49 protein-coding genes, 3 tRNA genes, 1 pseudogene and 1 riboswitch (1 of these 54 running past the window's edge) are annotated in these 57671 nt (G+C 59.0%); of the genes and pseudogenes, 26 read left to right on the top strand and 27 right to left on the bottom strand.

All coding sequences use genetic code 11. From position 1 onward, the window contains the following. The 6 genes from EV700_RS14450 to EV700_RS14425 form a co-directional block, all read left to right on the top strand. Positions 1-185, top strand: partial view of an AgmX/PglI C-terminal domain-containing protein gene (locus tag EV700_RS14450; protein WP_130415061.1) — the 3' end only. Its footprint begins 853 nt before the window's first position; 185 of the gene's 1038 nt are visible here — the last part of the coding sequence; its start codon lies beyond the left edge, outside the window; its stop codon occupies positions 183-185. Between the two features lie 104 nt (positions 186-289). Continuing rightward, positions 290-378 (top strand) — tRNA-Ser (locus EV700_RS14445). 133 nt (positions 379-511) lie between these two features. Beyond that, the gene (locus EV700_RS14440) at positions 512-2338 is read left to right on the top strand and encodes a phosphoenolpyruvate carboxykinase (GTP) (RefSeq protein ID WP_130415059.1); all 1827 of its coding nucleotides are present in this window, start codon (positions 512-514) and stop codon (positions 2336-2338) included. A 149-nt stretch (positions 2339-2487) separates the two neighbouring features. Next, on the top strand, positions 2488-3171 hold the full coding sequence (locus tag EV700_RS14435; RefSeq protein ID WP_130415057.1) for a response regulator transcription factor: 684 nt from the start codon (positions 2488-2490) through the stop codon (positions 3169-3171). Beyond that, entirely contained in the window at positions 3168-4469 is a 1302-nt protein-coding gene (locus EV700_RS14430; protein ID WP_130415055.1) for a sensor histidine kinase, read from the top strand. Before EV700_RS14435 ends, EV700_RS14430 begins: the two co-directional genes overlap by 4 nt. A 123-nt stretch (positions 4470-4592) precedes the next feature. Beyond that, positions 4593-5252: a phosphatase PAP2 family protein gene (locus EV700_RS14425; protein WP_165391497.1), complete on the top strand. Its 660-nt coding sequence runs from the start codon at positions 4593-4595 to the stop codon at positions 5250-5252. Here the strand turns inward: EV700_RS14425 and EV700_RS14420 are convergent. Beyond that, positions 5249-6859 (bottom strand): HD family phosphohydrolase, encoded by a 1611-nt coding sequence (locus EV700_RS14420; RefSeq protein ID WP_207224693.1) that lies wholly within the window; start codon positions 6857-6859, stop codon positions 5249-5251. The two genes, EV700_RS14425 and EV700_RS14420, sit on opposite strands and share 4 nt — an antisense overlap. 100 nt (positions 6860-6959) lie before the next feature. Between EV700_RS14420 and gltX the strand changes: the two genes are divergently transcribed. After that, positions 6960-8447, top strand: a complete 1488-nt coding sequence (gltX, locus tag EV700_RS14415) for a glutamate--tRNA ligase (protein ID WP_130415051.1) — start codon at positions 6960-6962, stop codon at positions 8445-8447. A gap of 42 nt (positions 8448-8489) precedes the next feature. Here gltX and EV700_RS14410 read toward each other — a convergent pair whose 3' ends face one another. Next, a complete protein-coding gene (locus tag EV700_RS14410) occupies positions 8490-9008 on the bottom strand; it encodes a DUF2058 domain-containing protein (RefSeq protein WP_130415049.1) in 519 nt (172 codons plus the stop codon). A gap of 225 nt (positions 9009-9233) precedes the next feature. On the opposite strand from EV700_RS14410, the gene EV700_RS14405 reads away from it, so the two are divergent. Both EV700_RS14405 and EV700_RS14400 read left to right on the top strand, forming a co-directional pair. Then, positions 9234-9309 (top strand) — tRNA-Ala (locus EV700_RS14405). Positions 9310-9314: 5 nt separating this feature from the next. Beyond that, positions 9315-9389: transfer RNA gene (locus EV700_RS14400), tRNA-Glu, on the top strand. Between the two features lie 100 nt (positions 9390-9489). On the opposite strand, the gene EV700_RS14395 is transcribed toward EV700_RS14400, so the two are convergent. Next, a complete protein-coding gene (locus tag EV700_RS14395; protein WP_130415047.1) occupies positions 9490-10512 on the bottom strand; it encodes a hypothetical protein in 1023 nt (340 codons plus the stop codon). Continuing rightward, complete coding sequence (locus EV700_RS14390; RefSeq protein ID WP_165391496.1) at positions 10509-11060, bottom strand: sigma-70 family RNA polymerase sigma factor; 552 nt, start codon at positions 11058-11060, stop codon at positions 10509-10511. Before EV700_RS14390 ends, EV700_RS14395 begins: the two co-directional genes overlap by 4 nt. A 242-nt stretch (positions 11061-11302) precedes the next feature. Between EV700_RS14390 and dbpA the strand changes: the two genes are divergently transcribed. The 3 genes from dbpA to EV700_RS14375 are packed head-to-tail and all read left to right on the top strand — an operon-like array spanning position 11303 to position 14939. After that, on the top strand, positions 11303-12679 hold the full coding sequence (gene dbpA / locus EV700_RS14385) for an ATP-dependent RNA helicase DbpA (RefSeq protein WP_130415043.1): 1377 nt from the start codon (positions 11303-11305) through the stop codon (positions 12677-12679). 45 nt (positions 12680-12724) lie between these two features. Further along, on the top strand, positions 12725-13516 hold the full coding sequence (locus tag EV700_RS14380) for a sulfite exporter TauE/SafE family protein (RefSeq protein WP_130415041.1): 792 nt from the start codon (positions 12725-12727) through the stop codon (positions 13514-13516). Position 13517: 1 nt separating this feature from the next. Further along, positions 13518-14939, top strand: coding sequence for a rhomboid family intramembrane serine protease (locus tag EV700_RS14375; RefSeq protein ID WP_130415039.1), 1422 nt, complete (start codon positions 13518-13520; stop codon positions 14937-14939). Between the two features lie 13 nt (positions 14940-14952). Here the strand turns inward: EV700_RS14375 and EV700_RS14370 are convergent, their stop codons facing one another. Beyond that, the gene (locus tag EV700_RS14370; RefSeq protein WP_130415037.1) at positions 14953-16269 is read right to left on the bottom strand and encodes a tetratricopeptide repeat protein; all 1317 of its coding nucleotides are present in this window, start codon (positions 16267-16269) and stop codon (positions 14953-14955) included. 155 nt (positions 16270-16424) lie between these two features. Here EV700_RS14370 and EV700_RS14365 point away from each other — a divergent pair, with 155 nt between their 5' ends. Further along, complete coding sequence (locus tag EV700_RS14365; RefSeq protein ID WP_130415035.1) at positions 16425-17651, top strand: NAD(P)/FAD-dependent oxidoreductase; 1227 nt, start codon at positions 16425-16427, stop codon at positions 17649-17651. Between the two features lie 3 nt (positions 17652-17654). On the opposite strand, the gene EV700_RS14360 is transcribed toward EV700_RS14365, so the two are convergent. The 3 genes from EV700_RS14360 to mutS all read right to left on the bottom strand — a co-directional run bounded on the left by EV700_RS14360 (position 17655) and on the right by mutS (position 22093). Next, positions 17655-18305, bottom strand: a complete 651-nt coding sequence (locus tag EV700_RS14360; RefSeq protein ID WP_165391494.1) for a ribonuclease T2 family protein — start codon at positions 18303-18305, stop codon at positions 17655-17657. A 778-nt stretch (positions 18306-19083) separates the two neighbouring features. Then, positions 19084-19407 (bottom strand): ferredoxin FdxA, encoded by a 324-nt coding sequence (fdxA, locus tag EV700_RS14355; protein ID WP_130415031.1) that lies wholly within the window; start codon positions 19405-19407, stop codon positions 19084-19086. Between the two features lie 67 nt (positions 19408-19474). Then, positions 19475-22093 carry a DNA mismatch repair protein MutS gene (gene mutS, locus EV700_RS14350; protein WP_130415029.1) on the bottom strand — a complete coding sequence of 873 codons (2619 nt, stop codon included), beginning with the start codon at positions 22091-22093 and terminating at the stop codon, positions 19475-19477. 200 nt (positions 22094-22293) lie between these two features. Here mutS and recA point away from each other — a divergent pair, with 200 nt between their 5' ends. The 7 genes and pseudogenes from recA (at position 22294) to EV700_RS14315 (ending at position 30776) form a co-directional block, all read left to right on the top strand. Then, the gene (gene recA, locus EV700_RS14345; RefSeq protein ID WP_130415027.1) at positions 22294-23343 is read left to right on the top strand and encodes a recombinase RecA; all 1050 of its coding nucleotides are present in this window, start codon (positions 22294-22296) and stop codon (positions 23341-23343) included. Between the two features lie 16 nt (positions 23344-23359). Then, positions 23360-23821, top strand: a complete 462-nt coding sequence (locus EV700_RS14340) for a regulatory protein RecX (RefSeq protein WP_130415025.1) — start codon at positions 23360-23362, stop codon at positions 23819-23821. A gap of 109 nt (positions 23822-23930) precedes the next feature. Then, a complete protein-coding gene (gene alaS, locus EV700_RS14335) occupies positions 23931-26561 on the top strand; it encodes an alanine--tRNA ligase (protein WP_130415023.1) in 2631 nt (876 codons plus the stop codon). A gap of 84 nt (positions 26562-26645) precedes the next feature. Next, entirely contained in the window at positions 26646-27875 is a 1230-nt protein-coding gene (locus EV700_RS14330; protein ID WP_130415022.1) for an aspartate kinase, read from the top strand. A gap of 135 nt (positions 27876-28010) precedes the next feature. Then, positions 28011-28190 (top strand): annotated as a pseudogene (gene csrA / locus EV700_RS14325) (carbon storage regulator CsrA); the annotation flags it as partial. Between the two features lie 479 nt (positions 28191-28669). After that, entirely contained in the window at positions 28670-29851 is a 1182-nt protein-coding gene (locus tag EV700_RS14320) for an acetyl-CoA C-acyltransferase (RefSeq protein ID WP_130415018.1), read from the top strand. 166 nt (positions 29852-30017) lie between these two features. Continuing rightward, positions 30018-30776 (top strand): hypothetical protein, encoded by a 759-nt coding sequence (locus tag EV700_RS14315; protein ID WP_130415016.1) that lies wholly within the window; start codon positions 30018-30020, stop codon positions 30774-30776. Here EV700_RS14315 and EV700_RS14310 read toward each other — a convergent pair. The 11 genes from EV700_RS14310 to EV700_RS14260 form a co-directional block, all read right to left on the bottom strand. Next, positions 30770-31567 carry a TatD family hydrolase gene (locus EV700_RS14310; RefSeq protein WP_130415014.1) on the bottom strand — a complete coding sequence of 266 codons (798 nt, stop codon included), beginning with the start codon at positions 31565-31567 and terminating at the stop codon, positions 30770-30772. The two genes, EV700_RS14315 and EV700_RS14310, sit on opposite strands and share 7 nt — an antisense overlap. 22 nt (positions 31568-31589) lie before the next feature. Next, positions 31590-32348, bottom strand: coding sequence for an RsiV family protein (locus EV700_RS14305; RefSeq protein ID WP_130415012.1), 759 nt, complete (start codon positions 32346-32348; stop codon positions 31590-31592). Between the two features lie 47 nt (positions 32349-32395). Further along, a complete protein-coding gene (locus tag EV700_RS14300; protein ID WP_130415010.1) occupies positions 32396-33985 on the bottom strand; it encodes a peptide chain release factor 3 in 1590 nt (529 codons plus the stop codon). Positions 33986-34057: 72 nt separating this feature from the next. Beyond that, a complete protein-coding gene (gene rimI, locus EV700_RS14295; RefSeq protein ID WP_242610279.1) occupies positions 34058-34519 on the bottom strand; it encodes a ribosomal protein S18-alanine N-acetyltransferase in 462 nt (153 codons plus the stop codon). Further along, a complete protein-coding gene (locus tag EV700_RS14290; protein WP_130415008.1) occupies positions 34498-35340 on the bottom strand; it encodes a hypothetical protein in 843 nt (280 codons plus the stop codon). Before EV700_RS14290 ends, rimI begins: the two co-directional genes overlap by 22 nt. Next, positions 35340-36887: a 2-isopropylmalate synthase gene (locus EV700_RS14285; protein ID WP_130415006.1), complete on the bottom strand. Its 1548-nt coding sequence runs from the start codon at positions 36885-36887 to the stop codon at positions 35340-35342. Before EV700_RS14285 ends, EV700_RS14290 begins: the two co-directional genes overlap by 1 nt. A 203-nt stretch (positions 36888-37090) precedes the next feature. Then, positions 37091-37339 carry a hypothetical protein gene (locus tag EV700_RS14280; RefSeq protein WP_130415004.1) on the bottom strand — a complete coding sequence of 83 codons (249 nt, stop codon included), beginning with the start codon at positions 37337-37339 and terminating at the stop codon, positions 37091-37093. Positions 37340-37613: 274 nt separating this feature from the next. Continuing rightward, on the bottom strand, positions 37614-39245 hold the full coding sequence (gene groL / locus EV700_RS14275; protein ID WP_130415002.1) for a chaperonin GroEL: 1632 nt from the start codon (positions 39243-39245) through the stop codon (positions 37614-37616). Positions 39246-39286: 41 nt separating this feature from the next. Beyond that, complete coding sequence (locus EV700_RS14270; RefSeq protein ID WP_130415000.1) at positions 39287-39577, bottom strand: co-chaperone GroES; 291 nt, start codon at positions 39575-39577, stop codon at positions 39287-39289. Positions 39578-39752: 175 nt separating this feature from the next. Continuing rightward, entirely contained in the window at positions 39753-40298 is a 546-nt protein-coding gene (locus tag EV700_RS14265) for an FxsA family protein (protein ID WP_130414998.1), read from the bottom strand. Then, positions 40295-41020, bottom strand: coding sequence for a HugZ family pyridoxamine 5'-phosphate oxidase (locus EV700_RS14260; protein WP_130414996.1), 726 nt, complete (start codon positions 41018-41020; stop codon positions 40295-40297). Before EV700_RS14260 ends, EV700_RS14265 begins: the two co-directional genes overlap by 4 nt. A gap of 129 nt (positions 41021-41149) precedes the next feature. On the opposite strand from EV700_RS14260, the gene EV700_RS14255 reads away from it, so the two are divergent. The 4 genes from EV700_RS14255 to EV700_RS14240 all read left to right on the top strand — a co-directional run bounded on the left by EV700_RS14255 (position 41150) and on the right by EV700_RS14240 (position 46477). Beyond that, positions 41150-42415 carry an AmpG family muropeptide MFS transporter gene (locus EV700_RS14255; protein ID WP_130414994.1) on the top strand — a complete coding sequence of 422 codons (1266 nt, stop codon included), beginning with the start codon at positions 41150-41152 and terminating at the stop codon, positions 42413-42415. 71 nt (positions 42416-42486) lie between these two features. Further along, positions 42487-43731, top strand: coding sequence for an OmpP1/FadL family transporter (locus EV700_RS14250; RefSeq protein ID WP_130414992.1), 1245 nt, complete (start codon positions 42487-42489; stop codon positions 43729-43731). A 79-nt stretch (positions 43732-43810) separates the two neighbouring features. Beyond that, a riboswitch (cobalamin riboswitch) is annotated at positions 43811-44018 on the top strand. 55 nt (positions 44019-44073) lie between these two features. After that, positions 44074-45873, top strand: a complete 1800-nt coding sequence (locus tag EV700_RS14245; RefSeq protein ID WP_130414990.1) for a TonB-dependent receptor plug domain-containing protein — start codon at positions 44074-44076, stop codon at positions 45871-45873. Between the two features lie 58 nt (positions 45874-45931). Beyond that, positions 45932-46477 (top strand): cob(I)yrinic acid a,c-diamide adenosyltransferase, encoded by a 546-nt coding sequence (locus EV700_RS14240; protein ID WP_130414988.1) that lies wholly within the window; start codon positions 45932-45934, stop codon positions 46475-46477. Here the strand turns inward: EV700_RS14240 and EV700_RS14235 are convergent, their stop codons facing one another. The 6 genes from EV700_RS14235 to EV700_RS14210 all read right to left on the bottom strand — a co-directional run bounded on the left by EV700_RS14235 (position 46478) and on the right by EV700_RS14210 (position 54902). Beyond that, a complete protein-coding gene (locus tag EV700_RS14235; RefSeq protein ID WP_165391493.1) occupies positions 46478-46828 on the bottom strand; it encodes an META domain-containing protein in 351 nt (116 codons plus the stop codon). Positions 46829-47004: 176 nt separating this feature from the next. Then, positions 47005-48330: a dihydrolipoyllysine-residue acetyltransferase gene (gene aceF, locus EV700_RS14230; protein WP_130414984.1), complete on the bottom strand. Its 1326-nt coding sequence runs from the start codon at positions 48328-48330 to the stop codon at positions 47005-47007. A gap of 14 nt (positions 48331-48344) precedes the next feature. After that, positions 48345-51008 (bottom strand): pyruvate dehydrogenase (acetyl-transferring), homodimeric type, encoded by a 2664-nt coding sequence (gene aceE / locus EV700_RS14225; RefSeq protein ID WP_130414982.1) that lies wholly within the window; start codon positions 51006-51008, stop codon positions 48345-48347. A gap of 77 nt (positions 51009-51085) precedes the next feature. Beyond that, complete coding sequence (ampE, locus tag EV700_RS14220) at positions 51086-51907, bottom strand: regulatory signaling modulator protein AmpE (RefSeq protein WP_130414980.1); 822 nt, start codon at positions 51905-51907, stop codon at positions 51086-51088. 45 nt (positions 51908-51952) lie between these two features. After that, positions 51953-52495 carry a 1,6-anhydro-N-acetylmuramyl-L-alanine amidase AmpD gene (ampD, locus tag EV700_RS14215; protein ID WP_130414978.1) on the bottom strand — a complete coding sequence of 181 codons (543 nt, stop codon included), beginning with the start codon at positions 52493-52495 and terminating at the stop codon, positions 51953-51955. Position 52496: 1 nt separating this feature from the next. Continuing rightward, positions 52497-54902 (bottom strand): DUF1631 domain-containing protein, encoded by a 2406-nt coding sequence (locus EV700_RS14210; protein WP_165391492.1) that lies wholly within the window; start codon positions 54900-54902, stop codon positions 52497-52499. A gap of 144 nt (positions 54903-55046) precedes the next feature. Between EV700_RS14210 and nadC the strand changes: the two genes are divergently transcribed. Beyond that, positions 55047-55889, top strand: a complete 843-nt coding sequence (gene nadC / locus EV700_RS14205; protein ID WP_130415301.1) for a carboxylating nicotinate-nucleotide diphosphorylase — start codon at positions 55047-55049, stop codon at positions 55887-55889. Positions 55890-55898: 9 nt separating this feature from the next. On the opposite strand, the gene EV700_RS14200 is transcribed toward nadC, so the two are convergent. Further along, positions 55899-56117 carry a DUF1653 domain-containing protein gene (locus EV700_RS14200; RefSeq protein ID WP_130414974.1) on the bottom strand — a complete coding sequence of 73 codons (219 nt, stop codon included), beginning with the start codon at positions 56115-56117 and terminating at the stop codon, positions 55899-55901. Beyond that, complete coding sequence (locus EV700_RS14195) at positions 56114-56443, bottom strand: DUF6968 family protein (protein ID WP_130414972.1); 330 nt, start codon at positions 56441-56443, stop codon at positions 56114-56116. Before EV700_RS14195 ends, EV700_RS14200 begins: the two co-directional genes overlap by 4 nt. A 176-nt stretch (positions 56444-56619) precedes the next feature. Here EV700_RS14195 and EV700_RS14190 point away from each other — a divergent pair, with 176 nt between their 5' ends. Next, a complete protein-coding gene (locus tag EV700_RS14190; protein WP_130414970.1) occupies positions 56620-57528 on the top strand; it encodes an acyltransferase in 909 nt (302 codons plus the stop codon). The last annotated feature ends 143 nt before the right edge of the window (positions 57529-57671 follow it).

Here is a 57671-nt window from a genome sequence, read left to right as displayed (position 1 = left end):
CCATCAGCTTGCGTCTGGTTATTGACCCGAATGGTTCTGTGACCAGCTGCGAAGTTGCCGCCAGCGAGCTGAACAATCCGGAACTGGAAGCCAAAATCGTCGCTATCGTCAAAAGCTTCAATTTTGGCGACGACAATGTCGAAGTCTGGAAAGGAAAATTCCCGGTTAACCTCTATCCGAAGTAAACCGGCAGTTCTTCCATCATGAAAAAGGCGCATCCCATGCGCCTTTTTCATGCCTGTTTCTTGAGTTTTTATGCCATTTTGCAGTATCCTTGCGCGCCTGAACTGGAGGCGTGGCCGAGCGGTTTAAGGCACCGGTCTTGAAAACCGGCGTGGGTTCCGCCCACCGTGAGTTCGAATCTCACCACCTCCGCCAATTTGCTTCGGGTCTGCCGCTCGTCAGGCGTGACGGTCTTCCAAATCGCCCTGTGCTATCCTGCAGCCCGCTTTCATCCTGGTCACAAGCCGGGGTGCATGGACGTTTTTTTCGTTACCTGGGCCTCATTACCATGACTCAAACTTCTGTCAACGCTCCTTCTTTTGTACGTCACCCGAAACTGATCGCCTGGGTCGCGGAAATCGCCGCCCTGACCCAACCGGATCGCATTGAATGGTGCGATGGCAGCGAAGAGGAAAACCAGCGCCTGCTCGACCTGATGGTTGACCGTGGCATGATGCGCAAGCTGAACCCCGAAAAACGTCCAAACTCCTACCTCGCCTCATCGGATCCTTCTGATGTTGCCCGCGTTGAAGACCGCACCTTTATCTGCTGCCAAAACCGTGATGACGCCGGCCCCACCAATAACTGGGAAGATCCTGCCGTCATGCGCGCCAAGCTGAATGGCCTGTTTGCCGGTTGCATGCGCGGTCGCACCATGTACGTTGTTCCCTTCTCGATGGGTCCGCTTGGCAGCCACATTGCGCAGATCGGCGTTGAGCTGTCCGACAGCCCTTACGTCGTCTCCAACATGCGCATCATGACCCGCATGGGCAAGGCTGTGTACGACGTCCTCGGCGAAGACGGTAATTTTGTCCCCTGCGTGCATACGGTCGGCAAGCCCGTTCTGACCCCGGCAGATGACGTCACCTGGCCCTGCAACGCCGAAAAGTACATTGTGCACTATCCGGAAACCCGTGAAATCTGGTCTTTCGGCTCCGGCTATGGCGGTAACGCCCTGCTGGGCAAGAAGTGCCTGGCGCTGCGTATCGCCTCGGTCATGGGTCGCGATGAAGGCTGGCTGGCCGAACACATGCTCATTCTGGGCGTGACTAATCCGCAAGGCCAGAAGCACTATGTTGCCGCTGCTTTCCCGTCCGCCTGCGGCAAGACCAACTTTGCCATGCTGGTGCCGCCCGCCGGCTTTGAAGGCTGGAAGATTGAAACCGTTGGCGATGATATCGCCTGGATCAAACCGCACCACGATGGCAAGCTTTACGCCATTAATCCGGAAGCCGGTTTCTTTGGCGTCGCGCCGGGCACCAACACCACCACCAATCCCAATTGCATGGCCACGCTGTCTGAAAATGTCATTTTCACCAACGTCGCCCTGACGGACGATGGCGATGTGTGGTGGGAAGGCATGACCAAGACCCCGCCGGCTCACCTGATTGACTGGACCGGCCAGGACTGGACTCCGGATTGCGGCCGCAAGGCGGCACATCCCAACTCCCGCTTCACGGTTTCCGCCGCCCAATGCCCGTCGATTGATGCGGATTGGGAAAATCCGAACGGCGTGCCGATTTCCGCCTTCATCTTCGGTGGCCGCCGCGCCGATACCGTGCCGCTGGTGGTTGAAGCCTTCGACTGGAAGGACGGTGTTTACAAGGCCGCCACCATGGGTTCCGAAACCACCGCCGCCGCCGTCGGCCAACAGGGTATCGTGCGTCGCGACCCGTTCGCCATGCTCCCCTTCTGCGGCTACCATGTCGGTGACTACTTCCAGCACTGGATCAATATGGGCGAAGAGTTGATCTCCGAGCATTCGGTCATGCCCAAGGCCTTCAACGTCAACTGGTTCCGCACCGACGAGAACGGCAAGTTCATCTGGCCGGGCTTTGGTCAGAACATGCGCGTTCTGCAATGGATTGTCGATCGCTGCGAGGGTCACGGCCAGGCGCACGAAACCCCGATCGGTCTGGTTCCTCGCTACGAAGACCTGTCGTGGGAAGGTTCCGACTTCTCGGCTGAACAATTCGCCAAGGTCATCAGTCTGGATACGGCCGCGTGGAAGCGCGAACTGGCCAGCCACGATGAGCTGTTCGCGAAAATTGCCGACAAGCTGCCGACCAGCCTGCGGGAGCGTCGCGCGGAACTGGGCAAGAAGCTGGGCGTCTGATTCCTCCGGCTTTTCCCTCATCCCCAGCGGGCGCCTTCGGGCGCCCGTTTGCATTTCTGCGGAACCAGTCCACACTTTTGAGAGCTGATTGACGCTTTGTTGACAATAAAGCTGCTAGCCTCACAGTCAGTTTTCTCAGGAACTGCAACATGTACGTGCTAATTGTGGAGGACAGTCCGGATCTGGCCGCTAATATTGGCGAATATCTGGAGTCCAAGGGACATATTGTGGATTATGCCGGTGATGGCATTTCTGGCTACAACCTGGCTGTCGCCAATGCCTATGACGCGCTGATCCTGGATCTTTATCTGCCCGGCATGGATGGCTTGGCTGTGTGCCAGCGCCTGCGGGAGTCCGCTCGCAGCGCCGTTCCGGTTCTCATGCTTACAGCCCGCGATCAGGAGCGTGACAAGTTGGCCGGCTTCGAGGCCGGTGCGGACGACTATGTCACCAAACCTTTCTCGCTGGCGGAACTGACCGCCAGGCTGACTGCGCTCATTCGTCGCTCCCAGGGCATCAAACCGGCGCGTCTCAAGGTGCACGATCTGGAATTTGACACTCAGACCCTGCAAGCCACCCGGGGTAAGCGACGCCTCGAACTGACGCCGACCGGTCTGAAACTGCTGGAGCATTTCTTGCGCGTGCATCCGTCCGTGGTTACCCGCGCCGACATGGAACGGTTGTTGTGGGGAGACAATCCCCCCGATAACGATGCCACGCTGCGAGCGCACATTCATGCCCTGCGGGCAGCCATTGATCAGGATGAGTCCGTCAAGCTGCTGCATACCGTACATGGGGTGGGATATCGCCTGGAAGATGGAACAGACCCGTGAAATGGCTGTTACCCCCGCTGGCCGGCCTTTCTCTCGGTAAACGTTTTTTTCTGGGCGTCTTCCTGATTCTGGCAATAGTCAGCTGCGGCTTTTATATCACCATCGCCAAATCATTCGAGCTGCTGGATGATCAACTGGTGAATCGCAATTTGCACGAGCGGATGCACTTGTTCATCGACTCGTATGCTCAATACGGCGATGCCACGCTGATGCCGAAAGCGGCAAACTTTATCGGCTTTATCGGTGCACATCCCAACTCACCGCCAGTACCGGCTGTCATAAAGGATATCCCGGCCGGTGAAGTCACCAACGACCTGCAAATTAACCGACGCTATTACCACGCCTTGCGCGAGGTTTATCAGGGGCGTGATTTCTATCTGATGCTGGATGATGGCTTTCTTGAGGCTATCAAAACCCGCATCGGCCTGATTGCCATAACCTCGTTGACACTGGCCATTATTGTCAGTTTGTTGATTGCCGGTTGGTTAAGCCGGTTAATCAGCAGGCCGGTCACCGCGCTGGCGCTGGCGGTAAATGACTACTTGCCGGAAGCCTACCCGGCCAACAAGCTGGGAGATCGTTTCCGGGACGATGAAGTCGCGTCCATAGCCCGGGCCTTTGACAGTTTCGTGGAGCGCCTGACCCGTTTTGTCGATCGGGAACAAGCTTTCACTGAAGATGCCAGTCATGAACTCCGAACCCCGTTAACCGTCATTCTGTCCTCCCTGCAACTGCTGGCGGAAGACAAGACGGTCAGCATTTCGGGGCAGGCCCGCCTCGCCCGTATCCAGCGGGCGGCCGAGAACATGCAATCGTTGATTGACGCCTTGCTCTGGATCAGCCGGGAAGACAGCCCGGCCACCATGCCCTCCGTCGAACTGGGTGAGTTGAGTCGCGATCTGGTCCAGCAGTTATCCGAACAGATCCAGCGCAAGCCGGTCACCCTGGAATTCCAGAACCTTTCCAATTATCCCCGTTTTGTCCCGAAAGGGATGGCGGGTAGCATTGTCAGCAACCTGTTGATCAATGCCTTGAACCATACCGAGCAAGGCGCCATCGAGCTTATCGTGTACGATGACCGGCTGATCGTCCGCGATAACGGCTATGGCATCAACATGGATGATATTCCTCATATTTTTGAGCGTCGTTACCGTGGAGGGCGAAGCCGGGGACAAGGGTTGGGGCTTTATATCGTCAAGCGGATCTGCCAGAGCCTGAACTGGCGCATTTCGGTCAGTAGTGCTCCCGGCAAAGGGGCCTGTTTCATCATCGAGCTTCCTCCCGCCGACAATGTGTAAGCTTTCGATAAGGCATCCCCGCGCAATTCCGATTATCATGTGCTCCGTTTCCATCCTGCCGCCCCTCCCTGAAGACCGCTGAGCGACTGCATACTCATGATATCCAAGGATCGCACCACATTTTTGCAATGGCACCTCTTGCTGCCATTGGTCATTTTTGCCATCGGCGCCCTGACCTTCCAATTCACTCACATTGATTTGGCGACCGGCGACTTCTTTTTCCGGAACGGCGTATTCACCGGCCGGGACGGCTTCTGGGCCGACAGGGTCATTCACAAAGGTGGCGGCGTTTTGGTGGTTTCTGTCGCGCTGGCCGGCATGATTGCCCTGGCCGGCAGCTATCTGATCAAGCCGCTCGCCGGGTGGCGGAAATCCAGTGCGTATCTCTTGTTGTGCATGGCGGCCGGAACCGGGATTGTTGGCGGATTGAAGCAGGTAACCAATATTGATTGTCCGTGGGATTTGCAGCGCTACGGCGGCGAAATGCCCTATGTCCATATCTATGATGACAAGCCTGACAATCTGGAACGCGGCAAATGCTTCCCGGGTGGTCATTCCTCCGGAGCGTTCTCGTTGTTCGCCTTGTATTTTCTGACCAGACAACACCGCCCGGCCTGGCGGAAAGGCGTCTTGGGGGGAATACTGGTGCTGGGCTTTTGCTGGGGATTGGGCCAGTGGGCCCGCGGCGCCCACTTCCCATCACATGATTTCTATTCAGCCTTCATCTGCTGGATGGTTTGTCTGGGTGCGTATCTGGGCTTCTGGAAGGAAAAAGCCAACTAGCGATAGGCATCAATGCTGTCTACATCCAGCTGTTCAGGCTTCAGGAAGCGTTTTGCATACTGCTCCCAGACTCGCGCCGTCAGGAAGAGTTGGTACAGGTCCGGATCGATGTGATTCTGGTCACGCATGCGCTGCAGGATTCCAAGCGCCTGCGTGATCTTCATCGGTGGCTTGTAGGGGCGCTCACTGGCGGTCAGCGCCTCGAAAATATCGGCAATCGCCATCATCCGCGCCGGCCAGGACATCTGGTCACGCTTCAAGCCCTTGGGGAAGCCGGTGCCGTCCATCTTTTCATGGTGGCCGCCCGCGTACTCCGGCACCCGCTGCAGGTTTTTCGGGAACGGCAATGACTCCAGCATCTGGATCGTGACCTTCATGTGGTCATTGATCTTCTGGCGTTCGTCAAAGCTCAGCGTGCCCCGGTCAATACACAGGAACGACACCTCCTGCTCGGTCAGGATCGGCTGCTCCACGCCCAGATGATCTTTCCAGCAGCGTTCGGCAATCTGCCGGACACGGGCCTTGTGCTCATCGCTCATGAATTCGCCGCCCTTGTTGGCTTTCTCGATGAACTGGCAATCATCAGCCAGGTTGGCGATTTCCTCACGCATCAACTCTTCCAGCACCGGAATTTGCGCCGGATTGTCGCGCATCTGCCGCAGATAGCCCGCCTCCACCTGCGCCATCAGCGCCGTGAAGCGGGTCTTCACCGTTTCCACGCCGTCAATCAATAGGTGTAATTTGGTCGATTTGTCGAGCAGGTAATCCGGCGTCGCCAGCTTGCCGCAATCATGCAGCCAGGAGGCCACCCGCAGTTCGTACCAGTCATTTTCATTCAGGTTGAACGATTGCAGCGGCCCCTCGGCCGCCTGACAGGCAGCCTCGGCAATCAACTCTGTCAACGCGGGCACGCGCTGGCAATGGGCGGAGGTATGGGAGGATTTGGCGTCAATCGCCTGGGCGATAACCTTGATGAAGGCATCCAGCAGGTCACGGGTATCCTGCAACAGGATCTGGTTATCCAGCGCAATGGCGGCGCTGGACGCGAGCGCGGCGACAATCGGCTCGATATCCTGCGGGAAGGCAATGCTTTCGCGGGTTTGCGGATTCTTGGCGTTGACCAGTTGCAGCACGCCGATCACTTCGCCCTCATGATTGCACAGCGGCACTGTCAGGAAGGATTTGGAACGATAACCGGTTCGTGCGTCGAAGGCCTTCGTGCCGGAAAAATCGAGATGCTCGGCGCAGTAGGCATCCTCAATGTTTTCCATGCGCTTGGTCAGCGCGGTGTGGGTGGCGATGTTGTTGTGGTTGGGCGTACCGTCGTCACGCAGCAGCGGCAAGGGCGCAAACGGAATCGGCCGGCCGGAGGTGCCGCCCAGCGTCAGGCTGAGCGAATTGTTGCGCATGATCTCGAATTCCAGCGCCAGCCGACCGTTCTTTTCCTTGAGCAGATACAGGGTGCCGCCATCGGCGTGGGTGATGTCCTGCGCCGCATCCAGAATCTTTTCAAACAGGCGGGCGGTATTGCGTTCGCTGGAGAGGGCCGTGGAAATTTCGATCAACCGCCAGAACAGGTCGCGGTTCATGGGAGAAGAGGCTGTCATGGGATGTGTCCCTGTTTCCAATGGCTTTTGAAAATCACTCTAGCACAACTCTGGCGTATAATCGGCGGCCATCCGTCAGTGAAAAAGGCTGCTTCAAGAAATGTCCCGCGTCCGCACCCGCATTGCTCCCTCGCCCACCGGTTTCCCGCACGTCGGCACCGCTTACATTGCGCTGTTCAACCTGTGCTTCGCCCGCCAGCACGGCGGCCAGTTCATCCTGCGCATTGAAGATACGGACCAGGTGCGTTCGACACTGGAATCGGAAAACCAGATCCTCTCCTCCCTGCGCTGGCTGGGGCTGAACTGGGATGAGGGTCCGGATGTCGGTGGCCCGCATGCGCCCTATCGCCAGAGCGAACGCAGCGCCATCTACCGCAAGCATGCCGATGACCTGGTCAAGGCCGGTCACGCCTTCCACTGCTTCTGCGACAACCACCGCCTGGAAGAACTGCGCGCGCGGCAAACCGCCGCCAAGGAAACCATCGGTTACGACGGCCTGTGCATGAGCCTGAGCGAAGCGGAAGTGCAACGTCGCCTGGCCGCCGGGGAGTCCTCGGTGATCCGCATGAAGGTACCTCGCGAGGGCGTCTGCGAAATCGACGACATGCTGCGCGGCCGCATCGAGATCGAGTGGGCGCAGGTCGACATGCAGGTGCTGCTGAAGGCCGACGGCCTGCCGACCTACCATCTGGCCAATGTGGTCGATGACCATTTGATGGAAATCACCCACGTCATTCGCGGTGAGGAGTGGATCAACTCCGCGCCGAAGCATTTGCTGCTCTACAAATACTTTGGCTGGACCGCGCCGGTGCTCTGCCATATGCCGTTGCTGCGCAATCCCGACAAGAGCAAGCTCAGCAAACGCAAGAATCCCACCAGCATCACCTACTACGAACGCATGGGCTACCTGCCGCAGGCCATGCTGAATTATCTGGGACGCATGGGCTGGTCGATGCCGGATGAGCGGGAAAAATTTACCCTCGACGAAATGATCAGCCACTTCGACATCAGCCGGGTGTCGCTGGGCGGCCCGACCTTCGATGTGGCCAAGCTGAGCTGGCTGAACGGGCAATGGCTGAAGGAAATGCCCCTGCCCGACTTCATGCACGCCTTCCAGCAATGGGCGGTGAACACGGATTACCTGTCGAAGGTGGCCAAGCAGATCCAGCCGCGCATCGAGACATTGTCAGAAGCGGTCAACTGGGCCGGTTTCTTCTTTGCCGGACAGGTGGGGGTTACCGCCGACAAACTGGCGCACAAGAAACTGTCGCCGGATGAAGTGAAGAAGGTGCTGCAGTTCGGGTTGTGGGAACTGGAAAAAGTGATGCTGTGGAACCACGAAACCGTCGGCGCGACGCTGCAACGCATCAGCAACGCCATGGGCGTGAAACTGCGCGACTTCATGGCGCCCTATTTCGTCGCTATCGCCGGTTCCTCCTCCAGCACGCCGGTGATGGAGGCCATGGCCATTCTCGGCCCTGACCTGAGCTTCCACCGTCTGCGTCATGGCGTCGAGGCGCTGGGCGGGTTGTCGAAGAACGAACAGAGTGAATGGCAGAAGGAATGGCAGGCGCTGCCACGCGAATAAGTCCAACCGCTCCTCTCCCCTGACCGGGGAGAGGGGCCGGGCTTACCACATCAGGTCGTCGGGAATCACATAATCCTTGTACGGATCTTCTTCATCCACTTCCTGCTTTTCCACCCGCGTATTCAGGACCACCACCACCGACTCATCCCGGGTGAGGATCTTTTCCGCCACCACCGTCGGCACCAGCTCATATCCATCGCCCTTGCGCACCACGGCGATCTGCCCCTTTACCAACTGGTTGAACTGCGGTTCGGTGACATACAGCTTCTTGATCTTGCCTCCGTCGGCGAACTGGTAGGCGGTTTCCCCGCCCTTGCGACTGATCGCCTGCGTCTCGACCATGTTGATGACCTGCGCTTCACGCGCCTTGGCCTCGCGTTCTTCCTGTTGCTGGCGGTTCAGCTCGCGGTCGCGGGCCTGCTTCTCTTCCAGCGCCTTTTGCGCCAGCTTGCGCGCTTCATCCTTGTCAGCGGCGGTGCGCTTTTCATGTTCCAGCTTTTTCAGCTTCTTGGGGTCGGCCAGTCCGGATTTCAGCAACTGGTTCTTCAGGGAATTGCTCATGAGTACAAACACGATCTTTTTGAACGAGCGGAAAGGCTAGCACTCCCCTTCGCAAACCGGAAGAACAAGGACGCTCCTTGACTTCAGAAATGCCTGAATAACATAACCTTGGCGTCTTTTTAGGCACCCTGTGCTTTTTTCAGCCACTCAACACATCTTGAGGTAAAATATTCACGACTCCCGTTGACACACTCCCGACTCCCCTATAACATTCGCGGCCTGTGCGGGGCTATAGCTCAGCTGGGAGAGCGCTACAATGGCATTGTAGAGGTCAGCGGTTCGATCCCGCTTAGCTCCACCAAACAGGGTCCCATCGTCTAGCGGTTAGGACATCGCCCTTTCACGGCGGTAACCGGGGTTCGATTCCCCGTGGGATCACCAATTCGATAAAAAGGCCTGCATGGCAACATGCAGGCCTTTTTATTTGCCTGGAAAAATCCTGCACGGAGGCCTGGGCGCGAATAGCACGCCCCGGCCCCGCTCATTTCGCCAGACAAACCCCCAACACCGTTGTCTCGCCATCCACCCACAGATTCAGCAGCATCCCGCCGGCGCGACGACTGACAAGCGCCTCGCCGATCGCGCCGAAGCCGCACTCCTGCTCGGACGCCTTGCCGATTTTTTCCAGCGACATCTTGACGTTATTGAGCGCCACCCCGCGCTGGGACAATGTCATCGCCTTCACGGTTTCCTTGGCGAACAACACCTGCTGCGTCGCTCCGACCGTCGCCATGCCCCAATAATCCGGCTGCCGGGGATCGCTGATCAGGCGCGAACAGATTGCCTGCCCGCAGCCCCAACCCAACGCCGCCAGATCCTCACGATGCATGCCCAGGCTGACTCCTTCCATCAGCACCGAGGCAATCGCCGCACGCTCAGGCTCAACCATGGCCTTCATTTTACCAAGCGACTGAGCCGGGGCAGCGGGGGCTACGGCCGCCACCGGCGGCGCTGACATCATTTTTTGCTCGGCGGACGCATCCGGCGGCAGACGATCCAGGGCCTGGATGTCAGCCTTATTTTGCTGCTCGGCCAGTCTGGAATCCGGATGCAGCTTGACCGTGGGCAAATCCGCCGGCGGCGGCGGGACTGCCTCGGCTTTCGAGCCGCCGGAATGCCGGGCGGCGAACTGGGCGCGAAGACGCGCTAACTCGGCAGAACGCTGAGCAGCCCGGGCTTCCTCATCACTTGCGGAGGAAGATGGCGATTCTGCACTTATGCCTGCCGCCTGGGGGATCGCTGCCGAAGCCGGTGTCGTCTGCTGGCGCACCGCGACGGCCTGCTGCAGACGCTCAGGCGAGCGAGTTTGCAGATAAACGACCAGCGAACTCACCACCACCACACTGGCCACTGCGCCAAAGGACAGCAGCCACGCCTGCGAACGCCCCACCACCAAGGGTTTGACTGCGGCTTCAAGAATGGCCTTATCCACGGCGGCGGAAGGCTCGTCCTTGGGTATCCGCGCATACAACTCCCGCAGTTTCGGGTCCAGGTCCTCACTCATGCTTCACCCTCCAGCCCCAGGCAAGACTGCAGCTTTTTCTGGGCATAGCGAAACCGGCTTTTCACGGTTTCAAAGGCCACCTGCAACTGCTCCGACATCGCCTGCAATGTCAACTCCGCCTCCAGTCGCAGCAAAACGATGCTTCGTTGCTCCGGCGGCAGTTGCTGCAGACAAAAACGCAGACGCTGCGCCTGCTGCTCCAGATCCAGCTGCTGATCGGGCTGGCCCGACTTACAGGCGATCAACGCCTCGTCCTCCTGCTCATGTGTCCAGCGCTTACCTTGCCGACGGTAGTGATCATGCAAACGCGAGTGAGCGATGCAGAACAGATAACTGCCGAAAGCCGAAGTCACCGAATAGGCGCTGCGCCGACGGATCAAGGTCAGCCAGATTTCCTGGTAGACCTCTTCCGCCTGGGCGCGCTGACCCAGATGCCGCAACAGGTAGGAAAACAGCCGGGGCCGATAACGCCCGTACAATACGTTGAAGGCGGCCTTATCGCCGGCTTGCCAGGCCAGCATCAAAGTCTCATCCGGGATATCAGTCATGATGAAATATGCAGTTCCGTTGAATGAGGGCTTGATACAACAAGCACTCAGCCGGTGCAAGTTCCTGCCTCGCATTCCGGATAAAAGGGCCGTTCTTTTAACCGCAATCACACAACGGATGCCGTCAGTACCGGTAAACGCCACTCCCGGACCGCCGGGGTTAAGCGGGCGGGAATTATTTGTGCGACGAACTGGTATCATAGCCGGCTTCCGACATCCGTCGCGCCTGCCCGAGTTTTTCCGTGAATACCGATTTCGCTTCCCTGTCGCTGTCTCCGGCCTTGCTGGACAATTTGAAGTCACTGGACTTCACCGCCATGACCCCGATTCAGGCGCAAAGCCTGCCCGATATCCTGCAAGGCCGCGATGTCATTGCCAAGGCCAAGACCGGCAGCGGCAAGACCGCCGCTTTCGGCCTGGGCATTCTGTCCCGTCTCGACCCTGCCCGCTTCCAGGTCCAGGCGGTCGTACTCTGCCCCACCCGCGAATTGGCCGATCAGGTTGGCAAGGATATCCGTCGGCTCGCGCGGACGCTGCCCAACATCAAGCTGGTGACCCTCTGCGGCGGTGTTGCTCTCGGTCCGCAGATCGGCTCGCTGGAATACGGTGCGCATATTGTTGTCGGCACGCCTGGTCGCATCCAGAAGCACCTGGACATGGGTACCCTTCGACTTGACCGCATGCAGGTACTGGTGCTGGACGAAGCCGACCGCATGCTCGACATGGGGTTTGAAGAGGCCATCCGCGAGGTGGTCAAATCCATGCCCGCCAACCGCCAGACCCTGCTGTTTTCCGCTACCTATCCGGACAGCATCCTGAAAATGAGCAAGTCCGTGCAACGTAATCCGGTGGAGGTTACCGTTGAGGCGCAGCATCATGACAGCGCCATCGAACAGTTGTTTTTCGAAATTTCACCGGACCAGCGCCTGGATGCCCTGAGCAGGCTGCTCCGGCATTACCGGCCGGAATCGACAGTGGTGTTCTGCAACACCAAGGCAGACTGTCAGGACGTGGTGGATGCGCTGATCGACCAGGGCTTTTCCGCACTCGACCTGCACGGAGATCTTGAACAGAAAGAGCGCGACCTGGTGCTGGTGCGCTTCTCGAACAAGAGTGTCTCGGTGCTGGTAGCCACGGATGTCGCCGCACGCGGCCTCGACATCAAGGATTTGTCAGCCGTGATCAACTTCGAACCCGCCTGGGATCCGGAAGTGCACGTACACCGGGTTGGCCGCACCGGTCGCGCCGGGCAAAAAGGCTTGGCGCTGACCCTGTTTGCGGCTCGTGAAGCCGGTCGTGTCGCCGCCGTGGAAACTTACCAAAAAGCGCCGATTACCCTGAAGGCCCTGGATGAGCTGGATCATGGCAACGACCAGCCCCTGCCGCCGCCGATGGTGACGCTGGCAATCCAGGGCGGCCGCAAGGACAAGGTGCGACCTGGCGACATTCTGGGCGCCCTGACCGGCGAAGGAGGCATTGCCGGTGCGGATGTCGGCAAGATTGATGTGTCCGACATGGTGTCCTACGTCGCGATTCGCCGTTCAGCCGCCGGCAAGGCGCTCGCCCGTCTGCGCAACGGCAATATCAAGGGACGCAGCTTCCGGGTGCGCCAGGTTTAAGGTGTGGTAGTCTCCTGATCATGATCGGCTTGCGAATTGTTTGCGATGGACTATGTGTTGTATCTGGGGCTGGGGTGTTTTGCCGGTTTCGTGGCCGGGCTGTTCGGCATCGGCGGCGGCATGGTGATCGTGCCCGTGCTGATCTACAGCTTTACCGCCCAAGGGCTTGATCCGGGCGTGCTGACCCATCTGGCGGTCGGCACCTCGCTGGCCACCATTATGGTCACCTCAGTCAGCGCGGTGCTGGCGCACCACAAGCGGGGTGCGGTGCTGTGGCCCGTCGTCCGTAACCTGGCACCGGGATTGCTGGTCGGGGCCTTTGCCGGAGCCCAAGTGGCCTCAATGATTCCGGCCAGGGCACTGCAAATATTGATCGGCAGTTTCGCTTTTTTAACCGCCGCACAGATGTTTACCGGCTGGAAGGGCAAACTGGGACATATTCCACTCCCCGGACGCCAGGGACTCTGGGTGGCCGGCGGCGGCATCGGCAGCGCCTCGGCCATTTTTGGCATCGGTGGCGGAACGTTCACTGTCCCCTACCTCACCCTGCATGGGGTAGCGATGACCAATGCGGTCGCCAGCGCTTCCGCATGCGGCATGCCTATCGCCCTCGCCGGAGCCGTTGGCTTCATGACCGCAGGCATGCATACCGCGCAACTGCCGTCGGGATCGTGGGGCTTTGTATTTTTGCCGGCCTTTATCGGCATCAGCGCCACCAGCCTGGTCTTCGCCCGTCTGGGAGCACAATTGGCGCATCGGCTGCCTGCCGATTTGCTGAAAAAACTATTTGCCTGCCTGCTGGTTGCTGTCGGCATCAGCTTTGTATGGGGACATTGACATGCTTTTGGCGCCGTCTGACAAACCGTATGATTATCGGAAGCCTCCCCGTCTGGCGCTGGGGCTGGCCGGCTTGCTGTTGTTGCTGGCGTTTACCCTGTTCCCGGGTGACTTCGAGCGGCAACGCAGTCTGGACGGCTTTTATGTCACCAATCTCATGAGTATCGAATGGCCGCTGTACAGCCCATTCCTGATGCAAAACAACCGCAGCACCGAAATCGCCGGACTGGAAGCCCAACGGACGCAAGGCAACCAGACGGCTGTCGCGCAAGCCATGGGTAATGACCGCCCCTTTGTGGAAAGCATCCGCGCTGGCGGCAAGGACTACCTGGAACCGGATATCCTCAGTCGCTGGACCGCCGCCCGGGATCACTATGATCAAGAGCGGAACCGGCTCAGCGCCCAGGTCATCGGCCTGGATCCGCAACGTTTCCGCCCGGTCACCTTCATCAGCTATGCGTTCACCGATACGGACCTCAATAATGTCCTGCTAACCGTTGTCTTGCTCTTGCTGGTTGGCATGCCGCTGGAGCGCGTTCTGGGCAGCGGAGCCCTCTTGGCTTCCTGGACGGCTGGCAGCGCTGCGGGCGGGCTGGCTTACCTGCTGCTGCATCGCTCCGGCCTGATGCCCCTGACCGGCAGTTCACATGCCATTGTGGGCCTGCTGGGAGCTGCCATCTGGGAGTTCCGGCGCAATCGCAGTCTGAGAGTCATGGAATCTGCCGTGACTGCGGGCGGCTGGCTGTTCATGGTGATTTCGCTCGCGGCGCTGACCTTGATCTGGCATTGGCACAGCCGGGAGATCGCCTGGATCGTTTCGCTATCCGTTTCGCTCGCCGCAGGGGCGACCGCTTGCGCCGTATTCAGGCGCTGGCTGGAAAAGAGTCGCGCCGAGCAGGAGCTGGAGATCGTGGTTCCGGAAATGCCGACCAGCGAACCCTACCGCCAGGATCTGAACCAGGTCATGCTGAAAGTATCGCAGATGCAGTTTGTCGCAGCGGAAAAGAACATCCGCGCCTTGCTGGAGCGTTACCCCGGCGACCCTCGGCTGACGGAGCAGTTGTATCACTTGCTGAAGCTGACGCCCAACAACCTGGAGTTTGAAGAAGTGGCCTTCGCCATGCTGACCTTGCCGAACCAGCCGGGCAGTAATCAGGCTTCACTGCGGGTATACCGGGACTACATCAAACGCAGTCAGACCTTTGTGGCCCTGGATACCAATACTTCCCTGCAACTGGTGCTTCGCTTTACGCGCATCAATGCGCTCAAGGATGCCGAAGAGGCCTTCAAGCGCGCTCTGGACTCGGACCGTAATGCACCGCTGCTGGCCAAGGCCGCCAACGCATTGGCGACAGCCATGACCGCAAACAATATGGAGCAGCGCGCCGGGTATTATGCCGGACTGGCCAAATCAGGCGACTAACCCACCCGGCCGACTAGTGGAACTCATCGCTGACATCCTTACCGCCCAACTGTTTCCAGAAACCGCGCATCGACTCATACCGCGGGTGTTTCTGGAAGCGGGTGACCAGATACTCCATCACATCCAGCGCCGCTGCTGATTGACCCAGCTTGTCACTCAGCAGTTTGGCTCGCAGCATGTAGGCCTCCGGCAGTTGCGGAAAGTGCGGAGCCGTCTGGTGCATACCGTCCAGCAAGGCAGCGGCTCGTGCAAATTCCCGGCACTCCACACACGCCTTCGCCAGATCAAATGCAACCGCTGGCTCTTCAGGACGGAATTCGGGCATGACGAGGCGAACCTTGGTCAGTATCTGCACCGCTTCTTCCCCCTTCCCTCCGGCAATCAAGGCCGCCATGAAGCTCTCACCCTGATGGGCGACACCGCTCTTGTCCTTCAGGAAAACCAGCAGTTGGAAATACCGCTCCTGAATGGCGATATCATTGCGCTGCTTTTCCGCCAGGCCGCGCAAATGACTGACGGCCTTGTCGTACATACCCTCCTTGAGGTACACCTCCAGCTTGGCAGTATTGGTATCAATACGGCGGACCGCCGATTTGCGAACCTTGTTGCGACCCCGCTCCCCTTCGAATCCCAAGGCGTCCTGAAACTGGATCAGGCAATATCCGGATACGGCAAACACCACCCAAAGCCCATACCCGTAAAAAACATTACGCATCCCCTGCGCCACGCCCGGGGTGGCGACATCCGACAGCAGTCCAAAAAATGCGTGCGCCAGAATGAAAAGGACAACTGCGCCACCGCCCAGGGGCAAGTAAAGAAAGCGTACCCCCTGAAATACCGAGATCCATGAGTCCTTCTGTCTCAGGCTGGCAACGGATTTGTCTCTTGCGACGACCATCAGCAACGCGGGCAAAGCCCCGACAAACACCAGCGCCGCCAGGAATGCAAGCAACGCCGCCTTTTGCGTCATCAGCACCAATCCGGTCATGACCCCGGCCAGCAACAGCGCCAACGGTGCAGCCGGGCCGGCAAACATCTGCCCCAACTCCGGCAGCCCGGGAAAGGAGACCTCGCCGGAAGCCCCTCGCCGCAGCAGCCCCCAGCCAATCAGGGCAAGCAGGGCATATGACACAAACGCTGCGGGCAGCAACAGGTTCTCCGGCGCAAACATGGGCAGCAAAAGGAATATCAGCAACAGTCCCAGGCCCGGCAGAGAAAAAGGCAACCGGAGAAAGTCCGTATAGCGCAGCCAGAATGGCGTTACCACCGGCCCCGTGCGAACCGGCTGCAAGGACTGATTGCACAAGATGCAGTTCGGCAGTGCCTCCATGTCTGTCCCTGCGGGGGCGCAATCATCACAGACCTGGATATAACAGGTCGCGCAGTGCCATCTGGCGGTAGTGAGCGGATGATATTTGCAGTAATCTTTCGACATTTTTCTGGTTCTTTCGCCCTCTGATCATGGGGCAGTGTAGGAGTTGATGCATGGGGATGCAATCTCGACGGAACATTATCATCGCGGGGGGGAATTTTGCCGGTCTCATGGCTGCCCGCAGCCTCAGTCCGCGTCACTACCAGGTCACCTTGCTTGATCCCGCGAAAGATTTTGAATGGTATCCCAACATTCATGAACTGGTATCGCGTCAGAAAAAACCGGCTCAACTGCGCCACTCGCGCCAGCACATTCTGGATCGCCTGGGCCACAGCTTTGCCATGACCGCCGTCAGCAGCATCGAACGCGCCGCCAAGCGGATCCTCACCGCGGACGGTCGCTCGTTGCCTTACGATGACCTGATCCTCGCCATCGGCAACACCGGTAACATCGACCGTATTCCGGGAGCACGGGAACACGCCCTGCCCTGCGACAATATCGCCAATGCCGAACGGATCGGCCAGCAACTGCAGCGTCTGGATGCACTGGCCCTGCCCGCACGAAATATCGTACTGGTCGGAGCTAACTTCGTCGGGCTGGAACTGCTTGGGGAAATCATCCGTCGCTACCGGCGGCAATGGCGCTTTACCTTGCATGTCGTTGACGCGCTTCCCGCCATGATGCCGGGATATCGCGATCTTGACGGCTGGTTCCGCGAGCTGTGCGCCGGACTGGATATCCAGTGGCACCCGGGCCGTAAAGTGATGTCCGTGGCCCGTGACGCCGTGACGCTGGACAACGGCGTGGAACTCGAGTCGCGGCTGACGCTGTGGTGTGCCGGTGACGTTCCGCACCCGCTGCCGGCAAGCGCCGGTCTGGCCGACCCGGGCCGTTACGCTCCCGTGCGGCCGACGCTTCAATCCGTGCATGACGATCATGTCTGGATAGCCGGAGACGCCAGCCGCTTCCCGATCCCGCTGGACAAGCAGGCCTTCCACGCCATGGCCATGGGCAGCCTGATTGCTTCCAACCTGCGCCGACGGCGGCAGGCGCGGCCGCCGGCCGAATATCGCCCCCTGCCGATTCCGCGATTGCTCAGTTTTGGCGATACCGGCCTGATGCTGTTCAAGTCGCACGCTCTCGCGCATCCGGGCTTTTTGGCCGCCAAGGAAGGGGTATATCAGGGAAATTTCAGTCGGTTCAACCTGCCCCGGGAAAGCCGGGAATGGCGTGAGCTGGGAGAAAATGTTCTGGACAGCGCCCTTAACATGACCCGACTGGCGAAGCGCAGCTGGGAGGAGCGGACCTGGCTGGATGCCCGCCGATTCGAGGCTTTCTGATGCTCAGGGTACCGCGCGGATCGTCACGGTCGCGGGGCAATTCGGCTTGAAGGTGGTTGTGCACTCGGTAAACTGGCCGTTTGGCTTATAGCAGACACGTAACTCGGTCAGCAGCTGGTTGCCGTTTTCCTGACTGTTGCAACGCAGGTAAATCCCCTTTTCCGGCAGACCGTTGTTCAGCTTCATGATTTCAGACACCAACTGGTTGCGATCCATCACCTGGTCCTTGCCCTCGCTGTTGATCTGGCTGGGCAGGCGCAGGCGGTTCGCGCTGGTCATCAAGGCCCGGAAATATTCGCGGGCCGTCATACCCGTGCAAGAGCCGTGCTTTTGCCACTCCTTGGCGCGCATGGGATCATCCGGCATCAGCTTTTCCAGCACCCGCTCCTGAACCGGCGACAGCTCGGGGTTTTCCCGGCTGCAGTTCTGGACCTTGCGGCCGTCCTCACGCTCCGGCCAGTATCCTTGCACAATAATCGAATAGCCTTCCTGGCAGATACGCAGCTCACGGTTCTCAGGATGCAGCTTGCACAGGGCGGGCGCCAGACTGATGGAGAGCGTGTAATAATGTGGCTGAACGGCTTCATCAGCGCCGGATAAAGCCGCCAGCAACGCTGCGGCCAACCCGGAAATACTGGCTGCCAACCGGCTCATCCTCATGGTGATCCTCGATTGATCATGTGTTCAGGCTTGTTTATGGGGGGTAAGGCTACGCTACGTGGATTTGGGCGCAATGGCTGTTGGATTTTGTTAATTCCGCGTAACGGTTTTTGCCTCCCTCCCCGATCACATCGACTTTTTCGACAAGTCGTGTAGGAATTTTCCTACACGACTTGTCGGATTTTCCTGATTTTCAATAGTGAAATCCGCCGGGATCGGTAACGCATATAGCGACGACGCTTGAATTATAACAAAATTTGCCGTCAGCTTTGACATGGACACCGATTCCAGGCCGCAAGGGGGTGGATTGTCACAGGCACTCGCTGTGTTATTATTTCATCAACGGAACGCAAACAGGACTGCGTGGACTGGAAGGCTCAGGAAGAGTCACAGGGCAGTACAGGATTAGCGGGAAGCTGATAGTGCTTGGAAGCACGCAAGGAGATGCCAGGAGGCATCATTAGGGAATCAAATGGAAGTGACATGGGAATAGGGAAAGGGACTGATTGCCGCGAGGCACATGGATAGGGACTGGAGACACCGGGACGTGTATGGATGCCAACGGGAAGGATACAAATCGGGGCGGATTATCCGCCCCGTTTGCATTTCTGGCGCCGACAAAACCTGCTGAGCCCCCCTCCGCCGCATCGCCATGACTTCCGTCTTAACTTTCGCCGCGACTTCCTGATTCAACCGCCGCCTGCACCCAAAATCAACCCATAAAAAAACCGCCGGGCGCAAACCACGACGGTTTCTTTGGCATCGGAAAAGCTTATTTTTCCAGATACTTCATCTTGCCGGGCACGCCGTCCCATTCCTTGGCATCGGCCGGGGCATCACCCTTCTCGGTGATGTTCGGCCAGACCTGCGCCAGATCGGCATTCAGCTTGATGAACTCTTCCTGACCCTTCGGCACTTCATCTTCCGAGAAAATGGCGTTGGCCGGGCATTCCGGCTCGCACAGGGCGCAGTCAATGCACTCATCCGGGTGGATGACCAGGAAGTTCGGGCCTTCGTAGAAGCAGTCAACGGGGCAGACTTCCACACAGTCCTGATATTTGCACTTGATACAGTTTTCGGTAACGACAAAAGTCATGGTGTCCTGCCTCTCAACAAGACCGGCACCCGGCCGGTCGTCTAAATACGGTGAGGTATTCTAAGCGCTATCGCGCCGCCTTGTCATGCCTTAATAGCTCGCGCAACTCATAGAGCTTGTCGAGGGCGGCGCGCGGCGTCAGCCCATCCACGTCCAGCTGCGCCAATGCCTGCTCAATGGCGCTTTCACGAACAACCGTTTTTTCCACCACCCGTTCGATAATCTCGGGCTGGGCGAAGAGGTCATTCTGCAACGGCTCCGGCTTGTTGCGTCCCTTGCGGGCGGTGGGACTGCGCTCCAGGTCCAGCAGCTTGTGCCGGGCGGAATCGATGACGGGTCCTGGCACGCCCGCCAGTCGCGCCACCTGCAAACCGTAGCTCTTGCTGGCCGGTCCGGGGGTTACCCGGTGCAGGAACACCAGATGCTCGCCCTGCTCGCTGGCGGCGACATGAACATTCCCCGCGCCGGGGAAATGCTCAGGCAGGCCGGTCATTTCGAAATAGTGGGTCGCGAACAGCGTCAGCGCCTGTACATCCTTGACCAGGTATTCCGCCGCCGCCCAGGCCAGCGACAGGCCATCGAAGGTGCTGGTGCCCCGCCCCACTTCGTCCATCAGCACCAGGCTGTGACGGGTGGCGTTTTGCAGGATATTGGCGGTTTCCGTCATTTCCACCATGAAGGTCGAGCGGCCGCCCGCCAGATCGTCTGCGGAGCCGATGCGGGTGAAAATACGGTCGATGCTGCCGATGCGCGCCTGCCGGGCGGGCACATAGCTGCCGATATGCGCCAGCAGCACGATCACCGCGCTCTGCCGCATGTAGGTCGATTTACCGCCCATGTTCGGGCCGGTAATCACCAGCAGGCGTTGCGCCGCGTCAAGCCGGGTATCGTTGGCGGTGAACGGCGTGCTGAGAATCTGCTCCACCACCGGATGGCGGCCTTCACTGATCTGGATTTCCACCGCATCCGTCAGTTCCGGCGCCACCCAGTCGAAACGGTGGGCGCGGTCGGCCAGCGTCACCAGCACATCCAGTTCAGACAAGGCCATGCCCATCGCCTGCAAATCGCCCAGATGCGCCAGCAGCAGGTCCAGCAAGCCTTCATAAAGCAACTTTTCACGGGCCAGCGCCCTGGCGGCGGCGGATAACGCCTTGTCCTCAAACACTTTCAGTTCGGGCGTGATGAAGCGCTCGGCATTCTTCAGCGTCTGGCGGCGGATGAAGTGCGCCGGAGCGTTGTCGGCCTGCGCCCGCGTCAGCTCGATGTAATAACCGCTCACCCGGTTGTAGCCGATCTTCAGGCCGGGAATGCCGGTGGCCTCGCGCTCGCGGGCTTCCAGTTGCAACAGGTAGTCGCCGGCATTGGTGCTGATGGCGCGCAATTCATCCAGTTCAGCATCGTAACCCTCGGCAATGACGCCGCCGTCCCGCACCACCACCGGCGGGGTTTCGACAATGGCCCGCTCCAGCAGGCTTTGCAGTTCCGGGAATTCCCGCACCGATTCAGCAATACGGCGATGCACCGGTGACTCCAGCCCGGCCATCGCCTGTCGCAACACCGGCAAGGCAGCCAGCACTTCCCGCAAGCGACTCAGGTCGCGCGGGCGCGCCGTCTTCAGCGCCACCCGGGCCAGGATGCGCTCGACATCCCCCACCGGCTCCAGCGCCGCCTGCAAGGTCTCGAACCGATAACCCTGGATCATTTCACCAATCGCCGCCTGCCGGTCGCGCAGCACCTGGCGATCGCGCACGGGCTGGTGCAGCCAGCGCCGCAACAGGCGGCTACCCATTGGCGTCTGGCAGGCATCCAGCACCCAGGCGATGCTGCAACGGAAGTCACCTTGGGAGGTTTGCGTCAGCTCCAGATTGCGGCGGGTCACCGCATCCAGCGTAATGAAGTCGCTGCCCTGCTCCACACGGATGCCGCGCAGATGCGGCAGGCTGCTGCGCTGGGTTTCACGGGCGTAATTCAGCAAGGCCCCGGCTGCGGTAATGGCGGCGCTCATCGTCTCGCAGCCAAAACCTTGCAGATCCTTGACACCGAATTGCTGGCACAAGGCATGCCGGGCCGTTTCCGGCACGAACTCCCAGGGCGGACGGCGTGTCACCGGCCGTTCCCCCATCCAGTCCTGCATCTGCGAACCGTCCGCCACCAGCACCTCCGCCGGGCTCAGCCGCGCCAGCTCGGCCTCCAGCGATTCCGGCGAAAGCTCCACTTCCGCCACGGTAAAGCGGCCGCTGCCCATCTCCAGCACCGCCAAGCCCAGCGTGTCACGGGTGGCGTGCAGGGACAAGAGCAGGTTCTCGCGGCGGCTGTCGAGCAGCGCTTCGTCGCTGACCGTGCCCGGCGTCAGGATACGGCTGACCTGCCGTTCCACCGGCCCCTTGCTGGTCGCCGGATCTCCGACCTGTTCGCAGATGACGACCGTCTCTCCCAGCCGCACCAGCTTCGCCAGATAGCCTTCAACCGCATGATGCGGCACGCCCGCCATCGGGATCGGGTTGCCCGCGCTCTTGCCGCGATGGGTCAGGGTGATGTCCAGCAGCCGCGCCGCCTTGTGGGCATCCTCAAAGAACAACTCGTAAAAGTCGCCCATGCGGTAGAAAACAATCGCATGCGGATGCTCGGCCTTCAGGCGCAGGTATTGCTGCATCATCGGCGTGTGGTCTTCAAAAGCAATCGTCATGGCGGCGCGGCTCGGTCAGGCGTTTTCAGGGTGGAAGGCGCGCATTCTAGCAGGCTCTTTCCGGGCTGACTCGCCCGTCGTTTCCGGACATAACGACAAGCTGTGACGCGCGACAATTTATGTCCTCTAGCCAGTCTTTCCCGAACGTGGCAGGATACGCTCCACATCGACAACCCCACCGGAAAATTAGGAGAATCACTATGGATGAGAACAAGCGCAAGGCCCTGACAGCCGCCCTTTCCCAGATTGAAAAACAGTTCGGCAAGAACTCCGTGATGCGCCTCGGCGACCAGCCCACCGAGAACATCCAGGCCATTTCCACCGGCTCGCTCGGCCTCGATATCGCCCTCGGCATCGGCGGCCTGCCCAAGGGCCGGATCGTCGAAATCTACGGTCCGGAATCCTCCGGTAAAACCACGCTGACGCTGCAAGTGATCGCCGAATGCCAACGCAACGGCGGCACCGCTGCGTTCGTTGACGCCGAACACGCACTGGACCCGTCCTATGCCAAGAAGCTGGGGGTTGATGTCGACAACCTGCTGGTTTCCCAACCTGACAACGGCGAGCAGGCGCTGGAAATCGCCGACATGCTGGTGCGCTCCGGCGCGGTCGATGTCATCGTCATTGACTCCGTGGCCGCCCTGACCCCCCGCGCCGAAATCGAAGGCGAAATGGGCGACTCGCACATGGGCGTGCAGGCCCGCCTGATGTCGCAGGCGCTGCGCAAGATCACCGGCAACGCCAAGCGCTCCAACTGCCTGGTGGTGTTCATCAACCAGATCCGCATGAAGATCGGCGTCATGTTCGGCAGCCCGGAAACCACCACAGGCGGCAACGCGCTGAAGTTCTACGCCTCGGTGCGCCTGGACATCCGCCGCATCGGCCAAGTCAAGGAAGGCGATGAAGTCATCGGCTCCGAAACCCGCGTCAAGGTGGTGAAGAACAAGGTGGCACCGCCCTTCCGCGAAGCCGAATTCCAGATCATGTACGGCGAAGGCACCAACCGCCTCGGCGAGCTGGTCGATCTGGGCGTGAAGCAGGACATCATCCAGAAGTCCGGTGCCTGGTATGCCTACAAGGGCAACAAGATCGGTCAGGGCAAGGCCAACGTCATCAAGCACTTCGAGGAAAACCCGGCCATCGCCGAGGAAATCGAGGCCGAAGTGCGTCGTCAGCTGCTGGCCGTCCCGGCCCCGGCCGGTCAGGCGGAAGAGGAAGACGCCGGTGAGTTCGAACCGGCCGACGCTTGAGCCGGTCGCTCAGGGAATGAGTGAGCCAACCTCCCCGCTGAGCCCGGTTGCCCTGCGCAGCCGGGCTCTTGCATTTCTGTCGCGGCGGGAACACACCCGGCAGGAACTGCGCGAGAAACTGGCCGCCCTCGGCGGCTCGGCGGCGGAAATAGCCGCCATTCTCGACGAGCTGGCCGAACGGAACTGGCAAAGCGACAACCGCTTTGCGGAGGCCTATGTCCGTCAGGAAAGCCGCAAGGGGCACGGACCGCTGAATATCCGGCAATCCCTGAAACAGCGCGGGGTTGATGAGGAGCTGATTGCCGACGTCCTGATGACCGAGGACTGGCTGGAATGGGCAAGGCTGACCCGTCAGCGCAAATTCGGCGAGGAACCGCCAACCGACCGCAAGGAACAGGTGCGGCAACTGCGTTTCCTCCAATACCGGGGTTTTACCTCCGATCAGTGCCGTAAAGCGCTGCGCAACCTCGAAGACTGAGCAAGGCGCCCGGCGGCGACATCCCGCAAAAACCCCTCCCCCTTGCGTCATAACCCGCTATAATCTACCCCTTTTTTGAACACGCCGTTCCCACGGAGCCCGCCTGCCCATGCGCACCAGTGCCGATATTCGCGAAGCCTTCCTCGCTTTCTTCGAGGGAAAAGGACATACCCGCGTCACTTCCAGTTCGCTGATTCCCGCGAATGACCCGACGCTGCTGTTCACCAACGCCGGGATGAACCAGTTCAAGGACTGCTTCCTCGGTCTGGACAAGCGCCACTACACGCGTGCGGTCAGCTCCCAGAAGTGCGTCCGCGCCGGCGGCAAGCACAACGACCTCGAAAACGTCGGCTATACCGCCCGTCACCACACCTTCTTCGAAATGCTGGGCAACTTTAGCTTCGGCGACTATTTCAAGCGCGACGCGATTACCTTCGCTTGGGAATTCCTGACCTCGCCGAAATGGCTGGCCATCCCCCAGGAAAAGCTGTGGGTGACGGTCTACGCCACCGATGATGAAGCCTACGCCATCTGGCACAAGGAAGTCGGCATTCCGGCCGAGCGCATGATCCGCATCGGCGACAACAAGGGCGCGCCCTATGCCTCCGACAATTTCTGGGCGATGGGCGACACCGGCCCCTGCGGTCCCTGCACCGAGATCTTCTACGATCACGGCGCCGACATCTGGGGCGGCCCTCCCGGCAGCCCGGAAGAAGACGGCGACCGCTACATCGAGATCTGGAACAACGTCTTCATGCAGTTCAATCGCACCGCTGACGGTGTGCTGCACCCGCTGCCCGCCCCGTCCGTGGACACCGGCATGGGTCTGGAGCGCATCTCCGCCGTGATGCAGCATGTGCACAGCAACTACGAGATCGACCTGTTCCAGAAGTTGCTGGACGCCGCCGCCAAGGCCATCGGTTGCGCAAACGAAAGCCAACCGTCGCTGCGCGTCGTCGCCGACCATGCCCGCTCCTGCGCCTTCCTGGTTGCCGACGGTGTAGTGCCGAGCAATGAAGGCCGCGGCTACGTGCTGCGCCGCATCATCCGCCGCGCCTGCCGCCACGGCAACAAGCTGGGCGCCGGCGGCGCGTTCTTCTTCCGCATGGTGGAAGCGCTGGCCGAGGTGATGGGCTCCGCCTACCCGGAACTGGTCGAGCGCAAGCAGTACATCGAGCGCATCCTGAAGCAGGAAGAAGAACAGTTCGCCGCTACGCTGGAACAAGGCCTGAAGATTCTCGAAGCCGATATTGCCGACCTCAAGGGCGGCATCATTCCCGGCGAGATCGTCTTCAAGCTTTATGACACCTACGGCTTCCCGATGGACCTGACCGGCGACATCGCCCGCGAGCGCAATCTCGGTATCGACGAGGCTGGTTTCAACCGTTGTATGGATGAACAGCGCCGCCGCTCCCGCGAGGCCGGCAAGTTCCGCCTCGACTACAACAGCCTGATCAAGGTGGATAGCGAAACCGTCTTCACCGGCTACGAAGGCACCAAGGGCTCCGGCAAGGTGCTGGCACTGTTCGTCGGCGAGAACCAGGTCGAGAAGCTGAATGAAGGCGACGAGGCCGTGGTCATTCTCGACCACACGCCCTTCTACGCCGAATCCGGAGGCCAGGCCGGCGACACCGGTTACCTGACCGGCCCCAATGCCCGCTTCGAAGTCCGCGACACCACCAAGGTAGGTGGCGCTTTCCTGCATCATGGCATCGTCACCATGGGTCACTTGCACGCCGGTGACGCCGTGGAAGCGGATGTACGCGCCGACCTGCGCCTGCGTACCGCCCGCAACCACTCCGCCACTCACCTGCTGCACGCCGCCCTGCGCCAGACGCTGGGCACGCATGTGCAGCAGAAGGGCTCACTGGTCTGCGCCGACTACCTGCGCTTCGACTTCTCACACCCGGAAGCTGTGACCCCGGCGCAAATGGCCGAAATCGAACGCCTGGTGAACGAGCAGATCATCCTCAACAGCGCCGTCGCCACCGAGGTGACCGACATCGACACCGCCAAGGCCAAGGGCGCCATGGCGCTGTTCGGCGAGAAGTACGGCGACACCGTGCGCGTACTGAGCATGGGCACCGGCAACTTTTCCGTGGAACTGTGCGGCGGCACTCACGTCAGCCGCACCGGCGACATCGGCCTGCTGAAAGTCACCAGTGAAGGCGGTGTGGCCGCCGGGGTGCGTCGCATCGAGGCCCGTACCGGTGACGGTGCGCTGACTTGGCTGAATGAAGGCGAGGCCGCGCTGAACAGCATTGGCCAGCTGGTCAAGGGTAACCGTCAGAGTGCCGCCGAAAAGGTGCAGCAACTGAGCGAACGCGCCCGCGAACTGGAAAAGGAAATCGACCGCCTGAAGGCCAAGCTGGCCTCGGCCGCCGGAAACGACCTGCTGTCGCAGGTGCAGGATATCGGCGGCGTGAAGCTGCTGGCGGTGAAGCTGGACGGCGCGGACAGCAAGTCGCTGCGCACCACGCTTGACCAGTTGAAGAACAAGCTGGGATCCGGCGTCATCGTGCTGGCAACGGTCGAAGGCGACAAGGCGACCGTCATCGCCGGCGTCACCGCCGACCTGACCAGCCGCTTCAAGGCCGGCGACATCGTGCAGAACGTTTCGGCGCAACTGGGTGGCAAGGGCGGCGGACGCCCGGACATGGCCCAGGGCGGCGGCACCGACATCGCCGCCCTGCCCAAGGCGCTTTCCGGCGTCTCGGCCTGGATCAGCGAACGCGGCTGAAGATCAACCGGGAGCGGTAACCGCTCCCAGCGGTCGGAGCCTGCTGACTCCGGCCTCCAAACGGCAACGACACAAGGCACTATCATGGCACTGATCGTACAGAAATACGGCGGCACCTCCGTCGGCTCCCCGGAGCGCATTATGGCCGTCGCCGAGCGCGTGCAGCGCTGGCACGCGCAAGGTCACGACATCGTTGTGGTGGTTTCCGCGATGAGCGGCGAAACCAACCGGTTGATCGGCCTGGCCAAGGCCATCACGCCCGATCCCGATCCGCGCGAGCTGGACCAGATGGTCTCTACCGGCGAACAGGTCACCATTGCCCTGCTGGCGATGGCCCTGCAACAGCGCGGTCTGGGCGCAAAATCCCTGACCGGCGCGCAAGTCGCCATCCGTACCGACAGCGCCTTCACCAAGGCCCGCATCGAATCCATTGACGATACCCTGATGCGCGCCGAACTGGCCAAGCGCAACGTCATCATCGTCGCCGGCTTCCAGGGTGTTGACTCCGAAGGCAACATCACTACCTTGGGTCGCGGCGGCTCCGACACCACCGGCGTCGCGCTGGCGGCCGCGCTCAAGGCCGACGAATGCCAGATCTATACCGATGTCGACGGCGTCTACACGACTGACCCTCGCGTCGTGCCGCAAGCCCGCCGCATGGACAAGATCACCTTCGAGGAAATGCTGGAAATGGCCTCCCTCGGCTCCAAGGTGCTGCAAATCCGTTCGGTCGAATTCGCCGGCAAATACCAGGTTCCCCTGCGCGTGCTTTCCAGCTTCGGTGAAGGCGAAGGCACCCTCATTACCACTGAATCCGAGGTCACTATGGAACAACCCGTCATCTCCGGCATCGCCTTCAACCGCGACGAAGCCAAACTGACCGTGCGCGGCGTGCCCGACCTGCCAGGCATCGCTTTCCGTATCCTGGGCCCCATCGGCGACGCCAACATTGAAGTCGACATGATTGTGCAGAACGTTGCCGCCGACAACACCACCGACTTCACCTTCACCGTTGCACGCGGTGAAATGAAGAAGGCGCTGGGCGTGCTGGAAACTGTAGCCAAGGACATCGGTGCGCGCGAAGTGGTCACCGATGACAAGATTTGCAAGGTGTCGATGGTCGGCGTGGGCATGCGCTCGCATGCCGGTGTCGCCAGCAAGATGTTTGGCGTACTGGCCAAGGAAAACATCAACATCCAGATGATCTCCACCTCGGAAATCAAGATTTCGGTTGTCGTGGAAGAGAAGTACCTGGAACTGGCGGTCCGTGCCCTGCACACCGCTTTCGGCCTGGATGCGCCGGCCAAAGCCTGACCGAACATAAAACGCGCGGATTTGCCGGTTATTCGTCCGGCAAATCCGCTTTTACCCCGTTTATCTTTTATCCACCTTCAGTCATACTCGAATGACCTGTCGTTTGTCGGGATAAAAAACTCAAGGAGTCGTTCCATGTTGATTCTTACGCGCCGTGTCGGCGAAACCCTGATGATTGGTGATGAAGTCAGTGTGACTGTCCTGGGTGTCAAGGGCAACCAGGTTCGCATTGGCGTGAACGCCCCGAAGGAAGTGGCCGTTCACCGTGAAGAGATTTACCAGCGCATCCAGCGCGAGAAGGTCATCAGCCAGCATCAGGACATGGAAGACTAAACCGGTTTTCCATCACAGCACCTGCATGCCTCGCGGAAACAAAAAGCCCGGGTTCTGCTATTCCTTAACAGAGCCCGGGCTTCCTTGTTGCTTGTAATCAGAACTTCCTGTTATACCATCCTGGCATTCCCGCAGCGTCATCCATCCTTACTTACGTCCTGTCAGCCCCCTGTGCTGCTATGGCTGTGTTTCGATCCTGAAACATCTGCTGTCCCTACCCTGCTTTCCTGCTTCCATCCGGCATCCTGCCACACGCACTGTCCTGTCGATCATCCTGACCGTATTCCCTTGCGATGGGTGCATTATCGGGCAACAGCCGCGCCCCGTGAAGTCGCCAATTCGACAATCCTTGTAGGAAAAATCCTACAAAACCGTGTCGTTCATGCCTACACGCTATGCAAGACGCAATTTCGCCCTATAATCGCCGTCACGTTTTGCAGACCCCGATGGTGGAGAATCCCATGAGTCATGATCCCGTAGTTATCGTCAACGGCGCCCGCACCCCCATGGGCGGCTTCCAGGGCGCACTGAGCAGCGTCACCGGCCCGGAGCTGGGCGCCATCGCCATCCGCGAGGCCGTGGCCCGCGCCGGAATCGCTCCCGAGGACGTACAGGAAGTGGTCATGGGATGCATCCTGTCGGCCGGATTGAAGCAAGGTCCGGCGCGCCAGGCGGCCCTCAAGGCTGGCCTGCCCACGGCGACGGGCTGCACCACCGTCAACAAGCTGTGTGGCTCCGGCATGCGCGCCACCATGTTCATGCATGACATGATCCTGGCCGGCAGTGTCGAGATCGGGGTTTCCGGTGGCATGGAGTCGATGACCAACGCTCCCTATATTCTCCCGAAGGCTCGCGGCGGCTACCGCATGGGTCATGGTGAAATCAAGGACCACATGTTCCTGGACGGTTTGGAAGACGCCGAGACCGGCCGTTTGATGGGTTCTTTCGCCCAGGAAATGGCGGACAAGCTGGGTTATACCCGCGAGCAAATGGATAATTTCGCCATCACCTCGCTGAAGCGCGCCCAGAAAGCGATCGCGGAAGGCTGGTTCAAGGCGGAAATCGTGGGCGTTCCCGTCCAATCCCGCGGCGGTGAAACGCTGGTGGATGTGGATGAACAACCGGGCAACGCCAAGATCGACAAGATCCCGACGCTGAAGCCCGCTTTCTCAAAGACCGGCACCATCACCGCCGCCAACGCCAGCTCGATTTCCGACGGCGCTTCGGCGCTGGTGCTGATGAAGGAAAGCACAGCGAAGGCCCGCGGCCTGACTCCGCTGGCGCGCATTGTGGCACACAGCACCCAGTCTCAGCATCCCAGCGAGTTCACCATTGCGCCGATCGGTGCTCTGACCAACCTGTTCAAGAAGACCGGCTGGACTGCCGATTCCGTGGACCTGTATGAACTCAACGAAGCCTTTGCCATGGTGACCATGGGCGCAATGGATGCCCACAAGATTCCCCATGACAAGGTCAATATCTACGGCGGCGCCTGCGCTTTGGGCCACCCGGTCGGCTCGTCCGGCTCGCGTATCATCCTGACCCTGATCCATGCCCTGCGTCAGACCGGCGGCAAGCGCGGCGTTGCTTCGCTGTGCATCGGCGGCGGCGAAGCCACCGCCATGGCGGTAGAGCTGATCTAAGGATCGACGGGCTGCCGAGCCTTCGGCAGCCCGTTTTTGTGACTGGCATCAAGTAATCAGATCATCTCCCCTTACTTTTAAATCAACACCTGCTACTTTACCCGGTGGCCGCAACGGCCTGCTTTTAATTCGAATAATTCTGATACAGGTAACTTTCATGCCCCGTTTGCGCGCGAGCATTTTCTTGTTTTTGGTTTCCCCGATGATGGTGGCGACTTTGGCGCACGCTGCTCCTGCAGCCGCCGCTGAAGCCCAAGTCGCTGTCTCTGCGGACAAGCAGCAGGCTCTCTTCAAGGCGATCGCCCAATTGGAAGTACTTTCCTATCGCATGGCCAGTACGCTGTATCTGTCAGCTGCTCAAGGGAAACGTGTCGAAGACATGCCAGCCGTTCAAAAACTGCGAAAGGAATGCGGGCGCCTGGCCGCCAACGGTAATTCCGCCGTTAAATCCGCCTGGGGCCAGCTGGATGCCGCCATTACTGAAGTCGCCCTGGACGGAAACGGCAAGCCTGTCGCCGGGTCGCCTCAAAAGATCACCGACAAACTGAATGCCTTGTCCGAGACCATTCACCAGCATTTGCTGGAAACCCGCAAATCATCAAAACTTCCGGTTCGCGGACCGGCAGACGCACTGCGTGAATTGGCGGTTCGCCTTGAAACGGTGGTCTTTAATCATCTGGCCGGACTGGATGACACGCCACAGCGTCAACTGGTATTCCAGACCGGTCAACGCTTCGAAAATATTGTCGGAACCTACGGTGGGAAAACAGGCCTTGCCTTGAAGAGCGCCAGCCAGAAATGGCCGGTTCTGCGCGAGGCCATCAGCAAGCCCAGCGACAAGAGCCCGATCTTCATTATCAGCCGTTTCCACGGACAGATAACCGAAGACCTGGATACCGCGCTGGAGGAACAACCCCTTTACTGAACTGTCAGCCGGAGCGCTGCCCGGCTGTTCGCCGCCAGCAGACGGCTCAGCGTCTCTGGCGTGACGCCCTTTGCCTCTGCCAGCGCCTTGGCAACCTCGGGCAGGAATTCCGGAGAGTTTCGACGGACTCCTCGCTGGCGCTGGGGGGCGGGAATGATGTCCGGAGCATCCGTTTCAATCACCAGCGCCTCGACTGGCATGGCATTTACCACGGCATGCAGCCGTTTGGCCTGCGCATAGGTCAGGCTGCCGCCAATGCCCAACCTGAAGCCCAGCCGGAAATAGCGCTTTGCTTCCTCCACCCCTCCCGAAAAGGCATGCACAACACCGCCGTGGCGGAAATTCTGCTCCCGCACGATCCGGAAAATATCGGCATGTGCCTTGCGCACATGCAGGATGACCGGCAAATCATGTGCCTTGGCCAGTGTCAGCTGATCCGAAAAAAAACGCTGTTGAGCCTGATAGATCTCGGAAGACTTCAATTCTGGCAGGTAGGTATCCAGCCCGATTTCACCGACCGCAACGCAAGGAACGCTCTGCAGAATGCTATCCAGCTGTTCCAGATGCTGGGACTGATGTTCACGGATATAACAAGGATGCAGTCCGGGAGCGACGTGGAGCCTGGGACCGGTTACCGTTCGGCAAACTTCCAGCAAGTGCTCCCAACGTGAAGCCACGTAACCGGGAATGACAATCGCCTCGACCCCGACGGCCCAGGCGCGATCCGCCACGGACTGCCGGTCCGGCTCAAACTCGTCGGCGTCAAGGTGGCAATGGGTATCGATCCACATGCTGAACGCTCCTGCCGTCGGCTCAGCGAAACTCCGGCCGCAACAGTGGTGCCAGCTTATCCCGGCTCACGACAAACTCCGGCTGTCCGAAGGCAAACGGCCCCGCTTCATAGACCTGATACTTCACCCGGATCCCGTCTTTAAGCAGCGCTACGTTGGGCGTCTTGCTGAATGGCCAGGTTTGCGCGAATTCGGCATCCGTCGAGTCCATTTCCTTCAACCAGGCCGCGTGCAGGGGCTTGACCAGCTCCCAGAATGCGGACTCCTGGCCTTCGGCCAGCATATCCGCCAAGGTCAGCACGCGGTTGCCATGAGCCCGGTCGATATTGAGGTACAGCGTGTTGGGAATGCCGTGTGCGCCACCGTTATAAAGATACGAGTCCAGTTGCACCACGAGTAACGGCCCGTTCTGGTACAGCACACGGCTTTGCAGTTCGATATTCCAGTCACTTTCCGCCTTGGCCCAGAAGTCGGCCGCCAGCGTCTTGATGCTGCTGTACTGCACCGGCTTGTCGCCCAGCAGAATCATGCTGGCAAGCGCACTATCAACCTGCGCATCAATGACAGGATCGCTGCTTGGCCGCTCCAGATCCGTTTCCAGCGTCGGGCAGGCTTTAGCCTTACAACCGGGCTTGGCAACCTTGGTTTTCTCCACCGTCACGGTGAGGGGCGCAAAGGTCTGGGCTGTCTTGGCAGGTGCCGGAGGCTTCGGGGGTTCGGGCTGGTCGCATCCGGACAGTCCCGCCGCAATCAGGCCAACGATCAGAAACCGCATGTTCATCCACTCCCTCCACACAACAAAAGGGCGCTCCCTGAGCGCCCCGGTGATCAATGTTCGCGGGTTGGCCGGAACTGGATCTCCGGATACCGCTCTTGCATCAGTTGCAGGTTCACCCGCGACGGCGCGAGGTAGGTCAGGTAACCGCCGCCATCTTCCGACAATTGATCATGCGCCTTCTTCTTGAACTCGGCGAGTTTTTTCTCGTCGTCACAATCGATCCAGCGCACCGTCGCCACGTTGACGGGTTCATAGACGCAATCGACCTTGTACTCTTCCTTCAAGCGGAAGGCTACCACGTCAAACTGCAGCACCCCGACCGCGCCGAGGATCAGGTCATTGCTGATGAACGGCATGAAGACCTGCGTGGCCCCCTCCTCCGACAGCTCTTTCAAACCCTTCTGCAACTGCTTGCTTTTCAAGGGATCCTTCAGGCGAACCCGGCGGAACATTTCCGGGGCAAAGTGGGGAATACCCAGAAAGTGCAGATTTTCGCCCTCGGTAAAGGTGTCGCCGATCTGGATGGTGCCGTGATTGTGCAGGCCGATGATATCGCCCGGCCAGGCCTCTTCCAGATGCGCGCGTTCACCGGCCAGGAAGGTCAGCGCATCGGCGATGCGCACTTCCTTGCCCACGCGCACATGCTGCATTTTCAGGCCCTTCTCGTACTTGCCCGAGCAGACGCGCAGGAAGGCGATACGGTCGCGGTGCTTCGGATCCATGTTCGCCTGGATCTTGAAAACGAAACCGCTGAAGCCGGTTTCAGCCGCCTCGACCTCACGTTCGGCCGCCTTGTGCGGCTTGGGACGCGGCGCCCAGTCCACGAAACCGTTGAGAATATGGTCAACGCCGAAATTGCCCAACGCTGTTCCGAAGAATACCGGCGTCAGTCTTCCTGCCAGAAAGTCCTCCAGATCAAAGGGGTGGCTGGCGCCTTGCACCAGTTCCAGCGACTCGCGCAAGGCGTCGATCTGATCGCCGATCACCGCATCCAGTTCCGGATTGTCCAGCCCCTGAATCGTCTTCTCTTCAACAATCTCACTGCCGTGGCCGGGCTGGTAGAGGTAGATGCGGTCTTGCAGCAGGTTGTAGACGCCCTTGAAGTCGCGGCCCATGCCGATCGGCCAGGTAATCGGCGTGCAGCGGATTTTCAGCACGGTCTCGATTTCATCCAGCAACTCGATCGGCTCGCGGTTTTCACGGTCCAGCTTGTTGATGAAGGTGATGATCGGCGTATCGCGCATGCGGCAGACATCCATCAGCTTGATGGTGCGGTCTTCCACGCCCTTGGCGCCGTCGATAACCATCAGGGCCGAATCCACGGCGGTCAGCGTGCGATAGGTGTCCTCGGAGAAGTCCTCGTGACCCGGCGTATCGAGCAGGTTGATGATGTGGTCGCGATAAGGGAACTGCATGACCGACGTGGTGATGGAAATGCCGCGCTGCTTTTCCATCTCCATCCAGTCGGAAGTGGCGTGGCGGTCGGACTTGCGCGACTTGACCGTTCCGGCCACCTGAATGGCCTTGCCCCACAACAGCAGCTTTTCGGTAATGGTGGTCTTGCCGGCGTCGGGGTGGGAAATGATGGCAAATGTTCGGCGAACGGCTACTTCTGCCGCGAGTTGCTGGGGATCAGTCATGTCAGGATTCAAATCGGGGGACGCGGAATAATGCGCGGATTATAAAGGAATACCGCCGGAACCCCAAACCGCCTAGGGCACCAGCGCCATCATCACGGCATGTTCCTTGCCGCCGCCGGGCGCGGGGTAGTAATTCTTGCGCAGGCCGATTTCATTGAACCCGGCGCGGTTGTAAAGATCGATGGCGCGCAGGTTGCCGGAACGCACTTCCAGAAAGATCATCGAGGCCTGTCTGGCGGCCGCGGACTCCGTCACCGCCGTCAGCAATTGCCGGCCGACTCCCTGCCCCTGCCGTGCCGGATCGACAGCGATATTCAGCAGGTGCGCTTCATCCAGGATGTTTTGCACGACACTGAAACCGGCCACCCGCTCGCCCGCATCGACGGCTACCCGGCAGTCATGCCCGCGCTCCAGACCGTCGGCGAACAGCTTTTCCGACCACGGTGCGAACTGCACCTGCCGCTCAATCGCCAGCACTTGCGGCAGGTCGGCGGTAGTCATCGCCCGTAAACTCAGGCTTGCAGCGCCAGCCATAAATCCCTCTTCCGCATCGGTTGTTGCAACAACATGCCCAGCCCCGGCTGCATAGTCACCGGCAAGGGTGAACTCTGGCCGAAAATGGCCGCCAGTTCGTGTTCATGCTCGCCCAGCAGAATAAAGCCCTTCAGTTTCTTGTCCTGCCTCAGCAAGAAGCCCGACAGGGCTTCGCAAGCGGCGCGACGGTGCTGGGGAATGGCGTGGTTGTTCACCATCGGCCAGGCAAACTGCAAGGGCGACGTCCGCTGGCCGGTCATGGCGGTCAGGATATTCCCCAGCAGCTTGTCCTCGCTGGGACTGAGCAGCTGGAAGCGCGGCACAACCAGACTGTAGCGGCCGCAGGCAAAAAGCGCGAACTGAAAACGCACGGGTTGCAGGTCGGCAGCGGATTCCGGAATAGCAGCCCTGACGGGAGCGCTGGCCGGCGCGGGCTGCGCTGGGACAGGCTTGTCGAGCAGCTGACGGGTCAGCGCCTTGCCGCTCTGCGCCCCGACTTCGGCAGCAGCGCGGATATCGGGATCATCGAGATAGGCATCCAGCGGTGGACCATCATCGGGCGGACCACCGGCAGTCATGCCATAAAAATCATCCTCGGGAGCGGATAACTGATCTTCAGGCCCTGATTGAACTGAACCCGAGGAACCCAGTCCAACGGATTGATCTTTCTCAACAAATTCCGGCTCATCCAGCAGCCACGGGACGAAATCGAGCGACTCCGCCGACGCGGCATGCGGCAGCTCGCGACGGGCTGTCCACACGGGGATGCCCAGCGCCGACAGGTAAGCCTGCCTGCGCCCTTCATCCCCCATACCCAGCATCAGATGTTCTCGCCTTCTTGCGGATGGGCGCGCTCAACGTTCGCCACCATAAGGTTCAACGCATTCAGGTAGGCCTTGGCGCTGGCGATGACGATGTCGGTATCGGCGCCGTGGCCGTTGATGATGCGTCCGGCCTGATTCAGGCGCACGGTGACTTCACCCTGCGAATCGGTGCCGCTGGTAATGGCGTTGACCGAATACAGTTCCAGCGTGGTGCCGGAATGGGCAATGGCCTCGATGGCGCGGAAGGTGGCGTCCACCGGACCGGAGCCGATGGCGGTCACGGCCTTGCTGTCGCCGTTGACGATAATGCTCAGCTTGGCCTCCGGCTTGGTGCCGGACTTGGAGGTCACTTCCAGGCTGCCAAGCTTGTAGGTTTCCGCCACCTCGGTCTGGGTGTCGCTGACCAGCGCATGAATGTCCTCATCAAAGATTTCATGCTTTTTGTCCGCCAACTCCTTGAATCGCATGAACAACTGGTTCAGCGAGTTGTCGGAGCCGGCGTCAATGCCCAGCTGCTCCAGGCGGGCGCGGAAGGCGGCACGGCCGGAGTGCTTGCCCAGCACCATGCGGTTGGCGTTCCAGCCCACATCTTCGGCGCGCATGATTTCGTAGGTTTCGCGATGCTTGAGCACACCGTCCTGATGGATGCCGGATTCGTGCGCGAAGGCGTTGGCGCCGACGATGGCCTTGTTCGGCTGCACCGGGAAGCCGGTGATGCTGGATACCAGCCGCGAGGTCGGCACGATTTCCTGGGTGCGGATCGTGGTTTCCACCGGGAACAGGTCGTGGCGGGTGCGCACTGCCAGCACAATTTCTTCCAGGGCCGCGTTACCGGCACGCTCGCCCAGACCATTGATGGTGCACTCCACCTGACGCGCCCCGTTCAGCACGGCCGACAGCGAATTGGCGACCGCCAGTCCAAGGTCGTTGTGGCAATGCACGGAGAAAATGGCCTTGTCGGCATTCGGGATGCGCGTCAGCAACGTCTTGATGGTTTCACCAAACTGGCCGGGGATGGCGTAGCCAACCGTATCCGGGATATTGATAGTGCGTGCGCCGGCGTTGATCGCGGCCTCGATGATGCGGCAGAGGAAGTCAATTTCGGAACGACCGGCGTCTTCACAGGAGAACTCTACATCTTCCACCAGATTGCGCGCGTACTTGATGGCGCGGACGGCGCTCTCGATCACGGCATCCGGCTCCATGCGCAGCTTGTACTGCATGTGGATGGGGCTGGTGGCGATGAAGGTATGAATGCGGGAGGCATTAGCGTTCTTCAGGGCTTCGGCGGCGCGGTCAATGTCCTCGGCGCGGGCGCGGGCCAGCGAGCAAATCCGCGAATCCCGCACGGCTTCGGCCACCGCCTTCACCGACGCAAAGTCGCCGGGACTGGCAATGGCGAAACCGGCTTCAATGACATCCACCCGCATCCGCTCCAACGCCTTGCCAATGCGCACCTTTTCTTCAAGGGTCATCGACGCACCAGGGCTTTGCTCGCCATCACGCATGGTGGTATCAAAAATAATCAGTTTGTCTTTGCTCATGACCAAAGCTCACAAAATAGGCACAAAGGTTTGGAATTGCTGGTCTTGTCGGCGGCGGAAACGCGAAAGGAGGTCTGCCCGGAAGGGCAACAGTTACAGACATGCGGAATTCAGGTCAGTCTGGCCGCTTTCATCGAAAGAACAACAGGTTGGAATCGTGTTCGGATGACTATAGCCAGACTGGGGGATTTTGCCAACAGTTTTCAGGGGGCCTCGACCTGGGCGGTCTGGTTGGCCGAACCACCGGCGTTGCTTTGCTTACCGGCCTTGTTGCGTTGCAGTATCTGGTCGCGCATCCACTCGCCGACACACAGGCGCAGTTCATCCATTTCACCAATGGTCATGGAGTCGCGTGCATCTTCATCGGCGAATTTGTTAGCCAGCTGACCGCAGGAATCGGCAGAGGCTTGTGCGGTGTGAAGAGACGCCGCCAACAGTGCTGTAGTAAACATGCGCATGACTTCCCCGTCGTTTGTTATTTGTTGTTGGTCTTTGGTATCGACGGGCATATTGTAAGTCAAGTCCGACTGACTTGCCTACAAAAGGTACTGTTTGGCCGACGAAATGCATTGTCAGCCTGAAAACAACACCAAACCCGCCTTCTGTTTGGGGTCAAACAACTTTTAGGATAAGGGACGGCGAAACGACAGGCAAGCCCCGGACGCCGTCATGAAAAAGGGGCGCTTGTGGCGCCCCTTCGGGAACAACGATCGGATAGGACCGCTATTACATCATGCCGCCCATGCCGCCGTCAGGCATAGCCGGGGCTGCCGGCTTGTCTTCGGGGATGTCGGTGATCATGCACTCGGTGGTCAGCATCAGCGCGGCCACGGAAGCGGCATTTTCCAGCGCGGTGCGGGACACCTTGGCCGGATCGAGGATGCCCATGGCAATCATGTCACCAAATTCGCCGGAAGCGGCGTTGTAACCAAAGTTGCCCGAACCTTCCTTGACCTTGTTCAGGATCACGGAGGCTTCGTCACCGGCGTTGGTCACGATCTGGCGCAGCGGGGCTTCCATGGCACGACGCAGGATGTTGATACCGGCGGTCTGGTCATCGTTATCGCCCTTCAGGGTTTCCAGAACCTTGACGGCGCGCACCAGGGCGACACCGCCGCCAGCCACGACACCTTCTTCCACGGCGGCGCGGGTGGCGTGCAGGGCGTCATCCACGCGATCCTTCTTTTCCTTCATTTCGATTTCGGTGGCGGCGCCAACCTTGATCACGGCAACACCGCCGGCCAGCTTGGCCACGCGCTCTTGCAGCTTTTCCTTGTCATAGTCGGAAGTGGCTTCTTCGATCTGCACGCGGATGGTCTTCACGCGGGCTTCGATGTCGTCCTTCTTGCCTTCACCGTCGATGATGGTGGTGTTTTCCTTGGAAACGATGACGCGCTTGGCGCGGCCGCAGTCGTGCAGACCGGCCTGTTCCAGGTTCAGGCCGATTTCCTCGGAAATCACCTGGCCGCCGGTCAGGATGGCGATGTCCTGCAGCATGGCCTTGCGACGGTCGCCAAAGCCCGGAGCCTTGACGGCGCAAACCTTGACGATACCGCGCATGCTGTTCACCACCAGGGTGGCCAGCGCTTCGCCTTCAACATCTTCGGCGATCAGCAGCAGCGGCTTGCCGGACTTGGCAACGCCTTCCAGCACCGGGATCATTTCGCGGATGTTGGAGATCTTCTTGTCCACCAGCAGGATGTACGGATTGTCCAGCTCGGCGGTCATGGAGTCTTGCTTGTTGATGAAGTACGGGCTGATGTAGCCGCGGTCGAACTGCATGCCTTCGACCACGTCCAGCGTATCTTCAAAGCCGGAACCTTCTTCCACGGTGATCACGCCTTCCTTGCCGACCTTGTCCATAGCCTGGGCGATCAGGTCGCCGATGGTGGTGTCGGAGTTGGCGGAAATGGAACCGACCTGGGCAATGGCCTTGTTGTCGGTGCAGGGCGTGGAAATGGCCTTGATTTCGGCGACAGCGGCGCGCACAGCCTTGTCGATGCCGCGCTTCAGGTCCATCGGGTTCATGCCGGCGGCAACCGCCTTCAGGCCTTCGTTCAGGATGGACTGGGCCAGCACGGTGGCGGTGGTGGTGCCGTCACCGGCGACGTCGGCGGTCTTGGAAGCCACTTCCTTGACCAGCTGGGCGCCCATGTTCTCGAATTTGTCCTTCAGCTCGATTTCCTTGGCGACGGAAACGCCGTCCTTGGTGATGTGCGGAGCGCCGTAGGACTTGTCGATGACGACATTGCGACCCTTGGGACCGAGGGTAACCTTGACGGCATCGGCCAGGATGTTGACGCCGTTGATCATTTTCTGGCGAGCGGAGTCACCGAACTTTACGTCTTTAGCAGCCATGATTCTTCAACCTCTACAAAACAGGAAAACGGGGGAAACAATCAGCCTTCGAGCACGGCGAAGATTTCGGACTCTTTCATGATCAGCAGCTCTTCGCCGTCGACCTTGACGGTGCTGCCGGCATACTGGCCGAACAGAACCTTGTCACCCACCTTCAGGTCGAGGGGGCGCACTTCACCGGCCTCGGTAATCAGACCGTTGCCAACAGCAATCACTTCACCTTGCGAGGGCTTTTCAGCGGCGGAACCGGGCAGCACGATGCCACCGGCGGTCTTGGTTTCTTGTTCAACGCGTTTGATAACCACACGGTCATGCAAGGGACGGATTTTCATCGTTCGCTCTCCACTTTGCGATATTTACACAGGATTGTCTGGGGTCGCCGGGGTCATGCCCCGGGCGATTCACCCACCCCATGAATGGTTATGGGCGGGACTGAGGGGGAAATGGGGATGTCTTCAGGGGCTTCAAGGGGCATTTGAAAAAAAATGCCCCGGAACTGGCGGGCCGTTATTGATCCTTGTGATCGATGCGCTTGATCTCGGTTTCGGGCTTGACCTCACGGGCCTCGCCGTCAAAAACCTGGGAGTTGTCACGGCCGAACGGCGAACCCTGTCCGAAAGGACCGCCCTGCCCGAACGGCGAGGGACCGCCGAAAGGGGACTGCGCACCGCCGAAGCCGCCCATCATCATGAAGCCCTGCCCACGGCCCTTGATGGCGGCGGACAGCTGGTCACGCATTAGCGCCTGCACGGGCGGCAGCAGCAGCAGCACCCCGATGCCGTCAGTAATGACGCCGGGTACAATGAACAGGAAACCGGCCAGCGCGGTGCACATGGCGGCCAGCAAGTCGGCGGACATTTCCGGCGACTGGCCGGACTGCATCTTGGCCATTTGCGGCATCAGCACCTGCGTAGAACTGCGCATCAGCTGGCGGCCGACAAAGAAGGCCATGACAAACCACAACAACAGCATCCAGCCGCCGATCTTCTTGCCCAGCCAGATGCTGAGGATGATTTCGGCGACCGGGATCGCCAGCAAAAGCAGGCCTTTCATTCGGGATTTTCTCCGGTGCGGGCGGATTTCAACAGGGCAACCAGCGTCTGGCGCACCTCCAGCGGGGTGCTGACCGGTCGGGGGAAGCGAATATACACGATCCGGTCGCCCTGCCGCAGGTGGAAGCCTTCGGCGTCAATGCCGGTCATGACCGGCGCGACGCCTTCCGGCATGACCACGCCGGCCTGGCGACAGTATAAAGGCAAGGCATCGGCATGATCGTCATTCATGTGTTGCACCATGTCGCTTTCGGTCGTGCGGTCGAACGGGTTGGCGGCCAGCAAGTCCTGTCCCTCCACCCATGCCACCTTGGCAAAACCGGCGATGAAGTGCGCCCGCACCGGCAGCAAGCGCCAGAAGCTAAAATCGTAGATGCGGTGAAAATCCTGCGTGTGCGGGAAATAGCGGTAGTAGCGACCGGCCGCATCGTTGATATCGGCTTCGGACAAAGGTTCCAGGTTTCCCGCGATGCTGATGCGCGGACTGGCCTGGATGTCACTGCCCTCCCCCTGTACAAACAGGGAGACCCGGCCATCCTGCTGCACATGCTGCGTATGTCGCGCCAGGCGGGAAATCAGCAGCAACGGCCGCCCCGCCGAATCGAGGCAGTAAGGTACCGCCGACGTCAGAGGGAAACCGGCGACCGGTTCCTGGCCCAGCGTGGCCAGCACGGCACGGGTGGACGACTGCATCAGCAAACGGGCATCGCGCACGGCGCTCATGACGGTATATTCCCTGTAAAAAAATCCCGGCCAGCCTAACACAAAACCGCTTTTTGCTTTACCCTGCAAGGCTCCAGAGCCGGGCTGAACGCACCGGACGTCGTGATAAAAATACGGAACCCGGAACCCATGAGCGAGAATTCTCCCGCCCTGCGCGAAGCCATTTTCAACAAGCGGATGCTGATCTGCATTTTCACCGGCTTCAGTTCCGGCCTGCCGTTGTTCGTCTTCATCAACCTGCTGCCCGCGTGGATGAACGACGCCCATGTCGACATCAAGGCGATTGGCCTGATGGCGCTGCTGCAGGTGCCCTACATCGCCAAGTTCCTGTGGGCGCCATTGCTGGATCACTTCCGGGTGGGTCACTTCGGACGGCGGCGCGGCTGGATGATCCTGCTGCATGTGCTGCTGATCGCGGCGCTGGCGTTGATGGGCTCCTTGAATCCGGCGACCGAGATCGGCCTGATCAGCCTGGTCGGCATTACCGTCAGCTTTCTCAGCGCTTCCCTGGACATCGCCATTGACGCCTATCGTCGCGAGCTGCTGCCGGATAACGAACTGGGGCTGGGCAACACCATCCACGTCAACGCCTACAAGCTGGCGGGTCTGATTCCCGGCTCGCTGGCGCTCTACCTGTCGGATACCGGGCTGGCCTGGCCGACCGTGTTTATTGTGGTAGCGCTGTTCATGCTGCCCGGACTGGTGATGTCACTGGTCATTGCCGAACCGCAACTGAAGCAGCTGCCGCCGCGCACGCTGGACGCCGCCATCATCCTGCCGTTCAAGGAGTTCTTCACCCGCCACGGCGTTCTGGCGGCGCTGGAAGTGTTGCTGTTCATCTTCCTGTTCAAGCTGGGCGACAGCCTGGCCACCTCGCTGGCCACCAAATTCTATCTGGACATGGGTTTCTCGAAGACGGAAATCGCCATCATCGCCAAGAACGCTGGCCTGTGGAGCGGCATTGTCGGCGGCATCCTTGGCGGCATCTGGATGATCAAGCTGGGCATCAACCGAGCGCTGTGGCTGTTCGGCGCGGCGCAGCTGGCGGTGATCCCGCTGTTCGCCTGGCTGTCGATGGTGGGACATAATCCTGTGGTGCTGGCGATTGTGGTCGGATCGGAAGCGTTCGGCGTCGGGCTGGGCACGGCCGCCTTTGTCGCCTTCATCGCCAAGAGCACCAACCCGCTGTATACCGCCACCCAGTTGGCCCTGCTGACGGCGCTGGCGGCCGTCCCCCGCACCGTCATCAATGCTTACGCCGGATTCATGGTTGAAGGACTGGGCTGGACCAATTTCTTCTGGATCTGCACCTGGCTGGGGATTCCGGGCATGCTCATGCTGGTCCGGGTGGCCCCCTGGAAGGAAGCCGACACCCCCGAGACACAAAAAGCCTGAATTGAAGATTTGTTTTTTCGGGAATCTTGTGCTGTATTTGCTTGAACAACCAGAATAAAAAGGACGAACCCATGAACCGTACACGTTCGCTGTTGGCCTTGGCGGTGTTGGCTGCCCCAAGCCTGGCTGCTGCTGCCGGATTTTCCCTGAATGAGCAAAGCATCAAGAGCCTGGGCACTGCCCTGGCTGGTCGCGGCTCAAGCGCGGCTGACGCTACCACCCTTTACAGCAACCCGGCCGGGATGTCGCAGCTGGAAGGCACCCAGGTCAGCGGCAACATGACCCTGATTGACGCCCCGGCGGATATTGAAAATCCCTCCGGCATTCCGGCGACAGGCACCAACTATGGCGACATGGTTCCGGCCTCCATTGTCGGCAGCAGCTTTATCACTACCCGGATCAACGACAAGCTGAGCACCGGCATCGGCTTTTACGCACCGTTCGGCCTGGCAACCAATTACGAAGACAGCTTTCAGGGCCGCTATTTTGGCGACAAGAGCAAGGTAAAGGTTGTCGCCCTGCAACCAACCGCCAGCCTGCAACTCGCTCCCAATCTTTCGCTCGGATTGGGCGTCGCCATCAGCAAGATTGAAGGCACCCTGTCCAGTTATGTCAGCCCGCTGGCCCCTGGCAGCACCCTGATGATTGAAGGCGACGACATGTCGACCAGCGTTAATCTGGGTGCGTTATACAGCTTCGACGAGAACACCCGTGTTGGCCTGACCTATCATGGCCGGACCAATTACACACTGACCGGCACCACCCTGGTGTCCAACCTGCCGACAGTCACCGGCAGCGCCTCCGCCAGTTATGATGCCGCACTGGATATCTCCACCCCCAGCTCCTGGGACTTGTCACTGACCCACCGCCTGAACACGATCGTGACCTTTCAGGCCCTGGCCTCCAAAACCCAGTGGAGTGTTCTGGATCAGCTCCTGATCCGCAACAGCGGTGCTCCGGCGCTGCTATCGACGGTTGGCGAGGAATTGCACTGGCATGATTCGTGGCTGTACAGCATCGGCGCAGATTGGCAGTACAGTGACGCCATCATCCTGCGCGCCGGCATTGGCCATGATGAAACCCCGATCAACAGCGCTTACCGCAGTGTCCGCGTACCCAGCAATGACCGTGACTATGTCACCATCGGCATCAGCTACAAGATTTCTGACAAGCTGTCGATGGATGCCGCCTACGAGTACATCAAGGAAGATCCCTCGAAAGTTAACGTCAGCAAACCCGCCTTCGGCACCTCATACTCCGCCACCTACAAGGGAACAGCCAACCTGCTTGGCGCCCAGCTGAATCTCCGCTTCTGACCCCGCAAGGTTCGCCGGCACTAACCGGCGGACCTTGACATTTATCCTTGCACCCAAGTTCCAAACCTCCTACCATGCCGCCTGCCTGCAGGTGTCCGTACGTTCGTACGGTTTGTCAACGCTACACGCTGACAAACGGGAAACTGGTGAAAAGCCAGCGCTGCCCCCGCAACGGTATGCATGTATGTCGGTTTCAGTGACCACTGTCTTCGGATGGGAAGGTGAAACCGATGGCCCCCCAAGGGCAACATGCAAGCCCGGAGACCGGCCTGAAGGCATGAGCGTCAACCATCCCGGTTGACTGTCACCCTGTTTGCGGGGATCCAAACAGCTGGAGCTATCATGTTCAAGCCTTCCATTCTGGCGGCCGCCGTGGCTGCCTGTTCGTCGTTGCCTGTTTTTGCTGAAACTGTTTTGCCGGTGCAGATCATTACTGCCAGCCGGATGTCTACGCCTATTGATCAGGCGCTTGCCAGTGTCGATGTCATTGATCGCAATACGCTGGATGCATATCGGGGCCGCGATCTCTCAGAGATCCTACGTTATGTTGCCGGCATGGATGCTGTGCGGTCGGGCGGCCCTGGAGGGCAAACCTCGCTGTTCACTCGTGGTACAGAAAGCAACCACACGCTCATCCTGATTGACGGCATCCGCATCAACTCGGCCACCAGCAGCCAAGCCAGCATCCAGAACCTGACCCTGGATGACATTGAAAGAATTGAAGTCGTCAAGGGGCCACTGTCAAGCCTCTACGGTTCCGAAGCATTAGGCGGCGTCATCAACCTTATTACCCGAGAAGGTCGTGAAAACCGATCCAGCGCATCCGTCACGGCTGGCGGGCAAGGGCAAATCGCCGCAGGGTACAACCAGTCCGTCAATCGGGGAGCACTCCATTCGTTTGTGCAGTTCAGTTCCCTGAACCAGGATGGCTACGCCAGCATTGCCGCCAACCCCAATAAACGCGGGCAGAAAAATCAAGGTGCGGACATCAATGCCTCCTACCACGGTGAAGATTTTTCGCTGCAACTACAGCTTCGTGATAATCACGGCGAAACCGAGTACATTTCGCAGGCTTGGACCCCCGGGCCGGTAGACCTGTTACAGTCACAGACCTTTATCAACCGCATAGCTGCCCTGAAGCTGAGTGCTGACTTGGGTAACAATCAGACCTCCAGCATCCGTATCAGCCAGCTGACTGACAAACTGGATCAGAACCAGTCCACCGACTACGCCCACACACTCCAGGATACGGTGGAGTTGCAACACACTGCGGTACTGGCACCGACTGATACACTGATCGCCGGAGTCACGCTGACACGTACCGACGCTGCCTATAACGGCATATATGACCTCACTACCCGGAACAAGGCCGTCTTTCTGCAAAATACATGGAATGATAATCTCTGGAATCTCCGTGTTTCAGGGCGCCACGAAAAGTTTGATGAATACGGCTCCCAAAATACAGGCAGTCTGGCGATCGGACGAATGCTGGCCGCAGGGCACTCAATCTATGCCAGCGCCGGGACCGGCTTTAAGACTCCAGACTTCAACGAACGATTTGACACCAGCTATGGTAGCAATAATCCTAAGCTGAAGCCGGAGAAGTCAAAATCCGTTGAAATCGGTAGCCGCCATCGTATTGGAAATATTGAAGTATCCACCGCTTTCTTCAGAACTGCTTTGGATAACCTGATCAGCTACAACAAGGCTTTTGTTCTCGAAAACATTGATCAGGCCAAGAGCGAAGGTCTGGAGCTGAACGCCCGTTGGACCTCTGCTGACGGCTGGTTTGCAGGTGCAAAGGCCGGTTATATTCACTCACGTAACAGTCAGACTGGTATGGATCTTGATCGGCGACCGCGCCGCAGCCTGAGCCTTAACGGAGGCTTCCGCCAGGAAAACTGGGGGGTTTCAAGCGCTGTGCTAGCCAAGAGTCATGCCGGAGACTTCGGAGGGCAGCGTCTTCCGGGCTATGCGGTAGTGAACGGCAGCGTCTATTTGCTGCCTTCACCCGGACTGAAGCTGATGATGAGCCTGGAAAATATTGGTGATATTGATTATGGTTCAGCGTACTACGATACCGGCCGCCTGTATCTGGCCGCACCTTTCACTGCAACTCTGAGCGCCACACTCAGCTTTTAATCAAGCCCTTGCCTGGCCGTTGCAAAACGGCCTTTTTTTATCCATGAGAGAAACGCACATGGGACACCGCCTTTCCAAAATCTATACCCGCACCGGCGACGACGGCACTACCGGCCTTGGCGACGGCAGCCGCACCCCCAAGGACTCCTTGCGCGTGGAAGCCTATGGCACGGTGGATGAGCTCAACAGCCAGATCGGCCTGCTGCGCGCCGAACTGACCACTGACCATCCCAGTCAGGCGCTGCTTTCCCGCATCCAGCACGAGTTGTTCGACCTTGGCGGCGAACTGTGTATCCCGGGCTACAGCCTGATCAAGGAAGAAGGAATTGAACGACTGGAAAACGGCATTGACGCCCTGAACGAACACCTGCCGCCATTGAAGGACTTTATCCTGCCGGGCGGCAGTAAACCGGCCAGCCTGGCGCACGTCGCCCGCACCGTCTGCCGCCGCGCCGAGCGCCGCGTGCACAGCCTGGCGCAAGCAGAAAGCCTCTCGCCCCTGGGCCTGCGCTACCTGAACCGGCTCTCCGACTATCTGTTCGTGCTGGCGCGGGCACTGGCCCGGGAAAACGGCGGTCAGGAAGTGTTGTGGCAGCGGCAATGATCAGGGCTTGGGGTAAACCGCCGAGAACTCGGCGAGCAATTGCCCGCCCTGTCCCAAAAACTGCAAATCCTGCTGCGGCGTAATGCGCCACGATCGCACCTGCTGCAGCACCTGGATGACCTGCTTTTCCACCCCGCCCTGTCCGGGACACTTCAGCATTGATCCACGCACCGTCAGAAAACGGATGTGATCGGGGATATCGCGCTGATAATCCCCGTTGAAAAGATTGCAGCCGCTGAAACCGTCCAGGCGTCCATTCGCCAGCTTGAGATAAGGCTCCTGACCCGGGCTTGGCCTTACCAGGTTCTCCCCCAACACTTGCCGGAACTCCCAGCGGGTATTTTCCAGCATGGCCGGTACAGGGCCGGGTTTGGCCGCCGTCAACAATATCGGCGGGGATGGCTGAATCACAAACTGGCGCCCGCCCTCGGTTACCACGGTCGCGGGGGACGGTGACCGCGGCGCGGAGCCGCAGCCGGCGACCAGCATGGACAACAACAAAACCCCAAGCTTCAGATGCACGATGTTCACAGGAGCAAGATCCGGATATCTGAAAGCACAGCCGCCAACCGGGTCGTGAACCGGGCCGCCTCCGCACCATCGATCACCCGGTGGTCGTACGAGAGCGACAAGGGCAACATCAGCCGCGGCTCAAACCCGCTTCCTTGCCATACCGGCTTCAACGCCGAACGTGACACCCCCAGAATCGCCACTTCCGGCCAATTGACGATGGGCGTGAACGCCGTGCCGCCAATGCCTCCCAACGACGAGATACTGAAAGTCCCGCCCTGCATCTCAGCCGGCGACAGTTTCTTGTCACGAGCCTTGGCCGACAGCTCACCCAACTCCAGCGCAATCTCGCGTACCGACTTGCTATCGGCATTGCGGATTACGGGCACCACCAAACCATTAGGCGTGTCCACCGCCACGCCGACATGCACATATTTCTTGAGAATCAGTGTCTGGCCATCCACCGCCAGTGAGGCATTGAAGCGCGGAAACTCCTGCAGCAACCTGGCGCAGGCGCGCACTAGAAAGGCCAGTACCGTCAGATTGACGCCCTGCTTCTTCAAGGCATCCTTCTGATCCTTGCGGAACGCTTCCAACTCCGTGATATCCGCTTCATCAAACTGGGTAACATGAGGAATATTGACCCAGGCGCGATGCAAGTTCGCAGCCGACAAGGCCTGAATACGGGTCAACGGCTGCTTTTCAATCTCGCCCCAACGCGAAAAATCGATCTCGGGAAGCACGGGCAAGCCGGATCCGGCGCTGGCGGGCGCTGGGGTCGCCACCGCTTTCGCTGCCGACAAGGACTGCTTCACCCAGGAGAACACGTCCTCTTTCAGAATCCGCCCCTTGGGTCCACTGGCCTCCACGCGGCCCAGATCGACCCCCAGCTCACGCGCCAACCGGCGAACGGCGGGGCCGCAATGCACCAGCGACGCAGGGGCAACCGACAAGGACTGTGAGGGAGCGGCCGCTGTCGTGACCGGAGCCGGGTTCACGATCGCCGCAGGCAACTCCACCGGTTTCTCCGGCGCCGGGGTAAATACCGGGCCAGAAGGCTCAGGCTCGGAAGCGGCCGGCGTCTGGCTTGCCATGGCAACAGCCTCCACTCCGGCCACCTCCACCGAAAACAACGGCGTTCCCTCCGTGACGGGATCGCCCAGCCGGATCAAAACCTCCTTGACCACACCGTCAACCGGACAGGGAACCTCCATGGTCGCCTTGGCGGACTCCAGAACCAGCAACGACATTTCCTTGCTGACCGACTGCCCGGGCTTGACCAGAATCTCGATGACCTCGGCCTTATCGGCTCCGGGATCCGGCGCTTTGACTACTTGCAACATGAGCGTTTCTCCAGTCAGACCAAGGGGGCGAAGGGCTTCTCGGGATTCACCCCGAAACGCTCAATGGCATCCTGGACCAGTGTCCGCCCGACCACGCCGTCATCGGCCAAGGCGTTCAACGCGGCAATGGCGATAAAATAACGGTTAACCTGGAAGTGCGCCCGTAGTTGCTCGCGACTGTCAGAACGGCCGAAACCGTCGGTACCCAAGGTAATGAAGGGCATTCCCGCTGGCAGGAACGGGCGAATCTGCTCCGCGACAATTCTCATGTAGTCGCTGGCCGCCACGATCGCCCCCTTGGCGCCGCGCAACTGCCGCGACACCCAGGGAATCCTGGCCTCCTCCAAGGGATGCAGATGATTCCAGTGCTCACAGGCCAGTGCCTCCTTGCGAAGCTCGTTGAAGCTGGTGACGCTCCAGACCGACGCACGGATGCCATAGACATTGAACAACAACTCGGCCGCCGCCTCGACCTCGCGGAGGATGGCGCCGGAGCCCAGCAGATTCACCTCATGGCTATGTCCCTGCGAAGCCGGCTTCAACAGGTACAACCCGCGACGAATACCTTCTTCCACCCCGGGCGGCATCGCCGGTTGCGGGTAATTTTCATTCATCGTCGTCAGGTAATAGAACACGCGCTCGTTCTGCTGATACATCCGGCGCAGTCCGTCCTGCACGATCACCGCCAGCTCGTAGCCATAGCAGGGGTCGTACGCCACACAATTCGGAATGGTGCTGGCCAACAGGTGCGAATGGCCGTCCTGATGCTGCAGCCCCTCGCCGTTCAGCGTTGTCCGGCCGCTGGTCGCCCCGATCAGGAAGCCCTGCGCCTGGATATCCCCCGCCGCCCACGCCAGATCGCCAATACGCTGAAAGCCGAACATCGAATAGAAAATGTAGAACGGAATCATTGGGTAGTCATGGACGCTGTAGGCGGAACCCGCCGCCATCCAGGCGCTCATCGCCCCGGCCTCATTGATCCCTTCTTCCAGAATCCGTCCCTTCTTGTCTTCCTTGTAGAACATCATCTGTTCGGAATCTTCCGGGGTGTAAAGCTGGCCCACATGAGAATAGATGCCCAATTGACGGAACATGCCCTCCATGCCGAAGGTGCGCGCCTCGTCCGGGACGATCGGCACCACCCGGTCGCCCAGGCCCTGCATTTTCACCAGCACATTGAGGATGCGCACGAATGCCATCGTCGTGGAAATGGCCCGTTCCGAACCCAGCAGGATCGGTGCAAAACTGTCCAGCTCGGGTACCGGCAGGCTGACTGTCCCCGACTTGCGGACCGGCAGATAGCCGCCCAGCCGTTGCCGGGTTTCATGCAGATACCGCAACTCGGGACTGTGGTCAGCGGGCCTGTAAAAGGGAATCTTGACCAGTTCTTCATCCGTGAAGGGCATATCAAAGCGGTCACGGAACCCCTTCAGCGACTCCAGATCCAGCTTCTTGATCTGGTGCGACTTGTTGACCCCTTCGGCCGTACCGGTGCCGTAACCCTTCACCGTCTTGGCCAGGATGACGGTGGGCTGTCCCTTGTGCGCCATAGCACGGGCATAAGCCGCATAGACCTTGTGCGGATCATGACCGCCCCGGTTGAGCTGATAGACCTCTTCATCGCTCATGCCGGCCACCATCTCGCGCAACTCCGGATATTTCCCGAAGAAATGCTCACGGGTGTAAGCGCCGCCATGCGTCTTGAAGGCCTGGTACTCACCATCCACGCACTCTTCCATCCGGTGACGCAACACGCCCTTGCTGTCCTGGGCCAACAGGGGATCCCACTTGCGACCCCAGACCACCTTGATCACATTCCAACCAGCACCGCGAAAGACAGACTCCAGTTCCTGGATGATCTTGCCATTGCCCCGTACCGGCCCGTCCAGACGCTGCAGATTGCAGTTAATCACGAAGATCAGGTTATCGAGCTTTTCACGGCCGGCCAGGGCGATAGCTCCCAGGGACTCCGGCTCATCCATCTCGCCATCGCCCAGAAAGGCCCAGACCTTGCGGCCCTGATCGGGCATCAACTCCCGGTTTATCATGTATTGCATGACATGGGCCTGGTAGATCGCCTGAATTGGACCGAGCCCCATCGAGACCGTCGGGAATTGCCAGTAGTCAGGCATCAGCCAAGGATGCGGATAGCTAGCCAAACCCTTGCCATCCACCTCGCGCCGGAAACCTTGTAATTGCTCCTCGCTTATCCGGCCTTCCAGAAAGGATCGGGCATAGATGCCGGGAGCGGAATGGCCTTGGTAATAAATCAGGTCGCCGCCGTTCTCTCCGTCCGGCGCGCGGAAGAAATGGTTGAAGCCGACGTCATATAAAGTAGCGCTGGAAGCAAAGGTCGCGATATGCCCGCCCAATTCATCCTCATTATCATTGGCGCGCATCACCATCGCCAACGCATTCCAGCGGATCAGCGAGCGGATACGACGCTCCATGTACGGATCACCGGGCAAATTAGGTTGCTGGTCGACAGGGATGGTATTCAGATAAGGCGTGTTCAGCCGGGAAAGGCTGACACCATGCGTCTGGGCGTGGGCGTTGAGCGTTTGCAGGATAAACCGGGCACGCTCCGGCCCTTCCCGCTCCACCAGTGAGGCAAAAGCCTCCAGCCACTCATCGGTTTCAACGGGGTCACTGTCGTTGTAAAAGCGGTTGCTAGCCATGCCCGGTTCCTTCTTATTGCGAGTGCATGTGTTTATACATGCGGTCCTGCTACAACGCAACGCGACCTTTGGCTACCTCAGGGCAATAAAGCATGCAGGAACATCACAACCAGCCATAAGCCCAGCGCCCGTTGGCACAACGAGTCATAATGGGCCAGATGTCGAACCATATCTATAGGCGTTTCAAGCGCTTGGTTAGCCAACCCGTTTTCAGCCAGTTGGCCGGCCTCCGTAATAAAGGCCTGAATGCTGCTTCGGCTTTCCGTAAACGAGAGTTGCAGATACTTCCATACTGAAAGGAAATCACCCGCCAAAGCGAAGGAGATCGCCAGTGCCCGTGAAGGCAACCAGTCCAGCCAGAAACGTACCTTACGGGCAAAATCAGCGGCTTCCGGATGGCGCGACTGTTCATCGCAACAACGAACCAGGTAATAAAAGAGGCTGGCCGCAGGGCCTGCCACAATCAACCAGAAAAGCGGGGAAAACAATTCCTGCAAGGCTGTCAGCAGTAAATCCGCCTTGGCCTGCTCGACACGCTGAGCCATTTGCTCTTGATGATCGGAATCCAGCCACTGCTTGCGGCAGAACTCCATGACGGAAGGCAGCCGACGATCCATGAAAACCGGCAGCGTTATCGCCAGGATCAGGGCAAACTGCCAAAATACGGCCGCGCCGCCGCCTGAGAAGGCCGACAACAAGAGTGAAGCCGCCAAGACAGGTGCGATTGTCACAAGAAGGAATAGCAGCGAACCCGGTTGTCTGGCTTTCAATCCGGCGTCAAGCACCAGGTCCATCAACTGCCGGATCGGGCGCGAAACCGTTTTTTTGACCGCTGGAGATACCAAATCCCGACCGGCCAGCACCAGCAGCATTAAAAACAGCACCAGTAAAACTTTCACGCTCCAACTCCCAAACCTTGTCGTCCTGAATCCCCGGCGGATTGGCTATGCACGCATCAAACTGTCCAGCCTGGCCCAGTCAAAGGCCGGGCCTGGATCGGTCTTGCGGCCCGGCGCCACATCACTGTGACCCGCGATATGTTGACCGATAGCCGGGTATCTTCGCTGCAGGGCTCTCAGGATACCGCAGAGAGAGGCATATTGGGCATCGGTATACGGAATATCATCTGTGCCTTCCAACTCGATGCCTATTGAATAGTCGTTACAATTCTCGCGCCCCAAAAACGAAGAGCGCCCGGCATGCCATGCCCGCTTGCCAAAAGGAACAAACTGGATGATTGCCCCATCCCTTCGCACCAGAAGATGTGCGGAAACCTGCAGTTGATAGACCGTAGCGAAATAGGGATGCTTGTCGGGCGGCAGACGATTGGAGAAAAGATCTTCGATATGGGAACCGCCGAACTCGCCTGGCGGCAAACTGATGCCATGAATGACAACCAACGAAATCTCGTCATCCGGACGGTCGTTGCAGTTCGGCGAGGGACAACGACTGGCCCCGGCAAGCCAGCCGCTATCATCAACATGCATCTCAGGCACCCGGTTTACCTTGCTGTTCGCTCAACTGGCGCAGGTTCCCGATCACTGACTCCAAGGCCCGATCCAGCACCTGGGCCTCCTCGATAATCCGGGCGCGGCCCTGGCTCATATCGACGGCAAGCTTCATCGAGCTCATTTCCGCCACCTTGATGCCCCGACGATTGGCAAAAATCAGCTTGTCCACCGAACGGATGCGGGCTACCAGCTTGTGGCGGTCACGTCGATCCGTCTGCACGAACTCAACCCAACTGCCCACATTCAGCTGATTCACCTTGAGTACGTTCATATCGTCATTGGGCAACGTTTCCGAAACCGCGGGTCCCACGGACTCACTCGGCAGAACCACCGCCGCAACTTGCTGACCCGCAACCTTACCCATCTGGTCTGCAGAAATGACCCCTGACTGGCTGGTTGTTCCGGAGTCCGCCGTATCGGCATCCATCACCGTCACGGTGGGCATCTGGTGTCCACCCATTAACTCACTGTGAACCAATGCCAGCTCACGCAGCAAGGTATCCGTCGCCAAGCCGTCATAATTGACGGCCGCCAAGCCCTTCTTAAGGCTGTTCAGCAGCTTGGGAGAGACACTCTTCAGGCGATTAATCCATTCGGCGCCAGGTTGGGGAATCACGCTCCACACCAGGGCATCCACCACCTTGACGGCCTGCTTCCAGGGCTCAGATTCGGTCCCTTCCTTCAAGCAGTTGATATAAAGGACATGCTTCCAGCCCTCTTGTAGCAGCTTGACCACCACGAGCGGCAACTGCCGTCCGGTCAAACGACGATTCAACAACTGCTGCACCATGGCCCTGGCCATATCGGCGCGGGCACGTCCCTCTTCAGCCTCGCGCGTCCGCTTGTCGATAGCGTCCGAACGCTTTTGCTGCTGCTCGTAGAACTCCGTGAAGTCACTCAGCAATTGGCCAAATATGGAAATATCATCAATGAACTCGTTAAGAATGCAGAAGACAACCTCTTCAATCTTCGAGTACAGCGCATCACCGCCAGGATCCTTCTGATTCCAGCCGATACCCGCTTTGGCCAGCAGATTCAGCAATTGCCGCGCCTTATGGTTTTCGGCATTGAAGAAGGTTTTATCAAGAATGGCGACTTTCAGCAGCGGGATTTGCAGACGCCCCAGCAAGGCTTTCATGGCCGTCGGCAGATCATCATCATCCAGGATGAAGTCGAACAACATGGAGACCAGATTGATAACATCCTCATCCGCCTGTCGGACGGCCTCAACCGTTTTTTCATCTGACTTCAGGTTCTTGCGAATCCCGGTCCGGACTTCATTTACAGAGGGCGAGCTATCATCCTCGGCAAGTTTCGACTTGGGCTGGATTTCCTGCAACTTCGACAGCAGATCAACCAACTGCTCAGTCGCCAGCGCCTGAACCTGGGCCGTGGCCGCAATATGCTCCGGCACGATGGGTACAGCAGCCACGCTACCGCCGACTGCGGCGGCAGGCAGCAAGCCGACACCGCCTCCCCCCACATACTGACCGCCATGATAGGTCGCGCCCATCATATTCGAACCAGGAGCGCCGCCTCCCAGCCCGGGAATCGCGGAGCCTGCGCCGCCTGTTCCGGATTGACTGATATTGTGAACATCCTTGAGGAAGGAAAAGATATCCTCCGTGTCCAGTTTCTTTTCTTCTTTCTTTTCCTTGGGGCCGGAATCGTCGCCTTCATTTTTGGGGGCCGCATAAGACAACTTGAGGTCAGGCAAGACTCCAGCCGTCACCAGCATCTGGTTGGCTTCCTCAAGTATCGGCCACACTTGTCCCAGAAACTCCTGCTGAAAAATCCGGAGAATCACAACCCGCTGGGTTGAATTGAGGGACAGGTGCTTGATGGCTCCCTGAAAGGCATGCGCCAAGGCGCCGGGGTCCAGGGGAAATTTGTTTTCGGTCAGATCAATTTCAGGCAGCAGGTGTTCAAAGCGCTTGCGAAGCAGCGTCAACAGACTTGAATAATCCAGGCGTGTGCGGGCCACCATGCTGTCGACGGTGACTGTAACATCCATATCATCCGTATCGACAAGGCTCAGAGTGCTGAAATCAATCGTCGTGTTTGCAATTCCGTTATCCTTGCCGGGCTTCGCCAGCTTGTTCTGCGGCATGGCCAGAAAAGAACCACCAAATGCCCGTATAAAATCCGTCTCTATCTGATCCTTGTTGCGTCGGATTTCCGTGACGATATCCATATATCGCTGCTGTTCAGGCGGCGGCAGTTTTTCGCACCATTCAAAGATGATCTGTTCCTGTCGGCCAAGCATGCTTTTGATAAGCACAGACATTTTGTCTTGGGCCAAACTCCGGACACTATCAAGCACCGGCGGCAGCTTGGTCGAAGTCGCGGGGGTCTTCGCTGGTCGGTTCAGATCTTCTGACATACGGCTACTCATAACTCTATCGCCCCGGGAGGGACTGCTCATTCAGTTTATTGTTCAGCGCCGGCATCTGACAATGCCAAACATTTTTGTAATACGCCGGAAAGCCCTATAATGGCGCTTTTGCTGACTGATGATACACCAGCCATGATCCCCAATGACCTGCTAACCGCTACTATCGCCCAAAACATCCGCATCGCCCTTGATGAAGATATCGGCTCCGGGGACATCACGGCCCGGCTGATTCCTGAACATCATCACGGTCGGGCCCGCGTCATCAGCCGTGAGCCCATGGTGCTGGCGGGCAGCCCTTGGGTCAATCAGCTTTTCAACACACTCGACCCATCCGTAAGGTTAACGTGGCAGGCTCGGGACGGTGACCTTATCCAGCCGGATATTCCGTTCTTGTTTCTTGAAGGCCCTGCCCGTTCCCTGCTGACAGGAGAGCGCGCGGCACTCAATTTCATCCAGACGTTATCTGGAACAGCGACAAAAGTCCGTGACCTCGTTGGCCTTTTATCGGGAACGCAATGCCAGCTTCTGGACACCCGCAAAACCTTGCCGGGGCTGCGAATTGCACAAAAATATGCCGTGAGTATAGGCGGAGGCTACAATCACAGGCTAGGGTTGTTTGATGCATTTCTTATCAAAGAAAACCACATCATGGCCGCCGGCAGCATCGCGGCCGCCGTCAACGCTGCCCGTCAGATTTCGTCATCCGCCCCCGTTGAAGTCGAGGTCGAAAACTTCGCAGAACTGTCAGAAGCCATTGCCGCAGGTGCTGACATCATCATGCTCGACAACTTCAGCGTGGAAGACATGCGTGAAGCCGTTCGTCTGACCGCTCGCAAGGCAAAACTGGAGGCCTCCGGCAATATCGGCCGCCACAACCTGCGCCTGATCGCTGAAACCGGAGTCGACTACATTTCCATGGGAGGACTTACGAAGAGCGTGACCGCCATCGATCTTTCCATGCGATTTACCGGCTGACCCCCGATCTCAAACCTCGTCCCGCAGAAAGGCAAACCGTGGTACAGGCCGACCATTGACCTGTACCATCTCTTCAAACATAGCGATTGGCCGCACCCACAATCCCCCCTCTCCATACATGGGGCGATAAAGGACCAGTATCTCTTCCGTTTCACTATGGCGGACGGTATCTATGACCTGATAGTCACGACCTTTGTAATGTCGGTAAACACCTGCCCTCAAGGTCATGAAAAGAGATCCACCAGTCCCAGCGGTCCCGACCCATCCTTCCAGTAAAGCTGTCCACCTGCTTCGACAAACTTTTCAAGTGCCGTCCTCACCACGCCAAAAGACAGATTGAGGCACTGGAAGGAGTCGACCCCTGGGACCTTGACGACATTCGGATAAAGTCCATCCAGCGCAATCTCAGCCTCCCATTTGCTCTCTACAGGCTCGGGAAGCCCTATCTGCATCTTGATCAAACGCACTTCACCGCTACGCATCTTGGCCAGCAGTTGTCGCTCGGCAATCACGTATTTAACGGTTTCTTTTTCCTTGCTGTCTTGTTGAGTCACTATCAGCCCGCCTGATGTTGGAATTGCTTAACGTTACTACCGATGCACATGCTTTAGCTTAGCATTGCCCATCACTTTCATGGCTTGTTATACCTGAACAAATTTAAAATACACATGTGCACTTATTTGCTATGATTCAATACTGACTAAACTTAAGCCTCTGCTGGAGAACCTTTATGCTGAAGTTGCTGCCTCCCCCGATCAAGGGCGCAATGAATTACGGCTTGTTAGGCCTCAATACCATTGTGCATAGCGTTCCCCTGCTCACGCTGGCGGGACTCAAGCTGATCCCAATCCAGCAATGGAAAACACTATGTTCCCAAGGCTTGATTACCATTTCGGAGAACTGGATAAGCTTAAATAGCGCTCTCCTTGATTTTACTCAACACACCCGCTATCACGTTACCGGTCTCGATAAACTCGAGTATGAAGGCTGGTATATGGTCATTTCAAACCACCAGTCCTGGGCCGACATTCTTATCCTGCAAAAGGTTTTCAATAGAAAAATCCCTTTCCTGAAGTTTTTCCTTAAAAAGGAGCTGATCTGGGTCCCCGTTATCGGGCTGTGCTGGTGGGCACTGGATTTTCCCTTCATGCAGCGCTATTCCAAAGAGCTTTTAATCAAGCACCCCGAGTTGAAAGGGAAGGATCTGGAAATCACAAAAAAAGCCTGTGAAAAATTCAAGCATCTCCCGGTCTCGATCATGAATTTCCTGGAAGGTACGCGCTACACCCAGGCTAAGCACGACGCACAGCAATCACCATACCAGCATCTCCTAAAACCTAAGTCTGGCGGCATTGCGTACGCAATCGGTGTCATGGCTGAAGAAATCAACACCCTGGTGGATGTAACTATTTACTATCCGGATGGCCACAAGGGGAATATGTCATTCTGGAACTTTATGGCAGGCCGTAGCCAGGATATTCATATCCACATTGAAACTCGTGAGATTCCCTCTGAAATGAAATATGGCGATTACGAAAATGACGACTTATTCAGAAAGCGCTTTCAGGGATGGATTCACACGCTTTGGCAGGAAAAGGATGCCCTTCTTGATCAGCTTAGCCAAAAAAACCGCTCTTGAGCGGTTTTTTCCTGTTTACTACGCCGTAATCTTTCTTTCTTCGGGCCTCATAAAGCAAAACCCCCTTGCTGTTTCCGGCAAGGGGGTTTTGGTGTTAAGTGTCTGGCGATGACCTACTCTCACATGGCGAATGCCACACTACC

Origin of the sequence: Fluviicoccus keumensis (assembly GCF_004217445.1) — a bacterium.
In the GTDB taxonomy this organism is placed as follows: Bacteria; Pseudomonadota; Gammaproteobacteria; order Pseudomonadales; family Moraxellaceae; genus Fluviicoccus; species Fluviicoccus keumensis.
This window is presented reverse-complemented; position numbering and strand designations above follow the sequence as displayed.

Coding starts and splice junctions, on each gene's coding strand:
- mutS (WP_130415029.1), bottom strand. CDS start 22,093: ATGACGATTGCTTTTGAAGACCACACGCCGATGATGCAGCAATACCTG.
- EV700_RS14380 (WP_130415041.1), top strand. CDS start 12,725: ATGGACTATGTGTTGTATCTGGGGCTGGGGTGTTTTGCCGGTTTCGTG.
- EV700_RS14235 (WP_165391493.1), bottom strand. CDS start 46,828: ATGCTGGAAAATACCCGCTGGGAGTTCCGGCAAGTGTTGGGGGAGAAC.
- EV700_RS14365 (WP_130415035.1), top strand. CDS start 16,425: ATGGGGATGCAATCTCGACGGAACATTATCATCGCGGGGGGGAATTTT.
- EV700_RS14260 (WP_130414996.1), bottom strand. CDS start 41,020: ATGAGCGCCGTGCGCGATGCCCGTTTGCTGATGCAGTCGTCCACCCGT.
- EV700_RS14265 (WP_130414998.1), bottom strand. CDS start 40,298: ATGAAAGGCCTGCTTTTGCTGGCGATCCCGGTCGCCGAAATCATCCTC.
- EV700_RS14420 (WP_207224693.1), bottom strand. CDS start 6,859: ATGACAGCCTCTTCTCCCATGAACCGCGACCTGTTCTGGCGGTTGATC.
- EV700_RS14240 (WP_130414988.1), top strand. CDS start 45,932: ATGGGACACCGCCTTTCCAAAATCTATACCCGCACCGGCGACGACGGC.
- EV700_RS14290 (WP_130415008.1), bottom strand. CDS start 35,340: ATGCTGGGTATGGGGGATGAAGGGCGCAGGCAGGCTTACCTGTCGGCG.
- aceE (WP_130414982.1), bottom strand. CDS start 51,008: ATGGCTAGCAACCGCTTTTACAACGACAGTGACCCCGTTGAAACCGAT.
- EV700_RS14390 (WP_165391496.1), bottom strand. CDS start 11,060: ATGACTGATATCCCGGATGAGACTTTGATGCTGGCCTGGCAAGCCGGC.
- EV700_RS14200 (WP_130414974.1), bottom strand. CDS start 56,117: ATGACCTTGAGGGCAGGTGTTTACCGACATTACAAAGGTCGTGACTAT.
- EV700_RS14270 (WP_130415000.1), bottom strand. CDS start 39,577: ATGAAAATCCGTCCCTTGCATGACCGTGTGGTTATCAAACGCGTTGAA.
- fdxA (WP_130415031.1), bottom strand. CDS start 19,407: ATGACTTTTGTCGTTACCGAAAACTGTATCAAGTGCAAATATCAGGAC.
- nadC (WP_130415301.1), top strand. CDS start 55,047: ATGATCCCCAATGACCTGCTAACCGCTACTATCGCCCAAAACATCCGC.
- EV700_RS14245 (WP_130414990.1), top strand. CDS start 44,074: ATGTTCAAGCCTTCCATTCTGGCGGCCGCCGTGGCTGCCTGTTCGTCG.
- EV700_RS14190 (WP_130414970.1), top strand. CDS start 56,620: ATGCTGAAGTTGCTGCCTCCCCCGATCAAGGGCGCAATGAATTACGGC.
- EV700_RS14305 (WP_130415012.1), bottom strand. CDS start 32,348: ATGAACATGCGGTTTCTGATCGTTGGCCTGATTGCGGCGGGACTGTCC.
- EV700_RS14285 (WP_130415006.1), bottom strand. CDS start 36,887: ATGAGCAAAGACAAACTGATTATTTTTGATACCACCATGCGTGATGGC.
- rimI (WP_242610279.1), bottom strand. CDS start 34,519: ATGGCTGGCGCTGCAAGCCTGAGTTTACGGGCGATGACTACCGCCGAC.
- EV700_RS14280 (WP_130415004.1), bottom strand. CDS start 37,339: ATGTTTACTACAGCACTGTTGGCGGCGTCTCTTCACACCGCACAAGCC.
- aceF (WP_130414984.1), bottom strand. CDS start 48,330: ATGTTGCAAGTAGTCAAAGCGCCGGATCCCGGAGCCGATAAGGCCGAG.
- EV700_RS14440 (WP_130415059.1), top strand. CDS start 512: ATGACTCAAACTTCTGTCAACGCTCCTTCTTTTGTACGTCACCCGAAA.
- EV700_RS14395 (WP_130415047.1), bottom strand. CDS start 10,512: ATGAGTGAGGACCTGGACCCGAAACTGCGGGAGTTGTATGCGCGGATA.
- ampD (WP_130414978.1), bottom strand. CDS start 52,495: ATGCATGTTGATGATAGCGGCTGGCTTGCCGGGGCCAGTCGTTGTCCC.
- EV700_RS14410 (WP_130415049.1), bottom strand. CDS start 9,008: ATGAGCAATTCCCTGAAGAACCAGTTGCTGAAATCCGGACTGGCCGAC.
- EV700_RS14210 (WP_165391492.1), bottom strand. CDS start 54,902: ATGTCAGAAGATCTGAACCGACCAGCGAAGACCCCCGCGACTTCGACC.
- EV700_RS14320 (WP_130415018.1), top strand. CDS start 28,670: ATGAGTCATGATCCCGTAGTTATCGTCAACGGCGCCCGCACCCCCATG.
- EV700_RS14370 (WP_130415037.1), bottom strand. CDS start 16,269: ATGGAGGCACTGCCGAACTGCATCTTGTGCAATCAGTCCTTGCAGCCG.
- recA (WP_130415027.1), top strand. CDS start 22,294: ATGGATGAGAACAAGCGCAAGGCCCTGACAGCCGCCCTTTCCCAGATT.
- groL (WP_130415002.1), bottom strand. CDS start 39,245: ATGGCTGCTAAAGACGTAAAGTTCGGTGACTCCGCTCGCCAGAAAATG.
- EV700_RS14330 (WP_130415022.1), top strand. CDS start 26,646: ATGGCACTGATCGTACAGAAATACGGCGGCACCTCCGTCGGCTCCCCG.
- EV700_RS14310 (WP_130415014.1), bottom strand. CDS start 31,567: ATGTGGATCGATACCCATTGCCACCTTGACGCCGACGAGTTTGAGCCG.
- alaS (WP_130415023.1), top strand. CDS start 23,931: ATGCGCACCAGTGCCGATATTCGCGAAGCCTTCCTCGCTTTCTTCGAG.
- EV700_RS14250 (WP_130414992.1), top strand. CDS start 42,487: ATGAACCGTACACGTTCGCTGTTGGCCTTGGCGGTGTTGGCTGCCCCA.
- gltX (WP_130415051.1), top strand. CDS start 6,960: ATGTCCCGCGTCCGCACCCGCATTGCTCCCTCGCCCACCGGTTTCCCG.
- EV700_RS14340 (WP_130415025.1), top strand. CDS start 23,360: ATGAGTGAGCCAACCTCCCCGCTGAGCCCGGTTGCCCTGCGCAGCCGG.
- EV700_RS14375 (WP_130415039.1), top strand. CDS start 13,518: ATGCTTTTGGCGCCGTCTGACAAACCGTATGATTATCGGAAGCCTCCC.
- EV700_RS14255 (WP_130414994.1), top strand. CDS start 41,150: ATGAGCGAGAATTCTCCCGCCCTGCGCGAAGCCATTTTCAACAAGCGG.
- EV700_RS14435 (WP_130415057.1), top strand. CDS start 2,488: ATGTACGTGCTAATTGTGGAGGACAGTCCGGATCTGGCCGCTAATATT.
- EV700_RS14360 (WP_165391494.1), bottom strand. CDS start 18,305: ATGAGCCGGTTGGCAGCCAGTATTTCCGGGTTGGCCGCAGCGTTGCTG.
- EV700_RS14300 (WP_130415010.1), bottom strand. CDS start 33,985: ATGACTGATCCCCAGCAACTCGCGGCAGAAGTAGCCGTTCGCCGAACA.